Source organism: Jiella sonneratiae (genome assembly GCF_017353515.1).
Lineage (GTDB): Bacteria > Pseudomonadota > Alphaproteobacteria > Rhizobiales > Rhizobiaceae > Jiella > Jiella sonneratiae.
In genome coordinates this window covers 1-57,095 of record NZ_JAFMPY010000008.1, presented here as the reverse complement: position 1 = coordinate 57,095, position 57,095 = coordinate 1, and the positions used below count along the sequence as shown (strand labels likewise).

Sequence of the window (57,095 nt, the reverse complement as noted above, 5' to 3'; positions counted from 1 at the left end):
TTCACGTAGTTGTTGGGGTTCCTGTAGGGGACGGCCGGGACCTCGATCAGCTCGGCCCCCATCAGCCGCAGCGCGTCCTTCTTCTCTTCGCTCTGGGTCTCGGGAATGACGATGACGGTCTGGTAGCCGAGCGCCTTGGCGACGAGGGACAGGCCGATGCCGGTGTTTCCCGCCGTCCCCTCGACGATCAGGCCGCCGGGCTCGAGCAGGCCCTTCTCCTCGGCATCGCGGATGATGAACAGGCCGGCCCGGTCCTTCACCGACTGCCCGGGATTGAGGAACTCCGCCTTGCCGTAGATCTCGCAGCCGGTCTCCTCCGAGGCACGGGCGAGCCGGATCAGCGGCGTGTTGCCGATGGCGTCGAGAACGGAATTGAGGCGTTGGGTCATCGGATCGAGGTCGCGCTGCAGGGGAGGGATGTCGCCACGGGAAGTTATGGGCCGGTGGCGGGGATGGCAAGGATTCGGCCGGCCTGTTTCGCATGGCCGGCCGATCGGGCGGAAGGGCCTCGGGCGCCCCCCCGAGGATCTTTTCCGGGCGAGCCGTCAGAGGGTCAGGGTCCGCTTCACGGCGTCGGCCCAGCCGCTCAGCTTGCGCCCCCTCGTCACGGCGTCCATCTGCGGCGTGAAGCGGCGCTCCAGCCGCCAGCGTGCGGCGAACCCCTCCATGCCCGGCCATACGCCGGCCTTCTGGCCGGCGAGCCAGGCGGCACCCAGCGCCGTGGTCTCCAGGACGACCGGCCGGTCCACCGGCGCGTCGAGGAGATCGGCGAGGCACTGCATCGTCCAGTCGGAAGCGACCATGCCGCCGTCGACGCGCAGCACCGTGTCGGCCGCCGCCGGCCAGTCCTTCTTCATCGCCGCGAGAAGATCGGCGGTCTGGTAACAGACGGCCTCGAGCGCCGCCCGGGCGAATTCGTCCGGCCCGGTGTTGCGGGTCAGCCCGAAGACCGCGCCGCGCGCCTCGGCGTCCCAATGCGGTGCGCCGAGCCCGACGAATGCCGGCACCAGATAGACGTCCTGGTCGCGATCGGCCCGTGCCGCCATCGGCCCGGTGACGTCGGCCTTCTCGATCAGCTTCAGCCCGTCGCGCAGCCACTGAACGGCGGCGCCGGCGATGAAGATCGAGCCTTCGAGGGCGAAGGTGGTCTTGCCCGAGAGCCGGTAGCCGATCGTCGTCAGCAGCCGGTTGTTCGAGGCGACCCGCTCGGCGCCGGTGTTGAGGACGGCAAAGCAGCCGGTGCCGTAGGTGGACTTCAGCATGCCCGGCGCGAAACAGGCCTGGCCGAGGGTCGCGGCATGCTGGTCGCCTGCGATGCCGCGGATGGCGATCGGCGCGCCGAAGAGCGCGGCGTCCGTCGTGCCGAAATCGGCGTCGCAGTCCATCACCTCGGGCATCAGCGCCCGCGGCACGTTCATGAGGGCGAGGAGTTCGTCGTCCCAGTCGTTGGCGGAAATGTCGAAGAGCAGCGTGCGCGAGGCGTTGGTCGCGTCGGTGGCGTGCAGCCGGCCGCCGGTCAGCCGGAAGAGCAGGAAGGAGTCGATCGTGCCGAAGGCGAGCCTGCCCGCCTCTGCGGCCTGACGGGCCCCGTCCACGTGGTCGAGCAGCCAGGCGATCTTGGTGCCGGAAAAATACGGGTCGACGATCAGCCCGGTCTTCTCGGTGATCCGGGGTTCGGCGCCGTCGGCAACCAGCCGGTGGCAGACATCGGCGGTGCGCCGGTCCTGCCAGACGATGGCGTGATGGATCGGCCGGCCGCTCTCCCTGTCCCAGAGCACCACCGTCTCGCGCTGGTTGGTGATGCCGATCGCCGCGATGTCGGAGGCCGCGAGCGAGGCGTCGGCGAGGGCGCCGCGGACGGTGCCGACGACGCTCGTCCAGATCTCGTCCGGGTCGTGCTCGACCCAGCCGGGCCGGGGAAAGATCTGCCGAAATTCCTGCTGGGCGACGCCCTTGATGCGGAATGCGTCGTCGAAGACGATCGCCCGCGTCGAGGTCGTGCCCTGGTCGATGGCGAGAACGTAGCCCGACATGTTACTCCTCCTCTGACGAATCGCTGCCGGCCCGCCGCGCCGACGGCCTGCCGGAATGGCATGCGGCGGCACCTCGGATCGCGAGCCGGGACGACCGGTGTCTCGCAAAGCCGCCGGGCTGGCAATGCCGGACAGGAAGGCGCCGATGATGTCTGATCTTCAAGACGAACCCGGACCCAAGCTCCTCGAGGAACTCGCCTTCCACATCGATTCGCCGCCCTATGGGGCGATCGCCGAGGCGCGTCGGCGACGCGAGGAAATGGTCCCGGCCTTCCTTGCCCGAATCGAGCGGGCCGCGGCGGCGAGCGACGAAGATGAATGGTTGGACCGGCGCGCGCCGCTCTTCAACATGGTGCATCTTCTCGCCGAGTGGGGCGAGATGGCCGCCTGGCTGCCCCTGCTCAGGCTCTTCGCCGCGCGGCCCAGAAGCTTCGAGGACATCTTCGGCGACGACACGATGGTCGCCAGAGCGGTCATGCTGTCGCTCTTCGACGGCGAGCTCGCGCCGCTCGAGGCCCTGATCCTCGACGAGCGGCAGGCGGAGTTCGACCGTTGGATCTTCATCGAGATCCTCGGCCGCCTCGCGACGCAGGGCCGGACCGATCGCGGCCGGGTCGAGGATTTCGTCCGCAGCCTCGACGAAAGGCTGACGCCGCGTCGCGATTATGCGGCCTGGGACGGATGGATGACCACCGTCGCGGCCCTCGGCCTTGCCGACATGCGCGAGAGCGTTGCGCGGGCGATCGCTGAGGAGCGGATCACTGACGTCGGCGTCACCATCGAGGACTTCGACAAGGATATCGCCCACGCGCAGGCCCATCCGGACGCGCCCTGGCCATCCTTCACCTCGTTCCCGGAGCTTCAGCGGCTGGAAGACGTCTTGAATGCCTATGCAGACATCGCGCGGAAGAGCCGGCGATACGAGCGCAAGCGGCGCGCTGAAGGCCATGTCGACATGGCGTCGCTCGGCGGCGTGTTCGGCGAACGCGGACCGGCCGTCAACCCGCGTCGCGACGTCGGTCGCAACGACCCCTGTCCGTGCGGCAGCGGCAAGAAGTTCAAGAAGTGCTGTCTCGGCAAGGCAGCGGCGTTCACATGACCTGTCTTCGTCGGTGCCGCCGGGCCGCAAGCCCGTCGGCACCGGCAGGAGGGCGGCGGGGCATGTCCCGAAGACCGCCTCCGCCGCCGGTCGCCGCAGCCGTCGCTTTCGCCCGGCGCGCGTCACGCTGCCGCGTGCCCCGGATCGTCTGCCGGCCTCGCGCCTCCGGCCGGCCCGGCCTCGACCAGCCGCACCTCCGCGGCCCGGCAGACCTCACGGATCGCCGGCGGCGCGGCGTCGGTGACGAAGGTCTGGACCTGCTTCAGATGGCCGATCCGCACCGGGGCGGTGCGTTCGAACTTCGAGGAATCGGCGGCGAGGACGACGTGCCGGGCATTGCCGATGATCGCCTGGGCGACGCGGACCTCGCGATAGTCGAAATCGAGCAGCGAGCCGTCGAGATCGATCGCCGAGGCGCCGATCACCGCGAAGTCGACCTTGAACTGCCGGATGAAGTCGACCGCCGCCTCGCCGACGATGCCGCCGTCGGAGCGGCGCACGACGCCGCCGGCAATGACCACCTCGACCTCCGGATAGGGGCGCATGGCGGTGGCGACGTTGATGTTGTTGGTGATGACCATCAGGCCGGAGTGGCGCAGCAGCTGATGGGCCGCCGCCTCGGTCGTCGTCCCGATGTTGATGAACAGCGAGGCCTGGTTTGGGATCAGGTCGGCGACGGCCCGGCCGATCGCCGCCTTTTCGTCGGCGGCGATCATCCGCCGCGCGTCGTAGCCGACATTCTCGACCCCCGACGACAGGATGGCGCCGCCATGGACGCGGGTGAGCATGCGGGCGTCGCAGAGCTCGTTGAGGTCCTTGCGGATCGTCTGCACCGAGACTTCGAACCGGCCCGCCAGCTCTTCGACGAGAACCCGGCCGGATCGCTTGGCGCTTTCCAGGATCAGCAGCTGGCGCTCGGAGAGCATGGCGTTTCCCCTTCGTTTTTTGCCGGATCATGGGCGAGACGAAAGGAAATCGCAACGAACGAAAGAGCGGCGGCGGTCATCGACGACCGCCGCCGCAATTCGCAACGACGACACGCCCCGGCCGTCGCCGCTTCCCGGCCGCGCTTCCGGCCGGATTTTCACCCGCCGGACCGGCTGGGTGGCCACCACGTTGATCTTAAAACTATTTTCGAAATACGAAGCAGGTGAAAAAGTCTCGAACAATACTATTTTTTATATAGAGTTTTTAAGATAAATCCCAAGATGAGGCATGTTGACGCATCGGCATGTCCGTCGCGCCATCTTCGGCCGCCAGCGCCGCCTTTGCGCCCCCGTCAGCCTTCAGGCAGTCGCTTCCGCTCCCCAGCCGGGCGGCAAGCGTCATCGCGGCGGAGCGGCGAAGACGCGGTCGCGCTGAGGCCCCAGCGCCGCGAGCAGCGTAAGGCCCCGCAGGCCGATGAAGACGTCGAAGCCGAGCCACAGGCCGGCATTGCCGAAGGCCGGCGTCAGCCCGTAGCCCAGAGCGGCGAAGGCGAGCAGCGACAGGACCATCATGTCGCGCATCGTCCGCGACCACGTCGCGCCGATGTAGATGCCGTCCATGACGAAGGCGAGGGCGCCGACGAGGGGCGTCGCCGCGGCAAAGGGCAGGTAGAGCCGGGCCGCCACCCGCACGCCGGGCTCCGTCGTCAGGAGATCGACGAGCATGCCGCCGGCAAGGAGGACGATCGCCGCCAGGACGGCGCCGATGACGCAGCCCCACAGGCTGGTCAGCGAGACGACCCTGTCGAAGGCGGTGCGGGCCCTGGCGCCGACGGCCAGGCCGGCGAGCTGCTCGCTCGCCGTCGCGACGCCGTCGAGGAAGTAGGAGCCGGTCATGAAGAGCGTCATCAGGAGCCCGTTCGCCGCGAGCGTCACCGGGCCGAGACCGGCACCGATGCGGGTGAACAGCGTGAAGGCGGCGAGCAGGCAGAAGGAGCGGATCATGATGTCGCGGTTGACCCCGAGCATCTCCAGGAACCGCCGGCGCTCGAAGATTTCAGCGTGTGAGGGCAGGCGGCCGCCGGAAAGTCCGCCGGCAAGGACCGCGAGGCCGGCGAGGCAGCCGGCGGCCTCGCCGCAGACCGTGCCGAGGGCGACGCCCTCGATGCCCCAGCCGAACCCCAGGCCGAACAGGATGGACAGGGCGATGTTCGTGCCGTTGAGGAGGATCTGCAGGGCGAGCGCGAGACCGCTGCGACCCCGGCCGAGCACCGAGCCGAGGATGACGTAGTTGACGAGCGCGAAGGGCGCCGAGAACATCCGGACGAAGACGTAGGTGGACGCAGCCTCTGCGACGCGCGGCCCCGGCGCGACGGCAAGGAGGCCGAGCGCCATCACCAGCGGCTCGAGGAGGACGAGCAGCAGCGAGATGACCAGCGCGAGGAGGCCGGCCCGGATCAGCACCGCCTCGATCTCGCGCTTGGCGCCGGCGCCCAGCGCCTGTGCGGTCAGCCCGGTGGTGCCGGCGCGCAGGAAGTTGCAGAGGGCGAAGACGAAGTCGAAGATCAGCGTTCCGACGACGAGCCCGCCGAGCGTCTCGGCATCGGCGATGCGGCCGACGACGGCGATGTCGGTCATGCCGAGGAGCGGCGTCGTCAGGAAGGCGAGCGTCATCGGCAGGGTGATCTCGAACACCCGCCGGTGGCTGATTTCGATGGGATCGGCGACGGCATCGGGCGCCGGGCCTGGCCGTCTTGTCGTCACGCGTGCTCTTCTCCGGCGAGGTCCGCGGCACCGAACCGTCCGGCTGGCCGATTCGCGGCGGGCGGCGGCTGCGATGCATTCTCGTGCTGGTGGCATCCGCCCGCCGCTGCAGCAAGGGCGGACGGGGGCACTTTCGTGTCGGGCCGTCCCGCACCCGGCCCCGCGCGGCAAACAGCCGGCCGTTTCGCCTGGCGCGGGAGCGGCGGCTCCTATCTATGCCGGGACATGAGCGTTCCGATCATCCATCATCCTGCCTTCGACGCGAATTTCGACGCCCGTCACCGCTTCCCGATGTCGAAGTTCACCCGCCTCGCCGAAATCCTCGTCGAGGACGGGGTGGTCGGCCCGGCGGGCTTCCACGTTCCGGCCCCGGCGCTGCCCGCCTGGCTGCGGCTCGCCCACGATCCGCGCTACGTCGACCAGGTGCTCTTCCACGCGGTGCCCGCGGCGGTCGAAAGGGCGATCGGCTTTCCGGTCGACGAGCGGGTGGCGATGCGCTCGCGCTGTGCGACGGGGGGCACGATGCTCGCGGCGCGGCTTGCCCTCGGCGAGGGCCTCGCCTGCAACACCGCCGGTGGCAGCCATCACGCGGGCCGTGCGGGCGGCGCCGGCTTTTCCGTGTTCAACGACGTCGCGGTCGCCGCGTCGGTGCTGCTGGCCGACGGCGACGTGGCGAGCGTCCTCGTCGTCGACTGCGACGTCCACCAGGGCGACGGCACGGCCCGCATCTTCGCCGCCGAGCCGCGGGTCTTCACCCTCTCGATCCATGCCGAGCGCAACTATCCGCCGGAAAAGGCGCGCTCCGACCTCGACGTCCCGCTCGCCGACGGCACGGCGGACGCCGACTATCTGGCGGTGCTCGGCGAGGCGCTGGCGTTCGGTTGCGCCGCGGCTTCTCCCGACATCGTCTTCTACAATGCCGGCGTCGATCCGCATCGCGACGACAGGCTCGGCCGTCTCGCGCTCAGCGACGAGGGACTCGCCGAACGCGATCGCCGGGTCATCGGCTTCTTCCGCGAGCGGCAGATCGCCGTCGCGGCGGTGATCGGCGGCGGCTATTCCCGCGACATCGACGCCTTGGCGCGGCGCCACAGCATCCTCCACCGGGTCGCCGCGGAGTTCGCCTGAGCCGCGGCGTTTCGAGGCCGAAGGGGTGGAGCGGACGCGCGGCGCGACGAGATGCCGCGGCAGGGCGCGCCGCACGTCCGGCCCGGGGCCGCCGGCACCGTCCGATCGGCCGCCGATCCGTCAGCATGGCTGCCGCGATGGGCGGGTTGCATGAACGTCTTCGGACAATTGAGCTTTTCGACGCGTCGCCGGTTGTCTCTACGCTCGCTCCAAACTAGCTTTGAAGACGAAGGTCTCGATCCTCGGGAGGTCGCGTGTGTGGTCCAGGGCAGGGCGGCTGATTCTCCTCCTCGCAGGGGCTGCCGTGGCGATCGTGCTTCGCCGCGCCGGACCTCCGCGTGAGGACCGGAACGCCAGCCCGAAGGGCCAGGCACCGGCGGACGGGGATCGCCGCAGCGCCGTGCTGGCCGAGCGGGTCTCGCGGATCGCCGGCCGGGAGGCGTCGATCGCCACGCCGGGAGGGCCTGCGGGCGAGGGAGGAGCCGGATCTGCCATGAACCAGAGCGACGACGGGACAAGGACCGGGACAGGAACGATGAGCGCGAACGATGCCAAGGTGGGCGTGACCGCGGAGGAGCTCGAAGCCGACCATCCGGTGAGCGCCTCGAAGGAATGCCAGGAGCGGCTGGAGGGCCGCAAGCACGCGCCCCCGATGCGCGGGGTCGCCGATCCGCTGGAGGAAAAGCACAAGGCCGGTGCCTTCGACCGCGATTTCCGGACGCTGGACTATTCGCATCTTTCCGAGGACGAGGCGGCGCGCGAGCGCGAGCGGCTGCGCCGCAAGCGCGATTCTTCCTGGAAGCCGGCGACGCGGGAAGCCGCGAAGGCCCCGGGCGAGCCGGTCCCGACCGCGCATTTCGCGACGTTCGGCGGCAGCATGGTCTCGGCCGAGGTGATCCGCGGCAAGAGCGGCGAACGGGTGATCGACATGATGCCGACCCTCGCGCCGGGCACGGCCCCGGCCGAAAAGGCGCCGGAAAAGCCGAAGACGATCCATGCCGAGCGCCGCGCCAAGCTCGCCTTCTCCAATCCCGACGGACCGACGCCGCCGCAGGAAAAGCGCCGCCTGCCGCCGGACCCGCTTGCCGAGAAGCACAAGGCCGAAAAGTTCGACAACGACTTCCGGACGCTGAACTATCGCCGCCTGACCGAGAAGGCGGAGAGGTCGCAGGGCAGCGGGCCGGCGATCGAGCCGGACGGGATCCTCGGCAAGGAGAGCCTCGTCGACGATGCCGCCCCGGAAGGCGAAAGCGGCTCGGAACAAAGGGCCGCCTTCCGCACCCTGGGCGCCCAGGCTCCGGTCGAGACCGTCGCGGCCGGCACGGCGTCGGAAGCGCCGGCGGGAAGGCAGGATGTGAGCGCCAGCGCGCCGCAGGGCCTGCCGGCGCCGCGCCACGGCAATCCTGACGACCTCACGCGCATCGAGGGTATCGGAACGGCGATCGAGAAGCTGCTCTTCGACCGCGGCATCTATCATTTCGACCAGATCGCGGGTCTGACGCCCGGCGAGACCGTCTGGGTCGAGCAGGAGCTCGGCTTTCCGGGCAGAATCGGCGACGAGCGCTGGGTCGAACAGGCGCGCCGGCTGGTCGAGGGCTGAGGCTGGCGGACGGGGCAAAGCGCCGAGTTCGGGCGCCGGTCGAATCGACCGGCGCCCGAGCCTTCAAATAATTTCCGGTGGGAGACGGTCGGGCTCGCCGAAACCCGGACGGTCTGCCGCACAGCAGGCGCCGCCGGGACGGCCGTGAGCGCGCTGAATCAGCCGCAGTCCAGCAATCTCAGGGACGAATCGCTTCGATATTGACCAGTTCGACCGCCCCGAAGCCGACCTCGCCGTTCTCGCTCGACCAGCCGGTCGGCAGGTCGTTCATCGTGATGTCCTTGCAGAGCAGCTTCTCGCGCATGTTCCTGCCGGCGTCGGGGTAGTCGGCCGGCTGCACCGAGAATGCCGCCTGCGCCCTGGCGCCGCTGCGGGGCGCCATCAGCGTCGCATAGACCTGTCGCGCCACCCGGTTGCCGAGGACGATCCCGTCGTCGGCGTCGTCGATCCAGTGGACGCCCATCCAGATCCGGCTGTCGGCGTTTTCCCGCTCGGCACAGTCCAGCGTCATCGGCCTCGGCGCGCAGAACTTTGCCGGCGTCACCTTGTCGCGCCGGCTGCCGCCGGGTCCGGCGGCGCAGCGGACGTAGTTGAAGACGTCCTTGCTGTAGCCGTTGAACTCGTCGGACTTGAAGGTGAATTCCATCTTCGGCGAGACGAACTGGCGCAGGACGCCGAAGAGCGCGCCGCCGAAGGCCGCATGGCCGGAAACATAGGCCGGGAAGGGCGGCGTGATGTTGAAGGGCGCATCGGAATTGGTGACCTGCGCACCCGCGGGGAACCATTTCGTCTGGCTCGCCGCGCCCCGCGGAAGCAGGAACCTGTCCTGCTCCGTCCGTGCGGCGGGCGTCGGCACCGGCGCGCCGGCGACCTCCTGGACGGGATAGGGCACGCCGGTCTCGACCTGCGCGTTCTGCGGCGCGGCGAAGGACTCGATGGGCGACTGCCCGCCCGCCTGGCCGGGGTCGAGGGCGCCCGTCGTTCCCGCGCCGGCGGGCTCGAACCCGGCCACCGCCTCGTTGCGGGAATCGAGCGCCTGCACGGCGCGGATATAGGTGACGGGACGCGGGAACTGGAAATAGAACTTGGCGTCCCAGGCGGCGATCGCGGCATCCGCCATGGCGAAGTTGACGAGGGCGAGGAAGCGCGCCACGTCGGCCGTGCTGTTGGTGTCGATCCGCTCGCGGCCGACGAGTTCCGGGGCGGCGCCCGTCCTCTGCAGGTCGCGGATCCGCGCCAAGACCTTCAGGGCGATCTGGTTGTAGAGCCGCGGCGGCGCGCAGAGATAGGCGGTGCCGTCATAGGCCCAGTACTGCGCCAGGAAGAGGCGATCGAGCTTCGGCGCGCCGGGCGTCCCGGCGCCGGTTCCGTCGAAGCGCGGATCGGTGCCCCACTTCGCCACGGCATTGTAGGACTTCAGCTTGCGGGCGGCGTCGACGATCTGCTGGGCGGTGCCGCCGACCGGCAGGACGACCCGCGGCGCGTCCGCCTCGGAGGGACGGAACTGGTAGTTGGATTTGAGCGCGAACGGCTTCACATGCATCCAGTTGCCGCCGAGCGCGGTGCTGATCTTGGAGACCGGATCCTGCAGCCACTGGACGAAGACGCGGTTCGGCGCGTCCGGCCGGAAACGGTAGTCGAAAGTGGCGTCGAGCTCCGGCTCCTCCAGCCGGGCATTGTCGCCCTCGCGTTCGGCCTTGATCGTGCCGGCGATCTCGCGGCCGATCGCCACGCCGTCCTCGCGGGCCTGCTTGAGCAGGTCGAGGTCGGGGTCGTTATCGCCTTCGATCGCCTTGAGCGAACACTGGTAATAGACGTGCAGGCTGAGCGCCGGCGCCAGATCGGAGCAGAGCGCGTCGGAAAAGCTGGTGCGCGCGGACTCCGTCGAAAACCAGGACAGCTGCGAGAGGCCCGGCGCCGCGGTGTGAAGCGTCGCCTGCCGCAGATTGGGATAGAGCAGCCCGAGCGTCAGATAGGCCGCCTCCGTCATCGCCGCCGCCTCGCGCGCCCGCAGGAACTTCTCCTTCTGCGGTCCGGTCAGGCCCGGCGGCACGGAGAGATCGAAGGAGGGGGGCGTGTGCAGGGTGGTGGCGTAGGGGGTGCCGTTCAACGCGTTCGCGACTTCGAACAGCGCCTGATGGACCATCGCGAGCGCCCGCGACGAGCGTGCCGGCCCCACCTGCTGATGCATGATCCCCGGGCCGGTCGGCGCGTGATCGACGGCCGTCGTGTCCAGCGCGACGAGGTGCCAGAGATAGAGATAGGTCAGCGTATCGCCACGGAGCCTCAGGAGTCGGAGAAGGGCGGTGGAATTGGTCAGCGTCTGATCGGTGACATCGGCCTTCCCGATCGCCGCCGAGAGCACGTCGGTCGCGGTGCCCATGCTCTCGTCCCAGCGGCGTTCGCTGGTGATGCGAGCCTCCTCGGCCTGCGCGTCGGTGGTCGTGGCGGGTGAAGTGCCGAAGACTCGGTAGAAGTCGTGCTGGCTGAGCGGGCGCAGCGGGTGATCCCGTTCCTGCGCCACCGCGGCACCGGAGACAAACCACAAGGCAGCGCAGAACGCCACACTCGTCTTGAGCATGGAAGCCTCCCCGACAATGCGATCAGATGGAATGTATCGGAGCCAGAATTACCATGGGGAAACAGGCGCCTCAATCTGATGACGGGCGCGCAAAGGCCGCGTGCGGCGATCAAATATTCGTCAGCTGAAGAAACGGCGGTATGCGAACGTCTAAATACACGCGGATCCGGCGCAACCTGAAGTAAAGGCCGCCGGGCGGCGCTCGAGGTGCCGGTTCGATCTGCAGTGCGGTTGTGCGGGGCAGCCGGCGGCAGCCAGCCGCCGGAAGCCCGATCCCGGCGAGCCGCGGGGGGGGGGGGGGCGGCGCGTCAGCCGTCGGGACAATGCGCGCCGGTGGCGGCCCAGGCCTTGTAGAGTTCGCCGAACTGCTTCTGGGTGCCGGGCACCGCCTCGCGGCCCCTGCCGGGATGCCAGCCCCAGCCGACAAGCTCGTCGTTCGCCATGTGGTCGACGAGCTCGGCGAGGGTCTTGCCGCCGTTGCGGTCCTCGTCCTTGATCTGGCGGCAGATGTCGCCGAGGGTCCGGCCCTGCCATGCCATCTCGATCGGTGCGAGCCGCCATTTCGGATTGCCGGGAATGGACTTGATGTCCTCGCTCTGGGCGACGACGTTGACGTTCTTCGGTCCGTGGCAGGTGTTGCACATCATGCCGGGAACGCCGAAATCGGCCTCGCCGCGCCGGACCGGAGGCTGGTGGAGGTGCTGGTCCATGCCCTGCAGCGGCCGGTCTCCCGCCGGGTGGCAGTTGACGCAGCGCGGGTGCAGCAGCACCTTGCCGGTCTCCTGGAAGATCGCGACCGACCGCTCGGTCTCGTCGGCGATGTTGTCGAAGGCCGAGACCGGCTTCAACGTCTTCTGGTCGTCCTGGCCCTTGTCCGGCAGGGCCGGCGTCGACGGCGCGGGCGCCTCGGGCGCCCGGTCCTGGGCGAGGCCGAGGCCCGGCAGGGCGAGCAGGGCGGCGAATGCGAAGGCCTGGAGGAGCCGGTCTTGTCTCTGCATCTTGATCCTGGCGTCTGGCGCGGCCCGGAAAGGTGTCCGCCGTTCTGCTGATGGTCCGATCCCGGCATCCGGTTCCGTCTCGTGGAAGCCGCCTGGCCCATGCCGGGATCGAAAGCCCACCAGCCGAGTTCGTGATCTTCGTGGAGCGGCCGGCGAGCCGCCCGGCTGCTTGTGGCAGAGGCGGAACCCGCCTCAGGCCACGAGCCCGCTCGTCAGCGGCAGCCTCTGCACCGGCTGTCCGGTCAGGCGCCGCCAGGCATTGGCGACGGCCGGCCCGATCGGCGGCACGCCCGGCTCCCCGACGCCGGTCGGCGCCTCGCTCGATGGAACGATCGCCACCTCGACGTCCGGCATCTCGTTGATCCGCAGCGAGCGGTAGTCGTCGAAGTTCGACTGCACCACGGCGCCGCCTTCGCCGAGATCGATCGCGTCGAACAGGATCGCCCCGAGCCCGTAGCCGATGCCGCCCTCCATCTGGGCGCGGATGATGTTCGGATTGACCGCCACGCCGCAGTCGACCGCGCACCAGACCTTGTGAACCTTCGGCAGTCCGCCCTCGGCGATCGACACCTCGGCGATCTCGGCGACATAGGTGTTGAAGCTCTTGTGGACGGCGACGCCGCGCTGCCGCCCCTCGGAAAGCGGCGCGCCCCAGTCGGCGATTTCGGCGACCTTCTTCAGAACGCCGACGTGACGGGGCGAATCCTTGAGCAGCGCCAGCCGGCCTTCGACGGGGTCGCGGCCGGCACGGTCGAGCAGCCGGTCGAGGAAGGTCTCGACGGCGAAGGCCGTGTGGGTATGGCCGACCGAGCGCCACCACAGGACCGGCACGCCGAGCTTCGGCTGGTGGGCGAGGACGCGCAGGTTCGGGATGGCATAGGGCATGTCGGCCGTGCCCTCGACGGTCGTGTCGTCGAGCCCGTCCTTGCCCATGATCGACTGGCCGACGATGGTGTGGTCCCAGCCGGTGATGTTGCCGTCCTTGTCGACCGCGCCCCGGATCGAGTGGAGGTAGATCGGGCGGTAGAAGCCGCCGCGGATGTCGTCCTCGCGGGTCCACATGTGCTTGACCGGGCGCTTCATGCCCGACGCCTTGAACACCGCCGCGGCCTCGCGCATGTAGGGCGAGCCGAACTGAGCGCGGCGCCCGAAGGAGCCGCCGGCGAGCTGGACGTTGATCCGGACCTTTGCGGGATCGACGCCGCAGACCTCGGCGATCGCCGCCTTGTCCTGGCCGGGGAACTGCGAGCCGTTGTAGCAGTCGATCGCGCCGTCCTCGGCGGTCATCAGGACGGCGTCGAGCGGCTCCATCGGCGCATGGGCGAGGAAGGGAAAGACGATCTCGGCGGCCATCGAGGTGATGCCTTCCGCCGACAGCGCCTGGCCGACGTCGCCGCGCTTCGCCGCCTCGAAGGCGTCGCCCTGCATCGCCGCGCGATAGTCTTCGTAGATCTGCGGGCTCGAGCGGGTCTCGGCCGCCGAGAGGTCCCAGTCGATCTTCAGCGCCGCCCGGCCCTTCAGCGCCGCGAAGGTGTTCTCGGCATAGACCGCGACGCCCTGCGGCACCTTCTTGACGTCGACGACGCCCGGCACCCGCCGCGCCTCGCCGTCGTCGAAGTTCTTCACCGTCGCGCCGAAATGCGCCGGATGGGCGACCATCGCGACCAGCATGTCGTCGGCGAGGACGTCGAGGGTGAAGACCGCCGTGCCGTCGGTCTTCCCGTCGGTGTCGAGCCGGTGCCGGTCCGTGCCGATCAGCTTGAAGTCCTTGGGGTCCTTCAGCTTCACCTCCGACGGCGGCTCGATCTTGGCCGCCTTGTCGGCGAATTCCCCGAAGCCGGCCTCCTTGCCGGCGCCGGCATGGCGGATGCGGCCGGCCGAAACCGCGATCTCCTCCGCCGCAACGCCCCATTCGGCCGCTGCGGCGGCGACGAGCATCGCCCGCGCCGTCGCGCCGGCCTTGCGCAGCTGCTCGTAGGAATTGGCGATCGAGGTCGAGCCGCCCGTGCCCTGCAGGCCGAAGGCGAGGTTCTTGTAGAGCTCGTCGTCGGCGGGAGCCGCGGCGACGCGCATCTGGCTCCAGTCCGCGTCGAGTTCCTCTGCGACGATCGTGGTGAGGCCGGTATAGGGCCCCTGGCCCATTTCGAGATGCTTGGAGAGCACCGTCACGGTGCCGTCCGGCGCGACGCGGACGAAGGCGTTGAGGTCGGCATTGCGGCCGGGGGCGCCCTGCGGCGCGCCCTTGATGAGTGCGGCGCGGGCACCGCGGCCGACCAGCGTCATGCCGATCACGAGGCCGCCGCCGGCAAGGAAGGCGCGCCGGGTCGGGCGAAGGTTCTGGATGCCCATGGCTCAGCCCTCCAGCGTCTTGGCGGCGTCGTGGATCGCCTGCCGGATGCGCTTGTAGGTGGCGCATCGGCAGATGTTGCCGGTCATCGCGCCGTCGATGTCGTCGTCGTTCGGCGCCGGACTGAGCTGCAGCAGCGCGACGGCCGACATGATCTGCCCGGACTGGCAGTAGCCGCATTGCGGCACGTCGATGGCGCGCCACGCCGCCTGCACGGCGTCGGCCTCACTGCCCTCGAGCCCCTCGATGGTGGTGACGCTCGAGCCTTCGAGCGTCGAGATCGGGGTGATGCAGGACCGCCGCGTCATGCCGTCGACATGCACGGTGCAGGCGCCGCACTGGGCGATGCCGCAGCCGTATTTCGTGCCGGTCAGCCGCTCGCCGTCGCGCACCACCCACAGGAGCGGGGTGTCGGGATCGCCGTCGAACGTCGTTTCCCGGCCATTCAGGGTGAAGGTGACCACGATCGCCTCCTCGTCGCCGATTGAGGGCCTGCTGCCGCGCGGCCACAAGGGCGGGTCCCGCGCCGGGACGGCCCAGTTTCGATTGGCTCCAAACTAACCGTTTGGCCGCCGACGGCAAGTGAGCGATCGGGGTCGCGGCGTATCGTCGGTTCCGGCATGTGCGGCCCCCGCCGCAACCGGGCCCAAAGTGTCGGATGGGGCGAAAGGCGGCCACCGTGCCGCAAAACGCGAAACGGCCGCCCAGCGGGGCGGCCGTTCGTCTGCGACTGCGGTTCAGACGGCAGGATCAATGCCGGCTGGTCTGGTCCTTCACCGCGTCCTTGATCTTGCCGTAGTTCTTCTGGGTCTTGCCCTCGACCTGGTCCACCTTGCCCTTGGCTTCCATCTCGTGGTCGCCCATGGCCTTGCCGGCGGCTTCCTTGACCTTTCCGCCCATCTCCTTGGCGGCACCCTTGACTTCGTTCTTGTCGACCATTGTCGTTGCTCCGATGGGGTCGTTCCTTTTCGGACGACCGATGCCCCATAAACGGCGATGACCGGCGAAACGTTCCTGCCTAAACAGGGGCTTGTCACCTCATGGAACATGGACGCCGTAGCGCGACGCGCCGGCTGCGCCGGCTCAGGAGGCTGAGAGGCCGCGGCGGCCGAAGCCCGGCTGCCGGCCGTCAACGGCGGCGCCGACCAGGGCGTATGCTTTCGTCGGCGCCGGAGCTGCGCGCTGCGGCGTCATACGATCACCGGCCCAGGCCTGCTGCTCCGTGCGGGGCTTCATCTCTTGAACCGTCGAAAGTTTCGGCTCGTCAAAGGCCGCCATCGCCTCGTCGAGATGGCCGTAGCCGAAGCTCGCCGGTACGCCGAAGCGATTCGTCCCCGGCGTCCCGGCTTTGAAGCCGCAGAGGCCGAGGAGGACGAAACTCCCCAAGGGGACGAAAGTGAGGAGAGCGAAGAAGCCGGACAGGTCGAGGTCGTGCAGCCGTGTGACCGTCGTCGCCCAGGAGATCCACGCGTTGAGGGCAACAAAGAAAAGTCCGGCAAGTGTCAGGGCAGTTCCATGACCACCGCCGCCGGCGGCGATCAGTCCGACGCCGCACAGGATCAGCGCGATGCTGGTCGCAAACGCCATCCAGTAGGTCGTGCGACCGATGCGGCCGTGGAAGCTGAGAAGTCGTGGCATGGAACATTTCCCCAATGACGCAGCGGAATGATGCGCGGCAAACCATCAGGAATTGATTGACGGCGGTGACGGTAATTGAGGTTTTCGGTGAACGCTGCGGAAAACGTGGCGCCGACTGGATCGGTTCTGCGATTGTCGGATGCAAAAAGGGGCGGCCCAACGAAGGGCCACCCCTGAACAAGCGGATCTGATCCAACAGGAATTCAGTGAAGCCTGACGGCTTCTTAGAAGTCCATGCCGCCCATGCCGCCCATGCCGCCGCCCGGCATCGCCGGTGCGCCCGAGTCCTTCTTCGGAGCCTCGGAGATCATCGCCTCGGTGGTGACGAGGAGACCCGCGACCGAAGCCGCGTCCTGCAGCGCCGAGCGCACGACCTTGACCGGATCGACGATGCCCATCTGGATCATGTCGCCATACTCGCCCGACTGGGCGTTGTAGCCGAAGGAGAGCGACTCGTTCTCGAGGATCTTGCCGACGACGATCGAGCCTTCAGCACCGGCGTTGATCACGATCTGGCGCAGCGGAGCCTGGAGCGCGCGGCGGACGATGTTGATGCCGGCGTCCTGATCCGGGTTCGCACCCTTGATGTCGAGAGCGTTGGACGCGCGCAGGAGCGCGACGCCGCCACCGGCCACAATGCCTTCTTCCACGGCCGCGCGGGTCGCGTTGAGGGCGTCGTCGACGCGGTCCTTCTTCTCCTTCACCTCGACCTCAGTCGCACCGCCGACGCGGATCACCGCGACGCCGCCTGCGAGCTTGGCGAGACGCTCCTGGAGCTTCTCACGGTCGTAGTCGGAAGTGGTCTCTTCGATCTGGGCCTTGATCTGACCGACGCGGGCCTTGATCTGCTCGCTCTCGCCGGCACCATCGACGATGGTGGTGTTCTCCTTGGTGATGGAGACCTTCTTGGCGCGGCCGAGCATGTCGAGGGTGACGTTCTCGAGCTTGATGCCGACGTCCTCGGAAATGACCGTGCCGCCGGTGAGGATCGCGATGTCCTCGAGCATGGCCTTGCGGCGATCACCGAAGCCCGGAGCCTTGACGGCGGCGATCTTCAGGCCGCCACGCAGCTTGTTGACGACGAGCGTGGCCAGAGCCTCGCCCTCGACGTCCTCAGCGATGATGATCAGGGGCTTGGACGACTGGACGACGGCTTCCAGAACCGGCAGCATGGCCTGAAGGTTCGAAAGCTTCTTCTCGTGGAGAAGGATGTAAGCGTCGTCGAGCTCGGCGACCATCTTCTCGGCGTTGGTCACGAAGTACGGCGACAGATAGCCACGGTCGAACTGCATGCCTTCGACGACTTCGAGCTCGGTCTCGGCGGTCTTGGCTTCCTCGACGGTGATGACGCCCTCGTTGCCGACCTTCTGCATGGCGGCGGCGATCATCTCGCCGATTTCCTTCTCGCCATTGGCGGAAATCGTGCCGACCTGGGCGACCTCGTCCGAGGTGTCGATCGAGCGGGCGGCGGTGCCGAGCGCGTCGACGACCTTGAGGACGGCCGCGTCGATGCCGCGCTTGACGTCCATCGGGTTCATGCCGGCGGCAACCGCCTTGGCGCCTTCCTTGACGATCGACTGGGCGAGAACGGTCGCCGTGGTCGTGCCGTCACCGGCCTTGTCGTTGGTCTTCGAGGCCACTTCGCGCACCATCTGGGCGCCCATGTTCTCGAACTTGTCCTCGAGCTCGATCTCCTTGGCGACGGAGACGCCGTCCTTGGTGATGCGCGGGGCGCCGAAGGACTTGTCGATGACGACGTTGCGGCCCTTCGGGCCGAGCGTGACCTTCACGGCATCGGCGAGAATGTCGACGCCGCGCAGCATGCGCTCACGGGCGTCGCGGCCGAACTTTACCTCTTTGGCTGCCATATCCGATTTCTCCTTGGCGCGCGCGTCGGGGCGCCGCGCCTATCGTTCGATTTGCAGATCGGGGAATGCGAAACTGGTCGGGGCCGCCTCAGGCGACGACACCCATGATGTCGGACTCCTTCATGATCAGGAGCTCCTCACCGTTGAGCTTGACCTCGGTGCCGGACCACTTGCCGAACAGCACGCGGTCGCCGGCCTTGACGTCCAGCGGAACGACCTTGCCGGATTCGTCGCGGGCGCCGGTGCCGACGGCGACGATCTCGCCTTCCTGGGGCTTTTCCTTCGCCGTGTCCGGGATGATGATGCCGCCAGCGGTCTTCTCCTCGGACTGCACGCGGCGCACCACGACGCGATCATGCAGGGGACGGAAGTTCACAGCTGCCATGTTCGTATGAACCCTTTGTTGGACGGTGGGGCCGAAGCTTCGCAAGCCTCCGGCCGAAATCTTGTTAGCACTCTCCTTGATGGAGTGCCAACGCCGGCGAGATAGTGTCTGTCGGATCGGGGAGTCAAGGAGCGGCGGCAAATTTTTCGGCGCTTTGGCGGTGCGGTCCGTCGCCGGATCCGGGGATCCGAACCGCGGCTCGCCGCGCGTCCGCAACGGCTTTGCAAGGTCCCGTGCGCTCCGCCGCGATCCGGCGGCTGCTTGACCGCTTGCGCCCCCATCTCTATCGCCTCGGGTCGAGATTCAAGCCCGCAACCCCGATTTTCCGGACCGAAGAATGCAGGACCGCGCCACCATCGTCCCCCGCCGGATCGACCGTCTCGCCGAAATTGCTGCCGGCTACGACGCGGTCCTCTGCGACATCTGGGGCGTCGTCCACAACGGCCTCGAAAAGCACGCGGCGGCCGAACGGGCGCTTTCCGCGGCGCGCGACGGCGGCGCGACCGTCGTGCTGATCACCAACGCCCCGCGCCGGGCCGAGGGCGTCGTCGCGCAGCTCGACAGTTTCGGCTTCGCACGAAGCGCCTATGACGCGATCGTCACCTCCGGCGACGTGACGCGGGCGCTGATCGAACGGGCGACGCCGCCCTTCTTCCACATCGGTCCCGAGCGCGACGTCGACCTCTTTGGGGGGATCTCGGCCGAGCGCGTCGACGATCCCGCCGCGGCGCGGACGGTGGTCGCCACCGGCCTCTTCGACGACGAGACCGAGACGCCGGAGGACTATCGCGAGCTTCTGTCCGGCTTCCGCGGCAACGGCCTGCCGATGGTCTGCGCCAACCCCGACATCGTCGTCCATCGCGGCGAGAAGCTGATCTATTGCGCCGGCGCGATCGCCAGGGCTTACGAGGAAGAGGGCGGCGCGGTGGCGATGGCGGGCAAGCCCTATCCGCCGATCTACGCCGAGGCCCTGCGGCTCGCCGGCGTCGGGGAGGGCGCGCGGATCCTCGCGGTCGGCGACGGGCTCGCGACCGACATCCGCGGCGCCAACGACGCCGGGCTCGACGTCCTCTTGATCACCGGCGGCATCCACGGCCAGGACTTCGGCGACACGCCGGAAGATCCGCAGGCCGTCGGCGGCGTGCTGGCGGAAAAGGGCCTTTCGGCGAACTACTTCATGGCGGCGCTCGGATGAGCAGCGGCCGCAGCATCGCAAGACTGTCCGCCGGAACGGTCTCGGCGGGGCTGCGCGGCGGTGTCGTCGCCATCGGCAATTTCGACGGCGTGCATCGCGGCCACCAGGCGGTGCTCGGCACCGCCCGGGAGATCGCGGAGGCGGAGGAAAGGCCGCTGATCTGCCTGACCTTCGAGCCGCATCCGCGCAGCGTCTTCGATCCGCAGCATCCGGTGCCGCGGCTCACCCCGGCGCCGGTGCGGGCAAGGCTGCTTTCGGCGCTCGGCTTCGACGCGGTGGTCGAGCAGGGCTTCGACCGGGCCTTCGCGGGGATCGAGCCGGACGACTTCGTCAGATCCGTCCTCGTCGACTGTCTCGGGGCCGCGCACGTCGTCGCCGGCTTCGACTTCCATTACGGCCGCAAGCGCGCCGGGACGCCCCAAACGCTGGTCGCCGCCGGCGAGCGGCATGGCTTCGGCGCGACGCTGGTGCCGGCGAGGACGGATGCGGGCGGCGCGACCATCTCGTCGAGCCGCATCCGCGCACTGCTCGGCGAGGGTGACGTCGCCGGCGCCGCGGCGCTCCTCGGCTATCGCTGGACGATCGAAGGCACGGTGCAGCGGGGCGCGCAGCTCGGCCGCACCCTCGGCTATCCGACGGCGAACGTCACGCTTCAGCCGGAGACCATGCTGAGCTTCGGCATCTATGCGGTCCGGCTTCGCCGCGCCGACGGCTCGCTCCACGACGGCGTCGCGAGCTACGGCCGCCGCCCGACCTTCGACGACGGCGCGGCGCTGTTCGAGACCTTCCTGTTCGACTTTTCCGGCGATCTCTACGGCGACACGATCGCCGTCTCGATCTTCGAGCGCCTGCGCGGCGAGAAGAAGTTCGACAGCGTCGAGGCGCTGATCGCCCAGATGGACCGCGACAGTGCCGAGGCCAGGGCCGCGCTCGCCGGCGCCGCGCCGCTCGGCGACCTCGACCGGCGGATGGCCTTCTGACCTGCCGAAGCTTCGGTCACGGCGCCTTGCACCCTTCCGCTCAGCGATGCCGGCCGGCGGATGGCCTTGCGGGGCGGCGCTGCCGGACGTCGTCGTCCGGCGTCGCCTGGCCGGTCATCAGCGCGATGCCGATCTGGACGCTCGAAAAGGTCAGGCCGAGGAAATAGACCGATAGCGCCGCGGCGATGAGGCCGATGTCGGACTGGCGGATCACCGTGCCGAAGCCGGCCGTGTCGGTCACCACCATCGCCGCGACGAGCATCGCCGCGGCCGAAAAGCCGATCAGCGCGTTGCGCAGGAGAAAGCGCAGGAGGGCCGGCATGGCGAGCCTTTCCGGGCCGGCGACGGAAGCGCCGGGGACCGGAAGAAGGATAGATGCGGCTTTCGCTGCGGCAATGAGCGATTCGAGTTGCCGGACACCGCACCCTGCCGGCGCTGCGCCGATTCTCGTTCTTCCCTTCGTTCCGCCGAGTTGCTAAAGCCAGCGCCCATGTCGGGAACGCGCGCACGCCACGCCATTTTGCGAATTAGCCGCCCGGCCTTCTGACCGGCTCGCTGCGAGCCGTCGAAGGGCCGGGACGCTTTGCCTTCTCGCACCCGACGCGGATTTCCTGCGCCGCCTTCCTCTCTGCGGCGAACGACACGGTACCCCAGATGACCGACAAGACGACCGACACCGGACTTTCCGACGCTGCCTCCGCCGGCACGGTGGACTACGCCAAGACGCTGTTCCTGCCAGAGACCGAATTCCCAATGCGCGCCGGCCTTCCCAAGGCCGAGCCGGAATGGCTCGACAAGTGGAACGGCATGGATCTCTACGGCAAGCTGCGGCAGGCCTCCGCGGGACGGCCGAAATACGTCCTCCACGACGGGCCGCCCTATGCCAACGGCAATCTCCACATCGGCCACGCGCTGAACAAGATCCTCAAGGACGTCATCAACCGCTCCTTCCAGATGCGCGGCTACGACGCCAACTATGTGCCCGGCTGGGACTGCCACGGCCTGCCGATCGAGTGGAAGATCGAGGAGGAGAACTACCGCTCCAAGGGACGTCAGAAGCCGGACCTCAGCGATGCCGCGGCGATGATCGAGTTCCGCAAGGAATGCCGCGCCTATGCCGAACACTGGGTGGACGTCCAGGCCGGCGAGTTCCGCCGCCTCGGCGTCGAGGGCGACTTCAAGGATCCCTACCTCACCATGGCCTACGGTGCGGAGGCGGTGATCGCCGGCGAGCTCTTGAAGTTCGCCATGTCCGGCCAGCTCTATCGCGGCTCCAAGCCGGTGATGTGGTCGGTGGTGGAAAAGACCGCACTCGCCGAGGCCGAGGTCGAGTATCACGACCACGAGTCGGATACGGTGTGGGTGAAGTTTCCGGTTCGCGGCGAAGGCACGCTGGCGGGCGCCTCGGTGGTCATCTGGACGACGACGCCCTGGACCATCCCCGGCAACCGCGCCATCGCCTTTTCCGATCGCATCGCCTACGGCCTTTACGAGGTGACCGCGCCGGACGACGCCGAGAATCCGCGCTGGGCGAAAGAGGGCGAGCGCTACGTCCTCGCCGACGCGCTGGCCGCCGACGTTTTCGCCAAGGCGCGCCTGCCGGAAGGCGGCTGGCATAAGGTCGCCGATGTCCCTGCCGCCGATCTCCGCGGCCTCGTCGTCGATCACCCTCTCAAGGCGTGGCGCCCGATCTCCCCCCTTGCGGGGGAGATGTCGGCGCAGCCGACAGAGGGGGGTAGGGGCGGTGCCGAGGCACCCCCCTCTGCCCTGCCGGGCATCTCCCCCTCAAGGGGGGAGATCGGCGCGTCATCGTCCGTGCCTTATGCCTTCCCCGTCCCGCTCATCGCCGGCGATCACGTCACCGACGATGCCGGCACGGGCTTCGTCCACACCGCGCCCGGCCACGGCCGCGAGGACTTCGACGCCTGGATGGAGATGCGCCGCGATCTCGAACGGCGCGGCATCGACACGGCCATCCCCTTCACCGTCGACGACGACGGCTTCTATACCAAGGACGCGCCCGGCTTCGGGCCGGATGCGCCCGAGGGGCCGGCGCGCGTCATCGACGACAAGGGCAAGAAGGGCGATGCCAACAAGAGGGTCATCGACGCGCTGATTGCCGCCGGCAATCTTCTGGCCCGCGGCCGGCTGAAGCATTCCTATCCGCATAGCTGGCGCTCCAAGAAGCCGGTGATCTTCCGCAACACGCCGCAGTGGTTCGTGCATATGGACCGGGATCTCGGCGGGTACGGGCTGGAGGGCGCGGCGCCGATCTCCCCCCTTGCGGGGGAGATGTCGGCGAAGCCGACAGAGGGGGGCGCCTCGGCGCAACCTTCTGGCGGATCGGCGCTTGGCGCACCCCCCTCTGCCCTGCCGGGCATCTCCCCCACAAGGGGGGAGATCGGCTCTCCATCGACCGAAGATACCCTGCGTCATCGCGCGCTTGCCGCCATCGACGAGACCCGCTTCGTCCCGGCGTCGGGCCAGAACCGGCTGCGCGGCATGATCGCCGAGCGGCCGGACTGGGTTTTGTCCCGCCAACGGGCCTGGGGCGTGCCGATCTGCGTCTTCGCCGACGCGGATGGCAACGTCCTGAAGGACGAGGCGGTGAACGAGCGCATCCTCAAGGCATTCGCGGAGGAGGGCGCCGATGCGTGGTTCGCCGAGGGCGCCAAGGAGCGCTTCCTCGGCAACGGCCATGACGGCGAGAAGTGGGCCATGGTCCGCGACATCCTCGACGTCTGGTTCGATTCCGGCTCGACCCACGCCTTCTGCCTGGAAAAGCGTCCGGATCTGAAATGGCCGGCGGACCTCTACCTCGAAGGCTCCGACCAGCATCGCGGCTGGTTCCACTCCTCGCTCCTGGAAAGCTGCGGGACGCGCGGCCGCGCGCCCTACGACGCCGTCCTCACCCATGGCTTCGTCATGGACGAGGAGGGCCGCAAGATGTCGAAGTCGCTCGGCAACGTCGTCACCCCGCAGGAGGTGATCAAGCAGTCCGGCGCCGACATCCTGAGGCTCTGGGTGGTCTCGTCCGACTATTCCGAGGATCTGAGACTCGGCAAGACGATCCTCCAGACAAACGTCGATTCCTACCGCAAGCTCAGGAACACCATCCGCTGGATGCTCGGCACGCTCGCCCACGACACCGGCGACGAGGTGGCTCACGCCGACATGCCCGAGCTGGAACGGCTGATGCTGCACCGGATCGCCGAGCTCGATGAGGTGGTGACCAGGGGCTACGACGCCTTCGACTTCAAGCGCATCTCCCGCGCCCTGCTCGATTTCGTCGTCGTCGAGCTCTCGGCCTTCTATTTCGACGTCCGCAAGGACGCGCTCTATTGCGACCCGATCTCCTCGGTAAAGCGCAAGGCGGCGCTGCAGGTGGTGCGCACCCTGTTCGACCATCTGGTCACCTGGCTCGCGCCGATGCTGCCCTTCACCATGGAGGAAGCCTGGCTGTCGCGGCATCCGGAGGCGGTGTCGGTGCATCTCGAGCAGTTCCGCGAGGTCGATCCCGCCTGGCGCGACGAGGCGCTCGCCGCCCGCTGGCAGGCGGTGCGGCGGGTGCGCCGCGTCGTCATGGGCGCGCTGGAGGAAAAGCGCCGCGACAAGGTGATCGGCTCCTCGCTCGAGGCCTGGCCGACGGTCCACGTCGCCGACGCCGAGACCCGCGCGCTGGTCGCAGCCGCCGACTTCGCCGAGATCTGCATCACGTCTGGGATCGAGATCTCCGGCGAGGCCGCGCCGGAGGGCGCCTTCACCCTCGCCGACGTTCCGGGCGTCGCCGTCGTCTTCGCCAAGGCCGAAGGGGCGAAATGCGCCAGGTCGTGGAAGATCACCGGCGACGTCGGTGCCGATCCCGAGTTCCCGGACGTTTCCGCCCGCGACGCCAAGGCGCTGCGCGAGCTGAAGGCCGCCGGGCGCCTCGCCGCCTGAGGCTGCCTGAGGCTGCCGCGCGGGGGGTGCAGGCGATCGTGGCCGGGCATCGCGCTGGGCCCGGCGAAGAGCCGGGCCGCCGGCCGGCGAATTTGCCGTGGTTTCGCAACCATGCGCCCGGAATTTGCCGGATTCCCGTGCGATGCGGACGAAGCTTGCGGAATCGGACTTGGCCTTCGGCGAAGTTCCGCCTATGCAAAAATCCGGCTGGGCTCGTTCGAAGGGGGAACGGGGCCGGCCACGCGGCGCAGGGCGTTCTCGTCCGTGCGCTCCGCCGAATGAGGGCGGCGAGGCTCCGATGAGGGGGCCGGCCCGTCCGTTGATCTCGGCGGAATCGAGGGGTTCCAAGCGGCACCGCCGGAAGACGGCCCTGCCGCCCGCATGAGGGGGACGTATCGCCATGATGCCGATTACCGCCCGGAGGGGCGTCGCCGCAGCCGTTCTCCTGTCCGGGTGCCTGTCGCTCGGCGGCTGCCTCGGCCCGACCTACGGCACCGGCAAGTCGCAGGGCGAGACGCTGTTCGACGATCTCAACAACTTCGTTTCGCTCGGCGATACCGAGGGCAAGCAGAAGATCGCCTACACGCCACGCCCCGAACTGGTGAAGCCGGAGAACACCGCCGTGTTGCCGCAGCCGCAGGTGGCGCGCAACACGACGGGCGACCCGAGCTGGCCGGAATCGCCGGAGGAGCGCTCGGCGCGCATCCAGGCCGCCGCCTATCAGGGCGACGGGCCGCTGCCGGCCGAATTCGCCACCAAGAACAAGGAAGGCGTCACGCGGGAATATCTCGACCGCACCAGCGGCGGCACCTACAATTTCCGCAAGAACGGCAGGGACGCCGGCGTGCTTCCGCCTGACCAGATGGAAAGCCGCAGCGAGCTGATCAAGAAGCGCATCGCCGAGCAGAAGCAGGGCAGCCCGACGCAGCGCAAATATCTGAGCGAGCCGCCGCTGAAATATCGCGAGCCCGCCGCCTCTGCCCCGGTCGGCGATCCGGGCGAGGACGAGGAGGCCAAGCAGCGTCGCCTGCGCGGCAATGGCGGGGGCTTCCTCGACAAGCTCGGCAACCTCCTGCCCTTCTGACCGTCCTTCCGCCGAGGCCGGGAGCCGTCCGGCCTCATCGCCTTCGGGCGAAGAAGGTGCGCAGCAGCGCGGCGCTCGCCGTCGCCGCGATCCCCGAATAGACCTCCGGCGCGTGGTGGCAGGTCGGCTGGGCGAAAAAGCGCGGCCCGTTCTCCACCGCGCCGCCCTTTTCGTCGGCTGCGCCGTAATAGAGCCGGCGGATCCGCGCGAACGAGATCGCCGCCGCACACATCGCGCAGGGCTCCAGCGTGACGTAGAGGTCGCAGGCGCCGAGGCGCTGGCTGCCGAGCGCCGCACAGGCGATGCGGATCGCCACGATCTCGGCATGGGCCGTCGGGTCCGACCGGGCGATCGTCTCGTTGCCGGCGGCGGCGACGACCGCGTCCCCGCAGGCGACCACCGCGCCGACCGGCACCTCGCCGCGCGCCGCCGCACCTTCGGCCTCCTGCAGAGCGAGATCCATGAAATTGCGGCGCGGCATGTGATGTCGCTCTTACCCGATGGTCGAGGCCTTGCTATAGCACCCGGCAGCGACGGCGAAAGCCGCGAAGGGTCCGGATCTTCGTCGCGGCATCGTGCGGGGCGCGGCACTTCTCGCGGCGGCGCGAAGCTCCCGGCAGGGACCGGACAAGCGAATTTCTGGGAAGACGCAGCGTCCGGGCAAAGCACCCGTCGACGCCGCGAAGCAGTGAAAGCCTGACGATGAGCGATGACGAGAAGACCGGCGAGGGGCCCGGCCAGAAGAAGGGCGGCTCGCGCCCGCGCGGCGGACCGCGCCGGGAAAGCGGCGAGCGTCCTGCGAAGGGGCGGGCGCCCCGCCGCCAGGACTCCGGCGGTGCCGGCAAGCCGCGGCGCGAACGCGGCGAGGGCGCGGCGGACGGCTCCGGCTTCAAGCAGCGGCGGGGCCCGCGCGGGGCGGCTGCCTCGAACGGTGCCGGCGACAGGCGCGGCCGCGAGCGCTCCGGCGACGGCGAGCGCCAGGAGCGGCGCCCGTTTCGTCCGCGCGGCGAGGAAGGTCAGGGCGTTCAGGGCGGCGAGGATCGGGGCGAGCGGCCGTTCCGCAGCCGCGGCGCCGGCAAGCCCTTCAGCCCGAAGAGCCGGGGTATGCACTCCCATGCCGGGGCATCCGGCGACGACCGGGGCGGCAGGCCGCGGAGCTACGGCCGCCGCAGCCACGACGCCGACGGCACCGGCGAAGGCGAGACGGGCCGTCGGGCCCGTCCGCTGGCGAGCGACAGAGCCGGGGACAGGCGAGGCGACGATCCCGCCGCAAAGCCGCAGCGCGACCGCTTCCCGGCGCGCGACGGCAAGCGCCGGCCGGCCGCCGGCGGTCGCGACGATACCCGCCGGCCGCGCCGCGACGGGGCACAGCGTTCCGAAGGCGGCGAACATGCCGGGCGGGCCGGTCGCGACGGCAAGGCCGCCGGCCGCGGCGGACGCGATGCCGGCGAGGGCCGGCGCGCCGAGGCGCGGCCGCCGCGCGGCCGCGGCGACGCTTCCGCGCCCCGCAAGCCGCGCGCGGAGACGGCGGCGCTCGATGCCGCCGGCGAGGCGCAGCTCACCATGCGCATCGCCCGCCGGCTCGCCCGGGCGGGCGTCGCCTCGCGCCGCGACGCCGAGGCGATGATCGCCGAGGGCCGCGTCGCGGTGAACGGCGCGGTGCTCGAAAGCCCGGCCCTCGACGTCGGCCCGAAGGACCGGATCACCGTCGACGGCGAGGCGCTGCCGCAGATCGAGCGCACCCGGCTGTGGCTCTTCCACAAGCCGGCCGGTCTCGTCACCACCAACCGCGACCCGGAAGGTCGGCCGACCGTCTTCGAGAAGCTCCCGGCCGAGATGCCGCGGGTGCTGTCGATCGGCCGCCTCGACATTAACACCGAGGGGCTGCTGCTCCTCACCAATGACGGCGGTCTCGCCCGCACGCTGGAACTGCCGGCGACCGGCTGGCTGCGGCGCTACCGGGTGCGCGCCCATGGCGAGGTCGACCAGGCGCGGCTCGACGAGCTCCGGGAGGGCATCGCCATCGAGGGTGTCTTCTACGGCGCGATCGAGGCGAGCCTCGACCGGGTCCAGGGCTCCAACGTCTGGCTCACCCTCGGCCTGCGCGAAGGCAAGAACCGCGAGGTCAAGCGCGTCCTCGGCCATCTCGGCCTCGAGGTGAACCGCCTGATCCGGCTATCCTACGGGCCGTTCCAGCTTGCCGACCTGCCCGAGGGCGCGGTGCGCGAGATCCACGGCAAGACCCTGCGCGACCAGCTCGGGCCCCGCCTGATCGAGGAGGCCGGCGCCGATTTCGACGCGCCGATCCTCAATCCGTTCTCCAACCGGCCGGTCGAGGCGGAGAAGGCGCCGCGCGGCGCCGGCGCGGACGCAAAGAAGAAGCCGCGTTCTGAGACCCAGCCGAACCGCAAGCGCCAGCGCGAGGAAAAGCGCGAGGAGGCGCTGGAGCGGCTCGACACCCGTCCGGACCGGCAGGAACGCGGCGGCGGCGAGAAGCGCGGAAGCGGGGCAGGGCGCGGCGAGCGGCCCGGCCGTTCGCCCGGTGTTGAGCGCGGCGGCCGCGGCAAGGCCCGCGACGCCGGCGAGGGCCTGCGCCCGCGCGGCACGGGCGATGCGTCAAAGCCGTGGAAGCCGCGCCGCGCCAGCGATCGCGACGACATGGTTCGCGGCGGCGAGGCGCCCCGCGGTCCCGGCAAGCGCGGCGACCGGCGCTTTTCCGAGGCGGAGGCCGCGCCGCAGAGGCCCGCCGGTGCTGGCCGGCGGCTCTCCAACGTCTGGATCGCTCCCGGCGGACGGCCCGTCGGGCCGAAGAAGGCGGAAGCCGCCGCCGAGGCGGAACGGCCGGCCAAGGCGCGGGCGCTCGATCCGACGCAGCGCATGGGCAAGCGGCGCGGCCCGGGAAAGCCGAAGGGCGGAGCGGACAAGACGTCCGGCCCGAAGCGGCCGAAGAAGGGCTGACCGGTGCGCATCGTCGCCGGCGAATTCCGCGGCCGCAGGCTCGCCGAGCCGAAGAGCGACCGCATCCGCCCGACCACCGACCGCAACCGCGAGACGCTGTTCAACATCCTCGCCCACCGGCCGGACGTGGATGTGGTCGGCGCCCGCGTCCTCGACCTCTTCTCCGGCACCGGCGCGCTCGGCCTCGAAGCCCTGTCGCGCGGCGCCCGCTTCTGCCTGTTCGTCGAGGAGGATGCCGAGGCGCGGGGGCTGATCCGGGCCAACATGGAGGCCTTCGGCCTGAACGGCCGGGCGAAGATCTTCCGCCGCGACGCGACGCGGCTCGGCGTTCCGGGCACCATGGAGCCCTTCGACCTCCTCCTTGCCGACCCGCCCTATGGAAAGAGGCTCGGCGAGGCGGCGCTGGCTTCGGCCCTCGAAGGCGGCTGGCTGAAGGAGGGCGCGCTTGCGGTGGTCGAGGAGGCGGCGGAGGCGGCCTTCGAGCTTCCGGACGGCTTCGAACTCGTCGACGAGCGGTCGATGGGCATGACCACCTTGAGGTTCCTCACGGCGAGCCGGTCGCAGCGTCTCCCATAAACTCGCCATGCTGCCGCGTCAGAACGAAGCATCGCGACGCGAACGATCGGCGCGCGGGCGCCGCGCCGGGCCGTGCTTCGCCGGCGCGAAGCCGCGATCTGACGAAAGCGTAAGTGGTCACGCCGCCCCGGCTGCGGCATAGTCCCGGCCGGAAAACCATTCGAGGAAACGAGGACAACCAACAAGATGACCAAGGCGATGCGGGCCCTTTCGGCCACCGCCCTCGCGGGCGCTCTCGCTTTCGTTCCGCTGGCAGGCGCCTTTGCCGACGGCGCCACGAAGACCGAAAAAGCCAGCGAGGCGAAAACCGAGGCACCGGCCACCGTCAAGTCGGACGAGGTTGCCGGCACGCCCGCCGACCACAAGCCGGTCGAGGAGCGGATCACCGAATTTTCCCTCGACAACGGCATGCAGGTCGTCGTGCTGCCGGACCACCGCGCGCCGGTGGTCACCCAGATGGTCTACTACCACGTCGGCGCCGCCGACGAGGCGCCGGGCGAGAGCGGCATCGCGCATTTCCTCGAACATCTGATGTTCAAGGGCACCAAGACCCATCCCGAGGGCGAGTTCTCCCGCGCGGTCGCCGACATCGGCGGCCAGGAGAACGCCTTCACCACCGACGACTACACCGGCTACTACCAGCAGGTTCCGTCCTCGGCTCTGGAAATGGTGATGGGCTACGAGGCCGACCGCATGGCCAACCTCGTCCTCACCGACGCGGTGGTCAAGCCGGAGCGCGACGTCATCCTCGAAGAGCGGCGCATGCGCATCGACAACGATCCGGGCGCCCAGCTGCAGGAGGCGGTGCAGGCGGCGCTGTTCCAGAACAGCCCCTACGGCATTCCGGTGATCGGCTGGCGCCGGGAGATGGAAGAGCTCTCGCGCGCCGATGCGATCGCCTTCTACGACAAGTACTACACCCCCAACAACGCGACGCTCCTCGTCGCCGGCGACGTGACCGCCGACGAGGTGAGGAAGCTGGCGCAATCGACCTATGGCAAGGTCGCGCGCCGTGCCGATCCGGGCACCCGCGAGCGGGCGCTCGAGCCCGAGCCGCTCGCCGCCCGCATCGTGACGCTCACCGACGCGAAGGTGACCCAGCCCTCGATGCAGAGGGTCTATCTGGTCCCCGGCGAGACCATCGCCGAGCCGGGCGAGGCCGAGGCACTCGACGTCCTGTCGGACATCCTCGGCGGCGGCACCACCTCGCGGCTCTATCGCTCGCTCGTCGTCGAAAAGGGCATCGCCGCCGGCACCGGCGCCTTCTATTCCGGCACCGCGCTGAAGGAGGGCCAGTTCGGCGTCTACGGCATGCCGCGCGGCGAGGCGACGCTCGCCGACGTCGAGACGGCGATCGACGCCGCCATCGCCGACATCCGGAAGAACGGCGTCACCGAGGCCGAGCTCGACCGCGCGAAGAACCGCGTCAGGAAGAACATGATCTATCTGCGCGACAGCCAGACGGCGATGGCGCGGCGCGTCGGCGCGGCGCTGTCGACCGGCCGCAGCCTGAAGGACGTCGAGACCTGGCCGGAGCGCATCGAGGCGGTCACCGTCGCGGACGTCGATGCCGTGGCGAAGAAGTATCTGCGGCCGGAGCGCTCGGTCACCGGCTATCTGAAGCCCGAGGCCCCGCTCGCCGCCGCCTCCGGCAGCGGCGAGACGAAGCCCGCCGCCGACGCCGAGAGCGACGCGCCGGCAGCCGCCGCCCCGTCGCGCTCGTGACGCTCCCCGTTTCGAATTTTCGAAAGTCCGCAAGCTCCGCCATGACCATCAAAGCCGTCTCCGCCTCGCTCAAGGGGCTTCTCGCCGCCGCGTCGTTCGGTCTCCTCGCCTTCGCCCCGGTGCCCGCCGCCGCGGTCGACATCCAGGAGGTGACGAGCCCCGGCGGCATCAAGGCCCTTCTCGTCGAGGACCATTCCAACCCGCTGATCGCCGTCAACTTCGCCTTCAAGGGCGGCGGCTCGACCCAGGATCCGGCCGGCAAGGAGGGCCTCGCCAACCTTCTGACCGGCCTCCTCGACGAGGGCGCCGGCGACATCAAGAGCGCCGACTTCCAGGAGAAGCTCGACGATCTCGGTGTCTCGATGAGCTTCGAGACCGGGCTCGACAACTTCACCGGCTCGTTCCGCACGATCACCGACTTCGAGGACGACGCCTTCGACCTGCTCGCCCTCGCCCTGACCAAGCCGCGCTTCGACGAGGAGCCGGTGAACCGCATCCGCGGCCAGATCGTCACCGGCATCATCGCCGACCGCAACGATCCCGGCGAGATCGCCTCCAAGGCCTTCCGCGAGACCGTCTTCGCCGGTCATCCCTATTCGCGGCCGAAGGAGGGAACGCCCGAAACCCTGGCGACGGTGACCGCCGCCGACCTCGAAAGCTTCCGCTCGAAGGTCTTCGCCAAGGACGACCTCGTCGTCGGCGTCGTCGGCGACATCACCCCGGACCAGCTGAAGCAGCGGCTCGACCAGGTGTTCGGCGGGCTGGCGGACAAGGCGCAGCTGACGACGGTGCCGATGGCGACGCCGGTCATGGGCAAGGACGTCTCGGTCGATCTCGCCGTGCCGCAGACGCAGATCCGTGTCGCGACGCCCGGCGTCCTGCGCTCCGACGACGATTTCTTCGCGGCCTATCTGATGAACCACGTGCTCGGGGGCGGCTCCTTCACCTCGCGGCTCTATGACGAGATCCGGGAAAAGCGCGGCCTCGCCTATGGCGCGACGTCCTTTCTCGCGACCTACGACCATGCGGGGCTTCTCGGCATCGCCACCGCGACCCGGGCCGACGCCGCGCCCCAGACCGTCGACATCATCCGCAAGGAGATCGAGCGCATGGCGAGCGAAGGGCCGACGTCCGAGGAACTCGACAAGGCCAAGGCCTATGTGAAGGGCTCCTATGCCGTGCGCAATCTCGACTCCTCGCTCGCCGTCGCCCAGACCCTCGTCGGCATCCAGCTCGACGATCTCGGCACCGACTACATCGACCGCCGCCAGGCGATCATCGACGCGGTGACGCTCGACGACGTCAAGGCCGCGGCGAAGAAGCTCCTCGACGCCCGGCCGACCGTCGTCACGGTCGGTCAGGCGGCCTCCTGAGGCGGCGGCCGTTGCGGATCGGCATCGCCCTCGGTGGCGGCGGCGCGCGCGGCCTTGCCCACATCCACGTGCTCGAGGCGCTCGACGACCTCGGGCTGAAGCCGGTGCGCGTCACCGGCTCTTCCATCGGGGCGGTCATCGGCGCCGGCTATGCGAGCGGCATGCCGGCGCGCGACATCCGCGCCTACATGCTCGACTGCTTCACCTCGCCGCGCATCGTCATCGGCCGGCTGTGGCAGACGCGGCCGGTCTCGCTGCAGGAATTCCTCGCCGACGGCGGCTTCCGCATCGGCCAGCTCAATGCGCGCCGGGTGATCATGGCCTTCATGCCGCCGGACGTGCCTCTGACCTTCGAGGAGCTGGCGATCCCGCTCGGCGTCATGGCGACGGATTTCTACGCCCGGGCCGAATGCGAGCTCGACAGCGGCGAGTTGCGCAGCGCCATCGCCGCCTCGGCGGCGATCCCGGCGATCTTCCGTCCGGTGCGGCGCGACGGCCGGCTGCTCGTCGACGGCGGCATCTACAATCCGCTGCCCTTCGACCGGCTGAAGGACGTCGCCGACGTCACCATCGCCGTCGACGTGAACGGCGGCCCGGAGGGCGACAAGGGCCGGGTGCCGACGCCGGTGCAGGCGATGATCGGCGCCTCGCAGCTCACCATGCAGTCGATCATCGACGCCAAGCTGATCGTCTCGCCGCCGAGCCTGCTGTTCCGCCCGCCGGTCTCGGCCTATGGCGTCCTCGACTTTCTGCGTTCCAGAGAGATCCTGACGGCGACGGAGGGCCTGCGGGAGGAGGCCAAGCGCGCCATCTCCCGGCATCTCGAGCACCGGCTGAAGGGGGGCGGCGAGGCGCTTGCGCGCCTCAGCGCCGCGGCGGCCGCCTCGGCGTGACGCCTCGGTCTCGTCGCGAGCGGCCTCAGCCGGCGGCGCGCCGTAAGAGGCGGGCCTCCGGCGGCCCCGGCGTCCTTGCGACAAGCAGGAGGCCGGCGACGAAGAAGACGACGAGGCTCGCCATGCCGACCCGCGAGGCTGCGACCGGCGAAAGGCTCAATGCCGCCAGCGCCGTTGCCGCGCTCACCGTCGCCGGGGCGAGGAACGAGGTCGCCCGGCCGATGAAGGCGTAAAAGCCGAAATAGCGGCCCGCCTCCTCGGCGCTGACGGACTTCGCCATCCAGGATCGCGACGAGGCCTGGATCGGCCCGAAGGCGAGGCCGATGAGCAGCCCGAAGACGATGTAGCTCTTCTCGGCCCCGCTGGCGAAGAGGCCGCCGCCGTCCGCTGCCGGCGCAAATTGCAGGAGGCCGAAGAGGCTCGACTGTGGGCTCGTAGAGACGATGCCGACGGTGGCGGCGCTGAGGCAGAGGATCGCCGCCACCACCACCGCCTTGGAGCCGAGCCTCGCATCGAGGACGCCGGCGGCGAAGCAGCCGAAGATGGCGGTGACGTTGAGGATGATGCCGAACAGGCCGCTCTCGGTGATCGACCAGCCGAACATGCCGGCGGCGAAGGCGCCGCCGAGGACGACGAGGGCATTGACGCCGTCCTGGTAGATCATCCGGGCAATCAGGAAGCCGAAGAGTGCCCGCCGCCCGCGGATTTCGCGCAGCGTCGCGGCGAGGTCGCCGAGGCCCTGGCGGATCGCCGCCGACACAGGCTCGCCCTTCGGCCGGTCCGGCGTCAGGAAGAACATCGGCAGGATGAAGACGAGGTACCAGAGGGCGGCGAGCGGCGCCGTGGCGCGGGCGCCCTCGCCGGTGGCCGGGTCGAGCCCGAAGGCGGGAACGAGGCCGAGGATCGTCAGCCCCGTCTCCTTCGATCCGGCGAGGAAGGCGAGCGCCGCGCCGAGGAAGACGATGCCGCCGACATAGCCGAGGCCCCATGCGACGTTGGAGATCCGGCCGATCTCCTCGTTCTTCAAAAGCCGCGGGATCATCGCGTCGTTGAAGACGATCGAGAACTCCGCCGCGACGGTCGCAAGGACGACGAGGAGCGCGGCGAGCGCGATGGAGGAACCGGGGGCGGCGAACCACATGAGCGACAAAGAGACGATCTTGATCGCCGCAAATCCCGCGAGCCAGGGCTTTCGCGGGCCCGCCCGGTCGGCGACGGCGCCGAGGAAGGGCGAACCGAAGGCGACGAGAACGCCGGCGAGCGTCGCCGCGAGGCTCCACCAGGTCTGGCCGGTGGCGGGGTCGGGCGCAAGCGTCGAGACGAAATACGGTCCGAAGACGAAGGTGATGACGACGGTGAAGAACGGCTGCGCGGCGAAGTCGAAGGCCATCCAGCCCCAGACGCCGGGCCGGCGCAGCGCGGATCCGCCCCGGCGCGGCGCGTCCGTCTCAGCCTCGGCCATCTCGCGTCCCCTCCAGGAAGAGCCCCCGGCGGACGAATAGGCAGGGAGCGGCCGGCGGGCAATCCCGATTTTCACGACCCGTTTCTCACGGCCCTGTTTTCGCGATCCTCTTCGGTCCGATCTTCCGACCGGGTAGCGGGAACGCGGAAAGGCCGCGAAACGGCGGGGAAACGGCGGCGGGCGTCGGCAGGACCTTATCCCCTATGCTGCCGCGGTCCTTGCCGACCGCGGGCCCGGGGCGGCTGTCATTTCGCCGTTGAACGCGGCATCAGCGTGAAGACGACCCTTTCGGCGGTCTTCCTGGCGAGGGTCTGCAGCGTCCCGGCGACGAAGTGCCGGACACAGATATCCAGCGCCTCCCTGCCGTTGGTGTCGGCGGCGCAGCCGGTGAAGGACACGCCGGACGCCTCGAACGTGCCGTCCGCGACGAATTCCTTCGTCTTGACGTCGTAGAGTTTGAAGGCGATCGCCGCCTCGAGCTGCAGGAGGCCGGTGAACTGATCGGCCGAGGCTCCGGCGGTCGGCACCTGGACGAGGAGATAGTCGGCCCGCCCTTCGAGCGTCGCCGCGGCGGCCGCGATGTCCGCCTCGCTGGTCTTTGCGTCGTCGCCGACCCGCGCGAAGCGATCGGCAAGCGCGCCGTCGGCCGCGACGATCGTGATCTTCGGGAAGCTCGCCGCAAGCCCGGCGGCGACCCTACGCATGCCGTCCAGCACCGCGTCTTCGTAATAGATCGCGCGCAGCGCCGCTTTCGGCTTGCCGTCGACGGCGACGACGACGACCGGGCCGGTGGCGAGCGACGGGCAGGTGGCCGCCGCGACGATCTCTGCCGGCAGGTCGCCGAGGAGCGTCGGATAGTGCGATGCGAGCGCTGCCTCGAAACAGGCTGCGGCGGCTTTCCTGTCGGCTTCGGATGCCTTCTCGGAGAGGCCTGCCGGATCGCATTCGCCGCCGTCGAGATCCTGGGAAAAGCTCGAACCCTGCGCGAGCATGCGTCCGCTTTCGCCGTCGAAAAGGCCGTAGCGGAGCTCCGCCGCGATCTTGGCAAGGCCGGTATACCCGTCGGCATAGCCCGTCCCGGCGAGAGAATGGGCGAGAAGCAGCCCGCCGTCCGGCTCCCCGGCGGCGAGGGCGGACAGATCCGCCTCGCGCGGACTTCCGGCCTCGCGCAGTTTTTCGGCGAGATCGCCCGATGCCTCGCTTACCGTCACCTTGGGCGGCACGCCGCCCGGGCAGCCGCCGCCGCCACCCCCGGCCGCCGCGCGCAGCGCGCTGGTCATCGCTTCTGCGACGTCGGGCGCGAGGTTGCCCGGATTTCCCGTCGGCACCTGCGCCGTGCGGAGGGTGAGGCCGGCCTCCTCGGCAGCGCGAACCGGCACCGTTCCGACCATCAGGAATTGCAGGGCGGCCGCGGCCGTCAGAATTGTCGCGAAGGCGGTCGGGGTCGACCATCCGGCATGAGGCATCGATCGTCCTTCCACATTCCCTTGCGGAAAGAACAGTATATGCGTCTAGACCTGCGTCGCAAGCCTCGCCACTGCCGCGCGGACGGCGCTTGGCGCGGTCCCCTCTGAGACGAGATCCGCTCGATCAGAGCGGGGCTCGTATCGAGCCCGCGCGGCGAATGAGGGTCTTTGTTTCCGGCATCACGACGTGATCTGCCGGAAACCGTGTGACGCGGCATGCGGAGGGCCCGCCTTCGGCCACGTGCCGGCGCAACAGCTTGAAAAGCGCGCTCGTCGGCAGGCAGACGGAACGGCCCGGCCTGCGCGTCGAGACTTTGCAAGGCTTGGTCAAGATGCGGTTCCGGGACGACGGGCAGGGGATCGACGAAGATGCCCGTGTCGATTCGGGCCGCGGAGCAAGAATCTCCGCGTCTTTCTTCGCGCGCCGTGCTACCGCCGCTCATCGCAACCTCATGAAGGGTCGGTGCAATGGCCAAGGGTCAGATGCGCAGCAACAAGGAAGTCCGCAAGCCGAAGGCCGACAAGAAGGCGAAGGGCGCCGCGCCCGCGCCGACGCCTGGCAAGTTCGCCGCGCCCCAGTCGGGCGACAAGAAGAAGTGACCATCTCGCCGGCGCCGTCGATCGGCGCCGGCCCAAGAATATCCGTTTTGATCAGGCGGGATGAAATGAGCTTCGCTCATCCTCCCGCTCCATCTTCCTGTTTCCGCATGATCTCTTCCGAAGACCGGTTCCCGCTTCTCGGGATCATGCTTATGGCCCGGCCGCCGTCAGACCTGCGTCGCGAGGTCTGACAGCAGACCCGCCGCCACGGTGAGCCGGGCGACGGAGGTCTCGCCGCTGCCGGCGAGCGCCACCAGCTGCGCGCGCACCCGGTCGACGGTCGCGGCCCGCTCCTGCACCCAGGCCTCGGCGCTCTCGCCGCTCTTCAGCGTCGCCGTCGTCAGCTGCCGCCGGGCGCGGGCGATCTGGCTGCCCGCCCGCTGCAGGGCGAGGGTCTCGAAATAGTCGCTGGAATCGTAGCGGAACAGCGCCGCCTCGAGCCGGCCGATCTCGAACAGCCGGGTGATCTCGAAATAGCTCTGGACCGTCGCGTCGAGCGGCCGCCCGGTCTCGCGGGCGACGGCGGCGATGTCCGGGATGAGCGCGACGAGCGGCAGCATGGCGATGTCTTCGGCAAGGTCGCCCGGCACGCCGTGGCGCGTCCAGCCGCCGGCCCGCTCCTCGGCCTCCGCCCTGGCGGCCTCCGAGGCGATCTCCCGCAGCCGGCCCTTCAGCTGGCCGAGCGCGTCGCGGGTCTCGACGGCGACGCTGGTCAGACCCGAGCCGAACGGTTCGTTGAGGACGTACCAGAGCGTCAGCCGGCGCAGGAAGGTGCCGATCTCGCGATAGAGCCCGTTCTGGACCTCGCCGGAAAGCGTGCCGTCGAGCCCGTCGACCCGCTCGTAGAGGTCGCGGATGTCGAAGCCGTCCTTGGCGGCGACGAAACCTTCGACAACCGAGGCGGCCGAACTGCCGGTCGATTCCTTGACGGTGGTGACGAAGGTCGGTCCGGTCCGGTTGACGATCTCGTTGGCGAGCACCGTCGCGATGATCTCACGGGCGAGCCGGTGGCCCTTGATGTCGCGGGTGAAGTCGCGGCGCATCGGGCCCGGGAAATAGTCGTGCAGCCGGTCCTCGAGATAGGGATCGTCCGGCAGGCGGCTCGCGACGATCTCGTTGAACAGCGTGATCTTGGCATAGGCGAGGAGGACGCCGATCTCGGGGCGGGTGAGGCCCTGGCCGGTGCTCCTGAGATCGGCGATCGTCGCCTCCGAGGGCAGGTTCTCCACCCCCCGGTCGAGCAGGGCGGCGGCTTCGAGCACGCTCATGAAGCGCGCCTGCAGCGACAGGGCGGAGACCCCCTCGCGCTTTTCCAGCGAGATCGCCAGCGTCTGTTCGTAGTTGTTTTCGAGAACCAGCTCGGCGACTTCCGGCGTCATGGCGGAAAGCAGCGCATTGCGGTCGTCGCGGGTCAGGCGCCCCTCGGCCATCGCGCCGTTGAGCGCGATCTTAATGTTCACCTCGACGTCGGAGGTGTTGACGCCGGCCGAGTTGTCGATGGCATCGGAATTGATCCGCCCGCCGGACCGGGCGAACTCGATGCGGCCCTTCTGGGTCACCGCGAGATTGGCGCCTTCGCCGACGACCTTCGCCCGCAGCTCGGCTGCCGTGACGCGCAGGGCGTCGTTGGAGCGGTCGCCGACGTCGACGTTGCTCTCGCTGGAGGCGCGGACATAGGTGCCGATGCCGCCGAACCAGAGCAGGTCGACAGGCGCCTTCAGGATGGCGGTGACGATCTCGGTCGGCGTTCCCTCGTTGCGGTCGAAGCCGATCGCCCGCGCCGCCTCGTCGGACAGGTGGATCACCTTCTCGCGCCGCGAGAACACGCCGCCGCCATGCGAGATCTTCGCCCGCTCGTAGTCCTGCCAGGAGGAGCGGGGCTTGTCGAACAGCCGCTTCCGCTCTTGGAACGAGGCCTCGGGGTCGGGGTCTGGATCGATGAAGATGTCGCGGTGGTCGAAGGCGGCGACGAGGCGGGTCTTCTTCGACAGGAGCATGCCGTTGCCGAAGACGTCGCCGGACATGTCGCCGCATCCGGCGACGGTGAAGGGCTCGTTCTGGATGTCCCAGGCGCCGTCGGCGCCGTTCTCCCGCGAGATCTCGCGGAAATGCCGCTTCACCGCCTCCCAGGCGCCGCGGGCGGTGATGCCCATGGCCTTGTGGTCGTAGCCGGCGGAGCCGCCGGAGGCGAAGGCGTCGTCGAGCCAGAAGTCCTTGGACTGGGCGATGGCGTTGGCGGTGTCGGAGAAGGTCGCCGTGCCCTTGTCGGCTGCGACGACGAAATAGGGGTCCTCGCCGTCGTGGCGGCGGACGCGCGGCGGCGTCCTGACCGCGTCGCCGACGATGTTGTCGGTGATCGAAAGCAGCGAGGCGATGAACACGACATAGGCCGAGCGGCCGGCGGCGAACCACTGGTCGCGCTGGCCGGCATCCGGCAGCCGTTTCGGATAGAAGCCGCCCTTCGCCCCCACCGGCACGATGACGGCGTTCTTCACCTGCTGGGCCTTGACGAGGCCGAGCACCTCGGTGCGGAAGTCCTGGGCCCGGTCCGACCATCTGAGGCCGCCGCGCGCAACCGGCCCGAATCTGAGGTGGACGCCCTCGACGCGGGCGTCGAAGACGAAGATCTCGCGGAACGGCACCGGGGCGGGCAGCCCCTCGACGGCGCCGGAATCGAACTTGAAGGCGAGCGCCGGCTCGACGCGGCCCGGCTCGGAATCCGGCACCGCCGAAATCCCGTCGACGGCGAAATAGTTGGTCCTCAGCGTCGAGAGGATCGCGTTGAGGAAGCGGCGGACGATCCGGTCGTCGTCGATCGAATCGACGACGTCGAGAGCGTCGAGGATCTCGCCATAGACGTCGGCGCAGCCGCGCAGCACCGCCCGCCGGTGCTGGCGGTCCTCCGCCTTCTCGCTCATCAGCGAGGCGTCGTCGCCGTCGCTGCCGGATCTTTCGGGATCGAAGGCGGTTTCGAACAGCCGCCAGAGCATCGCGCTGATCGCCGCGTGGCGCACCAGGGCGCTGGCGACGTAGTCCGGCGAATAGGAGAGGTTCGCCTGGCGCAGGTAGCGGGAATAGGCCCTGAGGACGTTGGCCTTGCGGAAGTCGAGGCCGGCCTCGAGCACCAGCGCGTTGAAGCCGTCGTTCTCGATGCGGCCGCGCCAGACCGCGCCGAACACGTCTTCGAGCGCCTTGCCGCCGTCATCGAGGGGGATCGTTCGGCCGCCGGTCGCCCGGACGAGGTCCATGTCGTGGAGGTGCACCGGATCGCCGTCCGGCCGCACCAGCCGGAAGGTGCGTTCCGAGACGACGCCGAAGCCCATGTTTTCGAGGATCGGCACCCGCGTCGACAACGCCACCGCCCGGCCGAGATGGTAGATCTTCAGCCGCACCGTGTCGGTGGAATCGCCGTCGCGGCGGTAGAAGTCGACGAATAGCGGCTCCTCGTCGGTGAGGTGCTCGATCACCGCGACGTCGGTGACGGCCTCGGCCGGCGCGACGCTGTCGCGGTAGCTGCCGGGCAGGCCGCTGGCGAAGCGCTGGTGGTGGCTCGGCGCTCCCGACCGGCCGAGCGCGGCGACGAACTCGTCCTCCCAGTTCTTCGCCATCTCGGCGATGCGCGCCTCCAGCCGCTCGACGTCGACCTCCGGCGTCGGGTCGCCGGCCCGCCCGATGATGATGTGGACGCGCGCCAGCAGCCCCTCGGGAAAGGCCGGGTAGTATGCCGAGACGTGGCCGTCATAGGTCTCGGCGAGGAGGTGGCCGATGCGCTCCCGGAGCCGCGAATCGTAGCGGTCGCGCGGCACGTAGACGATGATCGAGGCGAAGCGGTCGAACTTGTCGACCCGCGGCAGCACCCGCACCCGCGGCCGTTCGCCGAGCTCGACGACGGTCGCGGCGAAGCGTTCGAGCAGCTCGGGCTCGATCTGGAAGACCTCGTCGCGCGGATAGGATTCGAGCGCGTTGAGGAGCGCCTTGCCGGAATGCGACTCCGGCCGGAGGCCAGAGGCGTCGATGACGGTCTGCGCCTTCAGCCGGACATAGGGGATGGTCAGGATCGAGCGGGTGTAGGCGGTCGAGGTGAACAGGCCGACGATCCGCAGTTCCCCGGTCAGCCGCCCTTCTTCGTCGTACTGCTTGACGCCGACATAGTCCATGTAGGCCCTGCGGTGGACGAGCGAGCGGGCGTTCGCCTTGGTGACGATCAGCGGCGCCGGGGCCTTCAGGAAGGCGCGGATCTCGGGCGTCGTCAGCATCGGCCGGCCCGGCCGGCCGAGAATGCGGATGTCGGGGTCGGAGAGGATGCCGAGCGCTTCGTTCTGGCGCCGCTCCAGCACCTCGCCGTCGCGTTCGCCGTGATAGTCGTAGTCGCAGGTGCCGAGGAAGATGAAGTTGTCGTCGCGCAGCCATGCGAGAAGGCGCGCCGCCTCCGCGACCCCGGCCCGCTCGCTCTCGGAGAGCCTGCCCGCCCGCGCCTCCAGCGCCTCGACGGCGCGGCTGACGCGCTCGCGCATCGCCGAAAAGTCGCGGTTGGCGTTGCCGACCTGGGCGAGGATCCGCTCCAGCGCCTCCGACAGGCCCGAGCCGGGCTCGCCCCCGGCCATCGGGTCGACGGCGAACTGGATGAGGCTGGTGCGGCGGGTCCCCGGCCGCGTCGCCTCGCCGGGCTGCGAGGCGGAGAAATTGGCGAGGCTGCCGTCGGCGGCGTGTTCGACGTCGATGATCGGATGCGAGATGTAGTGGATCTCGTTCGCCCGCTCGGCGATCTCGGCGGTCAGCGAATCGAACAGGAAGGCCATGTCGTCGGAGACCACGGTGACGAGTTCCTGCGGCTCGCCGTTGCGGCGGAAGGCCTCCGGCCGGTCGATCCAGACCAGCGGCCGGCCCTTGCGGTGCGCGGCGAGGGCCTCGGCCCCGGCCCTCGCCGCGGCGGCGAGCGCCTCCGGCGCAAAGGCCTTGAGGTCCTCGGCGGGCGGCCGGGCGAGGATGAGCGGCGCGAGCTTCGCGCCGGCGCTCTCGCTGCCGAGTTCCGCCGTGACCGCCTCGACCAGCGCGGCCTTCTTACCTGTCGCGTCGTTCTGCATGACCTCTCCCTCCTCGCGCGCCCCGGTTTGTGGCAGCAATGATAGGGGAGGGGGCCCGGCTCTGCGAGGCGCCCCCCGCAGTGGAGGGATTGCAAATGTTCAATGCAGGCGACGGCGCCGTGACGGCGCTCGGTCTCGGGATTGCCGATCCGCTGTCGGATCGCACCAAAGCCTATTTCGACAAATGCGAGGAAAAGCTCGGCCTGGTGCCGAACGTCCTCCTCGCCTATGCCTTCGACGAGAAGAAGCTCGAGGCGTTCTCGCGCTTCTACAACGAGGTGATGCTGGCGGACAGCGAGCTCTCCAAGCTGGAGCGCGAGATGATCGCCGTCGTCGTCTCGGCGATCAATCACTGCCACTACTGTCTCGCCGCCCATGGCGCCGCCCTGCGCGAGCTTTCCGGCGATCCGGTGCTCGCCGAGACGATCGCCCAGAACTGGCGGGCCGCCGGCCTCGACGCGCGGCAGACGGCGATGCTCGACTTCGTCACCAGGCTCACCGAGCGGCCGGACGCCATCGTCGAGGCCGACCGGCAGGCGCTGCGCGACGCCGGCTTCTCCAACCGTGCGATCTTCGACATCGCCCAGACGGCGGGCTTCTTCGCCATGTCGAACCGCGTCGCCTCGGCGACCGAGATGCGGCCGAACCGCGCCTATCACGGGATGGCACGCTGACGAGACGAGACGAGGCGCGACCTTCATGCTGCCGAGGGGACTATCCCCGGCGGCGTCCGGCTTCGCGCTCGAAAAGCGCGCGCACGTGGTCCTTCGCCGCGCCGCAGGCGTCTTCCAGGGCAAGACCGGCCGCAAGGTTTGAGGCGATGGCCGTCGCCAGCATGCAGCCGGTGCCGCGCAGGGCGACGTCGAGGCGCGGCGCCGCATAGCGGCGGGGCGCCGTTTCGCCCGAACGGAAGAAGAGGTCGGCGGCGTCGGGCCCGTCGCCGTGACCGCCCTTGACGAGCACCGCCCCGGCGCCGGCCGCAAAAAGGCTGCGGACGAGAGCGGCGTTTCGGGACATCCCGTGATACGAGATCTGCTCGATCAGAGCGGGGCTCGTATCAAGCCCGCGGGGCGAATGAGCGTCTTTGTTTCCGGCATCACGAAGTGATCTGCCGGAAACCGTATGAGACTGCGGCCGCGCCTCTCCCATTCCCCACGAGCCGGTTTGGCTGGCCGGCGCCGGATACTCGGCAATCGAGCCGCCGGCTGCCCGGCTCGCCAGAATCGAAAGCTCCGGCAGGTTGGGCGTGACCAGCGTGGTCATCGGCAACAGTCGTTCGATCAGGCCGGCGGTCCCTTCCTCGCTCAACAGCAGCCCGCCGGAGGAGGCCGCGATCACCGGATCGAGGACGATCGGCCCTGCAAAGCCCGCCAGCGCCTCCGCCACCGCCGCGACGATCGCCGCCTCGGCGAGCATGCCGATCTTGACGGCGACGACGCAGCCGTCTTCCAGCGCGAAGGCGATCTGTTCGGCGACGAGGGCAGGGGGCATCGGCGCCACCGTGCCGACTTTGTGGTCGGTCTGCGCCGTCACCGCCGTCACCGCCAGCCGGGCATCGACGCCATGGGCGGCGGCCGTGCGGATGTCGGCCGCAAGGCCGGCGCCGCCGGAGGAATCGGTGCCGCCGACGACGAGGATGGTGGGGCGGGTCATTGCGATTGCGCCGCGGTGATCCGACGAACCCCATCGTCAGCCGTAGCTCCAGACACCCCCCTCTGCCTGCCGGCATCTCCCCCACAAGGGGGGAGATCGATCCTGCATCGGCGCCGCATCCCTGCTTTTAACCGATCGCTCCGTACAGACGTCGAGGCAGATGGTGGTGTCGGCGACGCCTCCGATCTCCCCCCTTGTGGGGGAGATGCCCGGCAGGGCAGAGGGGGGTCGCAGGGGAGCCACTCTGACAGGCCAGACGTCATTCTTGCTCCGCCGTCGACACAACAGCCCGTCCCGGCAGGCAGAGGGGGGTAGCGCCGGCCGCAATGTCGTCAGGAGCAGCGTCATTCCGCCAATCGCCGACATACCCCCGCGTCGCGGCGATCCACTGCCGCGTCCGACCCTCGGGATCGGCGTTCAGGGTGATGTCGGTGACGACGGCGGCCACGTCCGCCCCGTGGGCGAACACCTCCGGCAGCCGCTCGACGGTCACCCCGCCGATGGCGACCAGCGGCACCGCGCCGATCGCCTCCTTCCACGCCTGAAGCCGCGCCGGCGTCTGGGGCGCCCAGGGCATCGTCTTCAGGATCGTCGGCCAGACCGGGCCGAGCGCCACATAGTCGGGCTTGGCGGCGAGCGCGGTTTCGAGCTCCGCCGCGTCGTGGGTGGAGACGCCGAGGGAGAGGCCGGCGCGGCGGATCGCGCCGAGATCCGCCTCGGCGAGGTCTTCCTGGCCGAGATGCACGAAGTCGCAAGCCTCTTCGATCGCGATCTTCCAGTGGTCGTTGACGATCAGCCGGCAGCCGTGCCGCCGGCAAATGTTGCGGGCGCGGCGGATCTGCGACCGCAGCCCCGTCTCGGGCGTGTCCTTGAGGCGGAGCTGCACGAGCTTCACCCCGAGCGGCACCAGCCGCTCGATCCAGTCGGCGTCGGGAAGGATGGGGTAGAACGGGTCGAGGCGCATCATGCAAAGACCGCCTGGCCGAGCAGCGGCTGTCCGAGCACCGGCGTCGAGGGCTCGGCCATGTCGCGGGGATGCAGCGGATCCGCCTCGAAGCCGAGGCGGCCCGCCGAGACCGCGAGACGAAAAGCCTCGGCCATCTTCACCGGATCGCCGGCGAGCGCCACCGCCGAGGAGAGGAGCACGCCGTCATAACCGAGTTCCATCGCCTGCGCCGCATGCGAGGGCACGCCGATGCCGGCATCGACGACGAGCGTCAGATCCGGAAAGCGCGCCCGCAGCGCCCGCAATCCGTAGACGTTGTTGAGCCCCCGGGCCGAGCCGATGGGCGAGCCCCAGGGCATCAAGACGCGGCAGCCCGCCGCGACCAGCCGATCGGCGGCGACGAGATCCTCGGTCGTATAGGCCAGCACCTTGAAGCCCTCGTCCGAGAGAATGCGCGTCGCCTCGACGAGGCCGAAGAGGTCGGGCTGCAGCGTGTCGGCATCGCCGATCACCTCGAGCTTGATCCAGTCCGTGCCGAAGACCTCGCGCGCCATCCGGGCCGTCGTCACCGCCTCGCGCACCGAGTGGCAGCCGGCGGTGTTGGGCAGGACGCGCACCCCGGTCTCGCGGACGAGATCCCAGAACTTCCGGCCGGCCCGCTCGCCGGCCGCCTCACGGCGCAAGGAGACGGTGACGATGCCGGCGCCGGAGGCGGCGATCGCCCGCTCGAGGATTTCGGGCGAGGGATAGCGCGCGGTGCCGAGCATCAGGCGGCTGGCGATGGTTTCGCCGTAAATGTCCATGTCTCAGCCTCCCTGCATCGGCGCGATGACTTCGAGCGCGTCACCTTCGGCGAGCCTCGTCCCGGCCCGCTCGCAGGCGGGCACGAATTCGCGGTTGAGCGCGGTGGCGAAGGGCCCGTCCACATAGCCGAGCTCGGCGAGAACGGCCTGAAGCGTCGCGGCCTTCACCTCGGCGGCTTCGCCGTTGAGAAGGATCTTCATGCGGCGATCTCCTTTCGGGCTTTATGGCCTAGCGCCAGATCGGCGGCCCTTGCCGCACAGTCCGGCCCGAGCAGGAAGCCGTGGCGATAGAGCCCGTTGACCGAGACGATCCGGCCGCGCCGCTCCACCCGTGGCAGATTGTCAGGGAAGGCGGGGCGGCGGCCGGCCTTCATCTCGATCACCTCCGCCTCCGCGAAGGCCGGATGCAGCGCATAGGCGGCGCTCATCAGTTCGACGGCCGCGCGCAGCGTCGGGCCGCCGGACGCCTCGCTCTCGATCATCGTCGCACCAACCATGAAGCGGCCACCCGCGCGGGGGACGACATAGACCGGGAACCGCGGATGGAGCAGCCGGACGGGGCGCGACAGGCGGATCTCGTCGGTCCTCAGCACCAGCATCTCGCCGCGCACGCTGCGGATGCCCGGATCCCCGGCGCCGATGCCGCGGCAGTCAACGACGACGTCGCCCGTCGCCGTCTCGGCTTCGACGGGCGAGCCGAGGCGGAGCGTGCCGCCGAGGGTGCCGAGCCTTTCGCCGAGCGCCGCGAGAGCCCGCCGGGGGTCGAGATGGGCTTCGGCGGGAAAATGCAGGCCGCGGTCGAAGCGGCCGGCAAGATCCGGCTCCAGCGCGGCGATCTCCGCCCCGCCGAGCGGCAGGCCGCGTCGGGTTCGCCGGCGAAAGCGATCGAGGTCCGCGCCTTCGCGCGCCGGCGCGACGACGAGCGTCCCGCCGCGAACGACGTCCGGCACCCGCTCCGCCCACCAGCCGATGGCGGCGAGCCCCGGCTCGACGATCGACGGATCGGCGCTCTCGGCCTCGCAGTATGGCGCCAGCATGCCGCCGGCGAGCCAGGAGGCGGCGTTCTCGCCGAGGGTTTGCGAGCGCTCGTGGAGCGTCACCGCCGCGCCCCGCTCGGCGAGGGTGACGGCGGTGGCGAGGCCGGCGACGCCGGCCCCGATGACGGTGATCTCCATCGTCCTACTCCGCCGGCTCGGCCTTTTCGGCCAGCTCTTCGGCGGGCATGTAGAGGTCGCCGCCGGCGCGATACTTCTGAGCCATCGCCGCCATGCCTTCTTTTCGGGCCCCGAGGTCCTGGGCAGAGGCGCGGATGTCGTGGCTGATCTTCATCGAGCAGAATTTCGGCCCGCACATCGAGCAGAAATGCGCGACCTTGTGGGCCTCCTTCGGCAGGGTCTCGTCGTGATAGAGCCGCGCCGTCTCGGGATCGAGCGACAGGTTGAACTGGTCCTCCCAGCGGAACTCGAAGCGGGCCCGGGACAAGGCGTCGTCCCGGAGCTGCGCCGCCGGATGGCCCTTGGCGAGATCGGCGGCGTGGGCGGCGATCTTGTAGGTGATGACGCCGACCTTGACGTCGTCGCGGTCCGGCAGGCCGAGATGCTCCTTCGGCGTCACGTAGCAGAGCATCGCCGTGCCGAACCAGCCGATCATCGCCGCGCCGATTCCGCTGGTGATGTGGTCGTAGCCGGGCGCGATGTCGGTGACGAGCGGCCCCAGCGTATAGAAGGGCGCGTCGCCGCAGAGCTGCTGCTGCTTCGTCACGTTCACCCGGATCTTGTGCATCGGCACATGACCGGGGCCCTCGATCATCACCTGGCAGTCCTTCGCCCGGGCGATCTTGGTCAGTTCGCCGAGGGTTTCGAGCTCGGCGAACTGCGCCCGGTCGTTGGCGTCGGCGATCGAGCCGGGGCGCAGGCCATCGCCGAGCGAGAAGGAGACGTCGTAGGCGCGGCAGATGTCGCAGATCTCGTCGAAATGCTCGTAGAGGAACGACTCGCGATGATGGTGCAGGCACCACTTGGCCATGATCGAGCCGCCGCGCGAGACGATGCCGGTCACACGGTCGACGGTGAGCGGGATGTGCTGGAGCCGCACCCCGGCATGGATGGTGAAATAGTCGACGCCCTGTTCGGCCTGTTCGATCAAGGTATCCCGATAGACCTCCCAGGTGAGGTTTTCGGCGATGCCGTCGACCTTTTCCAGCGCCTGGTAGATCGGCACGGTACCGATGGGAACCGGGGCGTTGCGGATGATCCAGTCACGGATGTTGTGGATGTTGCGGCCGGTGGAAAGATCCATCACCGTGTCGGCGCCCCAGCGGATCGCCCAGACCATCTTCTCCACTTCCTCGGACATCGACGAGGTGACGGCCGAATTGCCGATATTGGCGTTGATCTTGGTGAGGAAGTTGCGGCCGATCGCCATCGGCTCGAGTTCGGGATGGTTGATGTTGGCCGGGATGATCGCCCGGCCCGAAGCGATCTCCTCGCGCACCCATTCGCCGGTGATGACATCCGGGATCTCGGCCTCGAAGGGATCGCCGTCGCGGGCGATCGCCTGCGCCTCAGCCTTGCGGCCCAGATTCTCCCGGATCGCGACATATTCCATCTCGGGCGTCACGATGCCGGCGCGGGCATAGGCGAGCTGGGTGACGGCCTTGCCTTGCCTGGCGCGGAGCGGCCGGTGCGCGACAGGAAAGGCGGGGGTGAGCTTGTCGGCCGGCAGGTTGCCATTGTCCTCGGGCTTCAGCGCCCGGCCTTCGTACTCTTCGACGTCGCCGCTCGCGAGCGCCCAGTCGGTGCGGGGACGCGGCAGGCCCCCGGCGATGTCGATCGCGGCATCCGGATCGGTATAGGGGCCGGAGGCATCATAGACCGTCACCGGCGGCTCGCCCGCCGTCGGATGGACGGCGATTTCCCTGAGCGGCACGCGGATCGCGGGATGCGCCGTGCCGGCGAGATAGACCTTCCGGGAGGCCGGCAGCGGGCCGGTGGTGACGGTCGGCGTCTTGATCGGGGTGAGGTCATTCATCGTGGAACTCCTTCGACGAGCGTTGGAGATCCAGTTCGGTCGATCGGTGATCGAAAAATCGGTCGCTGGCTTCGCGATGCGCCGGGGCCCGAACGTCTCGGCGTTCCCGGATCGGCGGGACCGCTCCCGCCTTCGCTTCGCTTTCGAATGCCGGCCGCGCTTGAGGTTTCCCCGCCCGCGGCCTTCGCGGCCTTTCCCATCCCTACGCCAGTATGAACTGGATCAGGTTCAACGGGTCGCCGCGCGCTAGCGGCCTCTCAGTTCCTTGGCGGAACTCCCCGTGGACGATCAGGAGGTTAACAGAGCGGGCGTTGGGGTCAAGCGGGTTGGCAGCGTCGCAGGGCCATCACTTGAAGCGTCGCCGATGGCGCTTGCCATCGAGCGATTGCCGTGGGCGGTGTCGCGACACGCTGCGGGGTGCAGACCCCGGTCCATCTACGATCTAAGGTTCAGGAAACAGGATGCTCTCGAAATCCTGCGCACCGTTGAGGACATGCAGCACGACGACGGCCTCGGCGTCCACGCGGTAGAATATCAAGTAATTCCCGTATGGGCGGCGTCTGATCGCGTGCTGTTCGTAGCCGGGCACGAGTGCATATGCCAGCGGCATGTTCGCAAGTGTGCGGCAGGCATCTTTCAGTTCGGCCACGAAGGTTCTGGCCCTCGCCGGATTGTCGACGCGGATGTAACGACCGATGGCGATCAGATCTGCGATCGCCTTCTCGGTCAGAAGCACTTTCACGCCGGAGTGCTTTCACCATCGTCGGCTTCGACGGACGCCCGGATCCTGTCGAACGCAGCATCGAGTGGCGTCACGTACCCGTTCTCCGCGTCCGCCATGCCTTGTCGCAACGCCCGATCCAGCGCGGCCAGCCGCTTCTCGCGCTCCTCGATGAGGCGCACGCCCTCACGCAGCACGTCGCTGCGCGACCGATAACGGCCGGTCTTCACCAGTTCGGTGACATAGTCTTCGAGATGCTGCCCGAGATTGGCGTTGCTGGCCATCGTCATTCTCCCTCAGAACATATGCTAACGGACAATGACCATTGGCAACACCGGGCGTATCCTGCATCGCGGCCTGAATTTCCGCAGGCCGTGACGGCACACCCGATTATCCCTCCAGCCCGATCGCCTGGGCGACCGCGATCGCCGCCATGTTGACCACCCCGCGCGAGGTGACCGACGGCGTCAGCACGTGGGCCGGCGAGGCGGCGCCGAGGAGGATCGGCCCGACATGCAGGGCGTCGGTCATCGACTTCACCACGTTGAGGGTGATGTTGGCGGCGTCGAGCGTCGGGAAGATCAGGAGATTGGCTTCGCCCTGCAGCGTCGAATCCGGCATGGTGCGTCTGCGGATCGCCTCCGACAGCGCGCAGTCGCCGTGCATCTCGCCGTCGATCTCGAGCTCCGGCTGCTCGGCGCGGATGATCTTCAGCGCCTTTCTGAGCTTTACCGTGTCCTCGGTGTCGTCGGTGCCGAAATTCGAATGCGAAACGAGGGCGGCCTTCGGGTCGATGCCGAAGCGCCTGAGTTCGGCGGCGGCGAGCCGCGTCATCTCGGCGATCTCCTCGGCGTTCGGCTCGCGCTGGACGTAGGTGTCGAGGAAGAACTTCGTCGTCCCTTGCGTGATCAGGATGCTCATCGCCGCGAGCTTCTTGACGTCCCGCCGCATGCCGATGACCTGGGAAATGTCCCGGACGTGGTGGGGAAAGCGGCCCTCCAACCCGCAGATCAGGCTGTCGGCCTCGCCCCTCGCCACGGCGACGGCGCCGATGACGGTGGTGTTGGTGCGCATCACGGTGCGCGCCGTGTCGGGGCTGACGCCCTTGCGGCCGACCTTGCGGAAATAGTGGTCGACATAGTCGCGGTAGCGCGGATCGTCCTCCGGATTGATCACCTCGAAGTCCTTGCCCGGGCGGATCTTCAGGCCGAAGCGCTTCAGCCGCGTCTCGAGGACGTTCGGCCGGCCGATGAGGATCGGCACGCAGACCTTGTCCTCCATCAGGACCTGGGCGGCGCGCAGCACCCGCTCGTCCTCCCCGTCGGCGAAGATCACCCGCTTGCCGGCGTTCCGGGCGATCTGGAAGATCGGCTTCATGATCATGCCGGAGCGGAAGACGAAGCGGTTCAGCCCTTCGAGATAGGCGTCCATGTCGGCGATCGGCCGGGTGGCGACGCCGTCGCGCTCCGCTGCCCGCGCCACCGCCGGGGCGATCTTCAGGATCAGCCGCGGATCGAAGGGGGAGGGGATCAGATAGTCCGGCCCGAAGACCGGCGTCTCCGATCCGTAGGCCTTGGCCGCCACTTCCGAGACCTCCTCGCGGGCGAGCTCGGCGATGGCGTCGGTCGCCGCCTGCTTCATCCCCTCCGTAATCCCGGTGGCGCCGCAGTCGAGCGCGCCGCGGAAGATGAAGGGGAAGCAGAGGACGTTGTTGACCTGATTGGGAAAGTCCGAGCGGCCGGTGCAGATCATCGCGTCCGGCCGCACCTGTCTGGCGAGATCCGGCATGATCTCCGGCACCGGATTGGCCAGCGCCAGGATCAGCGGCTTCTCGGCCATCGTCTTCAGATAGTCCGGCTTCAGCACCCCCGCTGCGGAAAGGCCGAGAAAGACGTCGGCGCCCTCCAACGCCTCTTCCAGCGTGCGCATCGTCGTGTCGCGGGCATAGACCTCCTTCCAGCGGTCCATCGCCACCTGCCGCCCCTTGTAGACGAGACCGTCCTTGTCGGTGACGAGGATGTTGTCGAGCTTGGCGCCGAGCGAGACGAGGAGGTTGAGGCAGGCGATCGCCGCCGCGCCCGCGCCGGAGGCGACGATCTTCACCTCCTCGAGCGTCTTGCCGGCGAGCCGGAGCGCATTGCGCACCGCCGCCGCCGCGATGATCGCCGTGCCGTGCTGGTCGTCGTGGAACACCGGGATCGCCATCTCGCGGCGCAGCCGCGCCTCGATCTCGAAGCATTCCGGCGACTTGATGTCCTCGAGATTGATGCCGCCGAAGGTCGGCTCCAGCGCCGCCACCACCTCGCAGAAATGGTCGATGCCCGTCGCGTTCACCTCGATGTCGAAGACGTCGATGTCGGCGAACTTCTTGAACAGCACCGCCTTGCCCTCCATCACGGGCTTGGAGGCGAGCGGCCCGATATTGCCGAGGCCGAGCACGGCGGTGCCGTTGGAAATTACCGCGACGAGGTTGGAGCGGCTGGTATAGTCGGCGGCGAGGCCCGGCTCGCGGGCGATCTCGAGGCAGGGGGCGGCGACGCCCGGCGAATAGGCGAGGGCGAGATCGCGCTGGTTGCCGAGCGGCTTTGTGGCCTGGATGGCGAGCTTGCCGGGCTTCGGATAACGGTGGAAGAACAGCGCCTGCCGATCGAGGTCGCTTTTCCTCGATCCGCCGTCCGGGGACTGGTCGTCGCTCATGGGTCGGTGCCTCCAGGATTCGCCGCGCCCGGCCGGGCCGGGGTCCGGTCCTCTTACCCCGTCCCTCGCGGCGGCGGCAAACCGCCATGTCAAAGCGGCCGGCGCCGCGCCCGTATCGTCTCGTGAAAAGGCCGCGTCACATGGATGCAATGAGAATCAGCCAATTGCTTCGGCCACGCACGGACAGGCAGATGGGGCACGAGGCTGCGATCATGACCGACGAGGCGGCGACGCGCCATTTCCGGACGCTGTTCATCTCCGACATCCATCTCGGGGCGAAGGCGGCACAGGCCGAGATGCTGATCGACTTCCTGCGCCATCACGACGCCGAGAAGATCTATCTCGTCGGCGACATCGTCGACGGCTGGCGGCTGAAGCGGTCCTGGAACTGGCCGCAGAGCCACAACGACGTCGTCCAGAAGCTGTTGCGCAAGGCCCGCAAGGGCGCCACGGTGATCTACGTTCCCGGCAATCACGACGAGTTCCTGCGCGACTTCACCGGCCGGCATTTCGGCGGGGTGGAGGTGAAGCTCAGCGACGTCCACGTCACCGCCGACGGCCGGCGCTTTCTCGTCATGCATGGCGACGAGTTCGACGTCGTGGTGCGCAACGCGAGGGTCATCGCCTATCTCGGCGACTGGGCCTACGACGCCGCCATCGCGATCAACGGGGTGTTCAACAAGGTCCGCCGCCGGCTCGGCTTTCCCTACTGGTCGTTCTCCTCCTGGGCGAAGCTGAAGGTGAAGAACGCCGTCAACTTCATCGGCGCCTTCGAGACGGCGCTCGTCGAGGAGGCGCACCGCATGGGATGCGACGGCGTCGTCTGCGGCCACATCCACCATGCCCAACTGGCCGACTATGCCGATATCGCCTATGTAAACACCGGCGACTGGGTCGAGAGTTGCACGGCGGTCGCCGAGCGCCACGACGGCTCCTTCGAACTCATTCGCTGGAGCGAGGTCGTCAGGGCGCGGGCGCAGTCGAAGCCCGCGGTGCCGCGCATCGTCTCCGAACAGCCGGTGGTGCGTTCGACGGAGGCAGCCTGAATGCAGCGGATCCTGATCGTCACCGACGCCTGGCACCCGCAGGTGAACGGCGTCGTGCGGACGCTCGCGAGCCTCGTCGGCGAACTGACCGACCGCGGTTTCGACGTCAGGATCGTCGGGCCGCAGCAGTTCCGCACCATCCCGTGCCCGACCTATCCGGAGATCCGGCTGGCTCTCACCGGGGCCGACGGCATGGCGAGGATCATGGACCAGATCCGGCCGGACACCGTCCACATCGCGACCGAGGGGCCGCTCGGCTTTGCCGCCCGCCGCGTCTGCCTGAGGCGCGGCATCGGCTTCACCACCAGCCTCCACACCCGCTTTCCAGAATATCTGCGCAAGCGCGCGCCGATCCCCGAGCGGCTGACCTACAACGTGCTGCGCTGGTTCCACAACGCCGCGAGTTCCTGCCTGGTGCCGACGGAATCGATGCGCCGGCAGCTCGAGCCGCTCGGCTTCGCCAACCTCGTCACCTGGACCCGCGGCATCGACCGCCAGATCTTCCGGCCGGTCGCACCGATCGCGCTCGACCTGCCGCGGCCGCTCTTCCTGACGGTCTCGCGGCTCGCGCCGGAAAAGAATCTCGAAGGCTTCCTCGATCTTCCCCTGCCGGGTTCGAAGCTCGTCGTCGGCGACGGCCCGGCGATGGCGGGGCTCGTCGCCCGCTATCCGGCGGTGCACTTCGCCGGCCTGCAGACGGGCGAGGCGCTCGCCCGCTACTATTCCTCGGCCGACGTCTTCGTCTTTCCGTCGAAGACCGACACATTCGGCAACGTCCTGATCGAGGCGCTCGCCTGCGGCGTGCCGCTGGCGGCCTTCCCGGAGCCAGGCCCGCTCGATGTGATCGCCGATTCCGGCGCGGGGGTGATCTCCGAAGATCTCGCCGAAGCCTGTCTCGGCGCCCTGGCGATCGACCGCGAGACGGCGTTTCGGCGGTCCCTGGCCTACAACTGGGACGCCTGCGCCGAGATCTTCCTCGACCACGCCTTCGGCGCGGCGCGCGGCAGCGATCCGCGCGTCTCGATGGCGGCGTGAGAGGGCGGCCTGAGAGAGGGACCTACGGAGGGCCGCCTGAGCAGACGATCGGGGTGGTCTGAGGCGGAGGGCTTGAGAGGGCAGCCTGAGAGGGCGGGCCGAGGTCCGAAGTCGGCCAACCACCATTCGTCGCGGTCGCAGGCGCCGCTCGGTTGCTTCCGCGCCGATCTTGCCGGGCCGAGATCCGTCCGCTGCGAGCCGCAGCCGGCGGTCTCCGGTCTGTGGATCGCAGGTTTTTCGGCAGCGTCCCGACAGCCCGTTCCCTGCATTGCCGCGGAGGATCGGGCCGCGCTTCCCTTCGGCGACGCATCGCGTTTGCCCTTCGGGCCTCGTGGGCGAGAAGGGTGGCAACCCGGACGAGGTGTCGCACCGTCTTCCGGAGGTCCGGCGGCGTGGCACGCCTCGTCACTCGACGGCATCCGCATCTGGCGCATTCCGGGTTGCCGTGCCGGCGCCAAGCTTGGCGCCGACTTGGCCGGCTAGAAGGACGAAGACGGCGGCGAGCCGTCGCGAAGCGGAGCGGGAGGCCAAATGAAACGCGCGACGGGCCGAAGGGCTCTTTTCCGCAGGGCCGCATTGTCGGTCGTCGTTCTTTCGCTCGCGGCAACGCCTCCGCTCGCCACCGCAGCAGCGGCGGAGAGGACGCCGCCCGCCGGCTGGTCGGCCGGGCCGGAGGACGACGCGGTGATGGAGGTCGGCCAGCGTTTCGACTGCAGGGGCGCCGACTGCCCGCCGGATCTTTCCTGCCTCTATGCGCTGGCGCCGCCGCGTCCGCCGGGATCATGGCCGATCGACATTCCCTTCATGCTGGACGAAACCCGCATGCCCTGGCAGGACGTCGAGGGCTGGCTGATCGAGAAGGCGAAGACGCTGCGTCCGCAGCTTGCCACCGATCCGCTGGTCACGAGCGGCCGCTCGGTCCGGAAATCGGCGCCGCATACGGTCACGCTGACGGGCGCCGACTACGTCCTTCGCCAGTACCGGCTGCCTTCCAAGGCCGGCAGCTTCGACCTCGACGCCTATCTCTGGAGCGTCAAGGGCCGGCTGCGGATCGCCTTCTGCATTGCCCCGACCGGCCAGCCGTCGGTCCGCGCCGCCTCGCGCCCGGTCGAAGAACTCCTCGGCTATCTCCGCCGCGACGAGGACACATCGACCGACAATTAGCGCATGGTTCAAAAAAGCCCCGGCGCTTTCGAGGCGCGAGCATGGCCTCTTCGCCCGGCCGGTATTTGAGGCGACGATCGGCCACTTCCCGTCGCGCTGCCCTTCCGCCATCACGCGGAACTGCTGCAACCGTGCCGGCGCCGCGGCGTTCTTCATCCGGAAAGATCGGTCAGGCCGGTCAGGCCGGCTTGGCCCGGTCGGGTGGCCGACGGCGCGGCGCCTCGTGGTCCGATGCCGACATTTGCGACCGTCGCGTGGAGACCGCCAAGCACATGTTTGAAACGAAAGGCCAACCGGCAAGTTGATGATCGTATTGGATCTATTTGCATTTGACATTTGGATGACCCCTCACCCGGCCGGGGCTCAAATGTCAAATTCAATCCACCAGAAGGGGTACGCATGGCGACGACGCGGACGGCAACGGGAATCATCCTGGCAGCCTCTCTTGCCGGCTGCGCGGCCTCGGTCCCGCCGCGTGAAACCGATGCGCCATCTGCCCGCCAGCGTATCGACCGCGAAACGCCGTCGGGCGGCCTCGTGCCCGGCCAGATCCCCAAGGCCGGCCTCGTCCCGCATGACTGAGCGAACCGGGCAGCGTCGGGCCGAGGACGGCTGGCGAACCGAGCCGCACACCACAAGGAGCAGGGACATGACACGGACCATCGCCGCGATTGCCGGCCTTTCGACACTTTTGGGAACGGCCTTCGCCGTCCCGGCGGCAGCGCAGGATTATGCCGCCTATGCCGAACGCCCCGGCGTGATCCTCTCGGCGCGCGAACGCCGCGCCGCCACCGCCCGCCGCCTGCCGAACGGCCGTCTCGTCGAACGCGCCGGCAGCGGTGGCATCCCCTGGCTCTACGGCATCGGCGACGTCTATGGCAAAGCCTCGGCTTTGCCGCTCGTCCATGGCGCGACCCCCTCCGTTCTCGCCTCGACGCCGTCGAACGGGATCGTGCCGGGCCAGGAGCCACGCTGAGTTTCATCGGCCATGCTGGCAGGCTGACAGACTGACACACTGACACGCTGACAGACTGCCACACGCCGATACGCTGGCCCCCGAAGCCGGCCGCCGCAACGTCGGACCGGCGTTCGGGGGTGGCGGCCCCGGGAGCAGGGCGATGTGCGCGACGCCATGGCGTGCCCACGAAGTTTGGCGGCGACGAAATGCTCAGTGAGCGGTCTGGCTTCGCCACGACGCTTCGCGATTTTGACCACGACGAAGCGTGATTCACGCGACGTATCACCGCCGTCGACCTCATCGCGGAGAGCCACGCAGCAAAGGGCCGTGGATCGAACGCTTCCAACGCCGCCCGCATCTCGACCAATACGGGGTAGATTCCTTCGCCTGGCACGGTGCCGGAAGAAATGCCGTATTGAGACTATTGAGGGACGTGCGACGGCGACCGACGACTGCGGCACGCCAGTCGCCGGTAGCCACTCTGCAACGCCCGCAAGCGGAGCAGGAGATCTGTCAGGCAGGAGCGATTCGTCGCCACCCTCCGCTACGCCCTGACCGGGGGAGGCGAGGGGACGTCGCGGCCATAGCGAGTTCGGTGCCGTGCTTCGCGCATCAAGAACGGATTTTCCAGATTCCGAAGGAATCCGGGCTGCCGGTAGGGGTTTTCCGCGTCTGAAACGTGGTCGCCGCGCCGGTGCGTTTGTGAATGGACCCTGCGCCGCCGCCGCGGGTCCCGGACAAACTTGGTGGGCCTCGCTTCCGCCCGAGTTTCGTGATCGAGGAAAAAGGTGCCTTCCGGCAAGTGGCGCGATACGGCCGACTGACTTCTCTGGCGCGCCAGCCGCGCGGGGCGGGCAAGCCGATCGCCTGCAGTGGCCGGCGACGCTCATTGGACCAATCATGTTCCTTCCGAAAGGCTTCGCTCCTTGCAACGTCCGATCCTGATCCTTCTCTGCGCCGCGGGCCTTTTCGTGGTGACGGCCTGTGCTTCGAAGCCGGTGAGCGACCCCGGAGGAAAATGGGCGAAACAGGCGGAAATGATCGACAACTCGCTCTTCCAGTGAAGCAGGGCTCCGAATCCATGTTTCATTGCGTCTGATCAAGGAGACTTGCGAGGTAGTCTGGCGACCATCCGGCGAGTTTTCGGCGTGATTTGAGGGACTTCTTGTCTTTGGCCGTTCGGATGAGATTGAGCGCGAAGTGCCGGACGACAGCCATGTTCCTGGCGCCGTGGCCTTTGCGCAGGCGAGACTGATCGTCCTTGAACAGGACGTCGAGCACCCAGTGAAGCCGGTTCTCGATGCCCCAATGGCCGCGCACGGCTGTGGCCGCCTTTTCGG

The 57,095-nt window shown here is 69.0% G+C and carries 47 protein-coding genes, 1 pseudogene and 1 riboswitch (1 of these 49 running past the window's edge); of the genes and pseudogenes, 20 read left to right on the top strand and 28 right to left on the bottom strand.

Translation table 11 applies throughout. From position 1 onward, the window contains the following. On the bottom strand, positions 1-389 hold the start of the coding sequence (locus J1C47_RS09635; protein ID WP_207350548.1) for a cysteine synthase A. It extends 655 nt beyond the left edge of the window; only the first 389 of its 1,044 coding nucleotides appear in the window; it begins with the start codon at positions 387-389; its stop codon lies off the left edge, out of view. Between the two features lie 156 nt (positions 390-545). Further along, a complete protein-coding gene (gene glpK, locus J1C47_RS09630; protein WP_207350547.1) occupies positions 546-2,033 on the bottom strand; it encodes a glycerol kinase GlpK in 1,488 nt (495 codons plus the stop codon). A gap of 148 nt (positions 2,034-2,181) precedes the next feature. Between glpK and J1C47_RS09625 the strand changes: the two genes are divergently transcribed. Then, positions 2,182-3,132 carry a DUF1186 domain-containing protein gene (locus J1C47_RS09625; RefSeq protein ID WP_207350546.1) on the top strand — a complete coding sequence of 317 codons (951 nt, stop codon included), beginning with the start codon at positions 2,182-2,184 and terminating at the stop codon, positions 3,130-3,132. A gap of 122 nt (positions 3,133-3,254) precedes the next feature. On the opposite strand, the gene J1C47_RS09620 is transcribed toward J1C47_RS09625, so the two are convergent. The 3 genes from J1C47_RS09620 to J1C47_RS09610 form a co-directional block, all read right to left on the bottom strand. After that, positions 3,255-4,058, bottom strand: coding sequence for a DeoR/GlpR family DNA-binding transcription regulator (locus J1C47_RS09620; protein ID WP_207350545.1), 804 nt, complete (start codon positions 4,056-4,058; stop codon positions 3,255-3,257). Positions 4,059-4,085: 27 nt separating this feature from the next. Then, positions 4,086-4,301, bottom strand: coding sequence for a hypothetical protein (locus J1C47_RS09615; protein ID WP_207350544.1), 216 nt, complete (start codon positions 4,299-4,301; stop codon positions 4,086-4,088). Positions 4,302-4,457: 156 nt separating this feature from the next. Beyond that, positions 4,458-5,732 (bottom strand): MATE family efflux transporter, encoded by a 1,275-nt coding sequence (locus J1C47_RS09610; protein ID WP_245396480.1) that lies wholly within the window; start codon positions 5,730-5,732, stop codon positions 4,458-4,460. Positions 5,733-6,047: 315 nt separating this feature from the next. Here J1C47_RS09610 and J1C47_RS09605 point away from each other — a divergent pair, with 315 nt between their 5' ends. Further along, positions 6,048-6,950: a histone deacetylase family protein gene (locus tag J1C47_RS09605; protein ID WP_207350542.1), complete on the top strand. Its 903-nt coding sequence runs from the start codon at positions 6,048-6,050 to the stop codon at positions 6,948-6,950. A 535-nt stretch (positions 6,951-7,485) separates the two neighbouring features. Next, positions 7,486-8,550 (top strand): hypothetical protein, encoded by a 1,065-nt coding sequence (locus J1C47_RS09600; RefSeq protein ID WP_207350541.1) that lies wholly within the window; start codon positions 7,486-7,488, stop codon positions 8,548-8,550. A 178-nt stretch (positions 8,551-8,728) separates the two neighbouring features. Here the strand turns inward: J1C47_RS09600 and J1C47_RS09595 are convergent, their stop codons facing one another. The 8 genes from J1C47_RS09595 to groES all read right to left on the bottom strand — a co-directional run bounded on the left by J1C47_RS09595 (position 8,729) and on the right by groES (position 18,367). Further along, positions 8,729-11,131, bottom strand: coding sequence for a hypothetical protein (locus tag J1C47_RS09595; RefSeq protein WP_207350540.1), 2,403 nt, complete (start codon positions 11,129-11,131; stop codon positions 8,729-8,731). Between the two features lie 308 nt (positions 11,132-11,439). Next, positions 11,440-12,129 carry an Isoquinoline 1-oxidoreductase subunit gene (locus J1C47_RS09590; RefSeq protein ID WP_207350539.1) on the bottom strand — a complete coding sequence of 230 codons (690 nt, stop codon included), beginning with the start codon at positions 12,127-12,129 and terminating at the stop codon, positions 11,440-11,442. Positions 12,130-12,321: 192 nt separating this feature from the next. Beyond that, on the bottom strand, positions 12,322-14,478 hold the full coding sequence (locus J1C47_RS09585) for a xanthine dehydrogenase family protein molybdopterin-binding subunit (protein ID WP_207350538.1): 2,157 nt from the start codon (positions 14,476-14,478) through the stop codon (positions 12,322-12,324). Between the two features lie 3 nt (positions 14,479-14,481). Then, positions 14,482-14,940 carry a 2Fe-2S iron-sulfur cluster-binding protein gene (locus J1C47_RS09580; protein ID WP_207350537.1) on the bottom strand — a complete coding sequence of 153 codons (459 nt, stop codon included), beginning with the start codon at positions 14,938-14,940 and terminating at the stop codon, positions 14,482-14,484. Between the two features lie 286 nt (positions 14,941-15,226). Continuing rightward, positions 15,227-15,415 (bottom strand): CsbD family protein, encoded by a 189-nt coding sequence (locus J1C47_RS09575; RefSeq protein WP_207350536.1) that lies wholly within the window; start codon positions 15,413-15,415, stop codon positions 15,227-15,229. A gap of 144 nt (positions 15,416-15,559) precedes the next feature. Beyond that, positions 15,560-16,114: a DUF805 domain-containing protein gene (locus J1C47_RS09570; protein WP_281065500.1), complete on the bottom strand. Its 555-nt coding sequence runs from the start codon at positions 16,112-16,114 to the stop codon at positions 15,560-15,562. Between the two features lie 224 nt (positions 16,115-16,338). Further along, positions 16,339-17,982, bottom strand: coding sequence for a chaperonin GroEL (groL, locus tag J1C47_RS09565; RefSeq protein WP_207350534.1), 1,644 nt, complete (start codon positions 17,980-17,982; stop codon positions 16,339-16,341). 88 nt (positions 17,983-18,070) lie between these two features. Next, positions 18,071-18,367, bottom strand: a complete 297-nt coding sequence (gene groES / locus J1C47_RS09560) for a co-chaperone GroES (protein ID WP_207350533.1) — start codon at positions 18,365-18,367, stop codon at positions 18,071-18,073. 337 nt (positions 18,368-18,704) lie between these two features. Here groES and J1C47_RS09555 point away from each other — a divergent pair, with 337 nt between their 5' ends. Continuing rightward, positions 18,705-19,562, top strand: a complete 858-nt coding sequence (locus J1C47_RS09555) for a TIGR01459 family HAD-type hydrolase (protein WP_207350532.1) — start codon at positions 18,705-18,707, stop codon at positions 19,560-19,562. Beyond that, entirely contained in the window at positions 19,559-20,542 is a 984-nt protein-coding gene (locus tag J1C47_RS09550; protein WP_207350531.1) for a bifunctional riboflavin kinase/FAD synthetase, read from the top strand. Before J1C47_RS09555 ends, J1C47_RS09550 begins: the two co-directional genes overlap by 4 nt. A gap of 40 nt (positions 20,543-20,582) precedes the next feature. On the opposite strand, the gene J1C47_RS09545 is transcribed toward J1C47_RS09550, so the two are convergent. Further along, positions 20,583-20,864 (bottom strand): hypothetical protein, encoded by a 282-nt coding sequence (locus J1C47_RS09545; protein WP_207350530.1) that lies wholly within the window; start codon positions 20,862-20,864, stop codon positions 20,583-20,585. Between the two features lie 332 nt (positions 20,865-21,196). Here J1C47_RS09545 and J1C47_RS09540 point away from each other — a divergent pair, with 332 nt between their 5' ends. Both J1C47_RS09540 and J1C47_RS09535 read left to right on the top strand, forming a co-directional pair. Then, the gene (locus J1C47_RS09540; RefSeq protein ID WP_207350529.1) at positions 21,197-24,481 is read left to right on the top strand and encodes an isoleucine--tRNA ligase; all 3,285 of its coding nucleotides are present in this window, start codon (positions 21,197-21,199) and stop codon (positions 24,479-24,481) included. Positions 24,482-24,881: 400 nt separating this feature from the next. Continuing rightward, on the top strand, positions 24,882-25,565 hold the full coding sequence (locus J1C47_RS09535) for a hypothetical protein (RefSeq protein WP_207350528.1): 684 nt from the start codon (positions 24,882-24,884) through the stop codon (positions 25,563-25,565). 34 nt (positions 25,566-25,599) lie between these two features. Here J1C47_RS09535 and J1C47_RS09530 read toward each other — a convergent pair whose 3' ends face one another. Then, positions 25,600-26,046 (bottom strand): nucleoside deaminase, encoded by a 447-nt coding sequence (locus tag J1C47_RS09530; protein WP_207350527.1) that lies wholly within the window; start codon positions 26,044-26,046, stop codon positions 25,600-25,602. Between the two features lie 221 nt (positions 26,047-26,267). Between J1C47_RS09530 and J1C47_RS23705 the strand changes: the two genes are divergently transcribed. The 5 genes from J1C47_RS23705 to J1C47_RS09505 all read left to right on the top strand — a co-directional run bounded on the left by J1C47_RS23705 (position 26,268) and on the right by J1C47_RS09505 (position 33,090). Beyond that, complete coding sequence (locus J1C47_RS23705) at positions 26,268-28,523, top strand: pseudouridine synthase (protein ID WP_245396472.1); 2,256 nt, start codon at positions 26,268-26,270, stop codon at positions 28,521-28,523. A gap of 3 nt (positions 28,524-28,526) precedes the next feature. Further along, complete coding sequence (rsmD, locus tag J1C47_RS09520; RefSeq protein ID WP_207350526.1) at positions 28,527-29,099, top strand: 16S rRNA (guanine(966)-N(2))-methyltransferase RsmD; 573 nt, start codon at positions 28,527-28,529, stop codon at positions 29,097-29,099. Between the two features lie 186 nt (positions 29,100-29,285). After that, a complete protein-coding gene (locus J1C47_RS09515; protein WP_207350525.1) occupies positions 29,286-30,824 on the top strand; it encodes a M16 family metallopeptidase in 1,539 nt (512 codons plus the stop codon). Between the two features lie 41 nt (positions 30,825-30,865). After that, positions 30,866-32,197 carry a M16 family metallopeptidase gene (locus J1C47_RS09510; protein WP_207350524.1) on the top strand — a complete coding sequence of 444 codons (1,332 nt, stop codon included), beginning with the start codon at positions 30,866-30,868 and terminating at the stop codon, positions 32,195-32,197. A gap of 11 nt (positions 32,198-32,208) precedes the next feature. Further along, on the top strand, positions 32,209-33,090 hold the full coding sequence (locus tag J1C47_RS09505) for a patatin-like phospholipase family protein (protein ID WP_245396471.1): 882 nt from the start codon (positions 32,209-32,211) through the stop codon (positions 33,088-33,090). A 25-nt stretch (positions 33,091-33,115) separates the two neighbouring features. On the opposite strand, the gene J1C47_RS09500 is transcribed toward J1C47_RS09505, so the two are convergent. Then, positions 33,116-34,552 carry an MFS transporter gene (locus J1C47_RS09500; RefSeq protein ID WP_207350523.1) on the bottom strand — a complete coding sequence of 479 codons (1,437 nt, stop codon included), beginning with the start codon at positions 34,550-34,552 and terminating at the stop codon, positions 33,116-33,118. A gap of 245 nt (positions 34,553-34,797) precedes the next feature. Continuing rightward, positions 34,798-36,018 carry a hypothetical protein gene (locus J1C47_RS09495; RefSeq protein WP_207350522.1) on the bottom strand — a complete coding sequence of 407 codons (1,221 nt, stop codon included), beginning with the start codon at positions 36,016-36,018 and terminating at the stop codon, positions 34,798-34,800. A gap of 468 nt (positions 36,019-36,486) precedes the next feature. On the opposite strand from J1C47_RS09495, the gene J1C47_RS23995 reads away from it, so the two are divergent. Next, positions 36,487-36,618: a hypothetical protein gene (locus J1C47_RS23995; RefSeq protein ID WP_281065499.1), complete on the top strand. Its 132-nt coding sequence runs from the start codon at positions 36,487-36,489 to the stop codon at positions 36,616-36,618. A 167-nt stretch (positions 36,619-36,785) separates the two neighbouring features. Here the strand turns inward: J1C47_RS23995 and J1C47_RS09490 are convergent, their stop codons facing one another. Beyond that, positions 36,786-41,702, bottom strand: a complete 4,917-nt coding sequence (locus J1C47_RS09490) for an NAD-glutamate dehydrogenase (protein WP_207350521.1) — start codon at positions 41,700-41,702, stop codon at positions 36,786-36,788. 95 nt (positions 41,703-41,797) lie between these two features. Here J1C47_RS09490 and J1C47_RS09485 point away from each other — a divergent pair, with 95 nt between their 5' ends. After that, positions 41,798-42,376: a peroxidase-related enzyme gene (locus tag J1C47_RS09485; RefSeq protein ID WP_207350520.1), complete on the top strand. Its 579-nt coding sequence runs from the start codon at positions 41,798-41,800 to the stop codon at positions 42,374-42,376. Positions 42,377-42,416: 40 nt separating this feature from the next. Here J1C47_RS09485 and thiD read toward each other — a convergent pair whose 3' ends face one another. The 9 genes and pseudogenes from thiD to J1C47_RS09440 all read right to left on the bottom strand — a co-directional run bounded on the left by thiD (position 42,417) and on the right by J1C47_RS09440 (position 51,552). Then, a complete protein-coding gene (thiD, locus tag J1C47_RS09480; RefSeq protein WP_207350519.1) occupies positions 42,417-43,355 on the bottom strand; it encodes a bifunctional hydroxymethylpyrimidine kinase/phosphomethylpyrimidine kinase in 939 nt (312 codons plus the stop codon). A 364-nt stretch (positions 43,356-43,719) separates the two neighbouring features. Then, positions 43,720-44,319, bottom strand: a pseudogene (locus J1C47_RS09475) (thiamine phosphate synthase); the annotation flags it as partial. Continuing rightward, a complete protein-coding gene (locus J1C47_RS09470) occupies positions 44,319-45,104 on the bottom strand; it encodes a thiazole synthase (protein WP_207350518.1) in 786 nt (261 codons plus the stop codon). The pseudogene J1C47_RS09475 and the gene J1C47_RS09470, both read right to left, overlap by 1 nt. Before the next feature lie 3 nt (positions 45,105-45,107). Next, positions 45,108-45,305, bottom strand: a complete 198-nt coding sequence (gene thiS, locus J1C47_RS09465) for a sulfur carrier protein ThiS (RefSeq protein ID WP_207350517.1) — start codon at positions 45,303-45,305, stop codon at positions 45,108-45,110. After that, positions 45,302-46,279 (bottom strand): FAD-dependent oxidoreductase, encoded by a 978-nt coding sequence (locus tag J1C47_RS09460; protein WP_207350516.1) that lies wholly within the window; start codon positions 46,277-46,279, stop codon positions 45,302-45,304. The genes thiS and J1C47_RS09460 overlap by 4 nt, the downstream gene beginning before the upstream one ends. Before the next feature lie 4 nt (positions 46,280-46,283). Then, entirely contained in the window at positions 46,284-48,134 is a 1,851-nt protein-coding gene (thiC, locus tag J1C47_RS09455; protein ID WP_207350515.1) for a phosphomethylpyrimidine synthase ThiC, read from the bottom strand. 182 nt (positions 48,135-48,316) lie between these two features. Next, positions 48,317-48,425: riboswitch (TPP riboswitch) on the bottom strand. Positions 48,426-48,576: 151 nt separating this feature from the next. Continuing rightward, on the bottom strand, positions 48,577-48,876 hold the full coding sequence (locus J1C47_RS09450) for a type II toxin-antitoxin system RelE/ParE family toxin (protein ID WP_207350514.1): 300 nt from the start codon (positions 48,874-48,876) through the stop codon (positions 48,577-48,579). Continuing rightward, positions 48,873-49,139 carry a type II toxin-antitoxin system ParD family antitoxin gene (locus J1C47_RS09445; RefSeq protein WP_207350513.1) on the bottom strand — a complete coding sequence of 89 codons (267 nt, stop codon included), beginning with the start codon at positions 49,137-49,139 and terminating at the stop codon, positions 48,873-48,875. Before J1C47_RS09445 ends, J1C47_RS09450 begins: the two co-directional genes overlap by 4 nt. A 106-nt stretch (positions 49,140-49,245) precedes the next feature. Beyond that, positions 49,246-51,552, bottom strand: a complete 2,307-nt coding sequence (locus tag J1C47_RS09440; RefSeq protein ID WP_207350512.1) for an NADP-dependent malic enzyme — start codon at positions 51,550-51,552, stop codon at positions 49,246-49,248. 191 nt (positions 51,553-51,743) lie between these two features. Here J1C47_RS09440 and J1C47_RS09435 point away from each other — a divergent pair, with 191 nt between their 5' ends. The 6 genes from J1C47_RS09435 (at position 51,744) to J1C47_RS09410 (ending at position 56,819) form a co-directional block, all read left to right on the top strand. Then, entirely contained in the window at positions 51,744-52,598 is an 855-nt protein-coding gene (locus tag J1C47_RS09435) for a UDP-2,3-diacylglucosamine diphosphatase (RefSeq protein WP_245396470.1), read from the top strand. Then, positions 52,599-53,633, top strand: coding sequence for a glycosyltransferase family 4 protein (locus J1C47_RS09430; protein WP_207350511.1), 1,035 nt, complete (start codon positions 52,599-52,601; stop codon positions 53,631-53,633). It begins immediately after the preceding gene. Positions 53,634-54,164: 531 nt separating this feature from the next. Further along, on the top strand, positions 54,165-54,797 hold the full coding sequence (locus tag J1C47_RS09425) for a hypothetical protein (RefSeq protein ID WP_207350510.1): 633 nt from the start codon (positions 54,165-54,167) through the stop codon (positions 54,795-54,797). A 399-nt stretch (positions 54,798-55,196) separates the two neighbouring features. Next, on the top strand, positions 55,197-55,379 hold the full coding sequence (locus J1C47_RS09420) for a hypothetical protein (RefSeq protein ID WP_207350509.1): 183 nt from the start codon (positions 55,197-55,199) through the stop codon (positions 55,377-55,379). 67 nt (positions 55,380-55,446) lie between these two features. Further along, positions 55,447-55,773, top strand: a complete 327-nt coding sequence (locus tag J1C47_RS09415; RefSeq protein WP_207350508.1) for a hypothetical protein — start codon at positions 55,447-55,449, stop codon at positions 55,771-55,773. Between the two features lie 908 nt (positions 55,774-56,681). After that, positions 56,682-56,819 (top strand): hypothetical protein, encoded by a 138-nt coding sequence (locus J1C47_RS09410; RefSeq protein WP_207350507.1) that lies wholly within the window; start codon positions 56,682-56,684, stop codon positions 56,817-56,819. A gap of 22 nt (positions 56,820-56,841) precedes the next feature. Here the strand turns inward: J1C47_RS09410 and J1C47_RS09405 are convergent. Then, positions 56,842-57,095 (bottom strand): ISAs1 family transposase (locus J1C47_RS09405; RefSeq protein ID WP_207350506.1); only part of this gene is annotated, 254 nt, incomplete at its 5' end.

What these genes read in the sequence shown, in the direction of transcription:
- glpK (WP_207350547.1), bottom strand. Translation starts at nt 2,033, where the DNA reads ATGTCGGGCTACGTTCTCGCCATCGACCAGGGCACGACCTCGACGCGG.
- J1C47_RS09625 (WP_207350546.1), top strand. Translation starts at nt 2,182, where the DNA reads ATGTCTGATCTTCAAGACGAACCCGGACCCAAGCTCCTCGAGGAACTC.
- J1C47_RS09620 (WP_207350545.1), bottom strand. Translation starts at nt 4,058, where the DNA reads ATGCTCTCCGAGCGCCAGCTGCTGATCCTGGAAAGCGCCAAGCGATCC.
- J1C47_RS09610 (WP_245396480.1), bottom strand. Translation starts at nt 5,732, where the DNA reads ATGACGCTCGCCTTCCTGACGACGCCGCTCCTCGGCATGACCGACATC.
- J1C47_RS09605 (WP_207350542.1), top strand. Translation starts at nt 6,048, where the DNA reads ATGAGCGTTCCGATCATCCATCATCCTGCCTTCGACGCGAATTTCGAC.
- J1C47_RS09600 (WP_207350541.1), top strand. Translation starts at nt 7,486, where the DNA reads ATGAGCGCGAACGATGCCAAGGTGGGCGTGACCGCGGAGGAGCTCGAA.
- J1C47_RS09595 (WP_207350540.1), bottom strand. Translation starts at nt 11,131, where the DNA reads ATGCTCAAGACGAGTGTGGCGTTCTGCGCTGCCTTGTGGTTTGTCTCC.
- J1C47_RS09590 (WP_207350539.1), bottom strand. Translation starts at nt 12,129, where the DNA reads ATGCAGAGACAAGACCGGCTCCTCCAGGCCTTCGCATTCGCCGCCCTG.
- J1C47_RS09585 (WP_207350538.1), bottom strand. Translation starts at nt 14,478, where the DNA reads ATGGGCATCCAGAACCTTCGCCCGACCCGGCGCGCCTTCCTTGCCGGC.
- J1C47_RS09575 (WP_207350536.1), bottom strand. Translation starts at nt 15,415, where the DNA reads ATGGTCGACAAGAACGAAGTCAAGGGTGCCGCCAAGGAGATGGGCGGA.
- J1C47_RS09570 (WP_281065500.1), bottom strand. Translation starts at nt 16,114, where the DNA reads ATGCCACGACTTCTCAGCTTCCACGGCCGCATCGGTCGCACGACCTAC.
- groL (WP_207350534.1), bottom strand. Translation starts at nt 17,982, where the DNA reads ATGGCAGCCAAAGAGGTAAAGTTCGGCCGCGACGCCCGTGAGCGCATG.
- groES (WP_207350533.1), bottom strand. Translation starts at nt 18,367, where the DNA reads ATGGCAGCTGTGAACTTCCGTCCCCTGCATGATCGCGTCGTGGTGCGC.
- J1C47_RS09555 (WP_207350532.1), top strand. Translation starts at nt 18,705, where the DNA reads ATGCAGGACCGCGCCACCATCGTCCCCCGCCGGATCGACCGTCTCGCC.
- J1C47_RS09550 (WP_207350531.1), top strand. Translation starts at nt 19,559, where the DNA reads ATGAGCAGCGGCCGCAGCATCGCAAGACTGTCCGCCGGAACGGTCTCG.
- J1C47_RS09545 (WP_207350530.1), bottom strand. Translation starts at nt 20,864, where the DNA reads ATGCCGGCCCTCCTGCGCTTTCTCCTGCGCAACGCGCTGATCGGCTTT.
- J1C47_RS09540 (WP_207350529.1), top strand. Translation starts at nt 21,197, where the DNA reads ATGACCGACAAGACGACCGACACCGGACTTTCCGACGCTGCCTCCGCC.
- J1C47_RS09535 (WP_207350528.1), top strand. Translation starts at nt 24,882, where the DNA reads ATGATGCCGATTACCGCCCGGAGGGGCGTCGCCGCAGCCGTTCTCCTG.
- J1C47_RS09530 (WP_207350527.1), bottom strand. Translation starts at nt 26,046, where the DNA reads ATGCCGCGCCGCAATTTCATGGATCTCGCTCTGCAGGAGGCCGAAGGT.
- J1C47_RS23705 (WP_245396472.1), top strand. Translation starts at nt 26,268, where the DNA reads ATGAGCGATGACGAGAAGACCGGCGAGGGGCCCGGCCAGAAGAAGGGC.
- J1C47_RS09515 (WP_207350525.1), top strand. Translation starts at nt 29,286, where the DNA reads ATGACCAAGGCGATGCGGGCCCTTTCGGCCACCGCCCTCGCGGGCGCT.
- J1C47_RS09510 (WP_207350524.1), top strand. Translation starts at nt 30,866, where the DNA reads ATGACCATCAAAGCCGTCTCCGCCTCGCTCAAGGGGCTTCTCGCCGCC.
- J1C47_RS09500 (WP_207350523.1), bottom strand. Translation starts at nt 34,552, where the DNA reads ATGGCCGAGGCTGAGACGGACGCGCCGCGCCGGGGCGGATCCGCGCTG.
- J1C47_RS09495 (WP_207350522.1), bottom strand. Translation starts at nt 36,018, where the DNA reads ATGCCTCATGCCGGATGGTCGACCCCGACCGCCTTCGCGACAATTCTG.
- J1C47_RS23995 (WP_281065499.1), top strand. Translation starts at nt 36,487, where the DNA reads ATGGCCAAGGGTCAGATGCGCAGCAACAAGGAAGTCCGCAAGCCGAAG.
- J1C47_RS09490 (WP_207350521.1), bottom strand. Translation starts at nt 41,702, where the DNA reads ATGCAGAACGACGCGACAGGTAAGAAGGCCGCGCTGGTCGAGGCGGTC.
- J1C47_RS09485 (WP_207350520.1), top strand. Translation starts at nt 41,798, where the DNA reads ATGTTCAATGCAGGCGACGGCGCCGTGACGGCGCTCGGTCTCGGGATT.
- thiD (WP_207350519.1), bottom strand. Translation starts at nt 43,355, where the DNA reads ATGACCCGCCCCACCATCCTCGTCGTCGGCGGCACCGATTCCTCCGGC.
- J1C47_RS09470 (WP_207350518.1), bottom strand. Translation starts at nt 45,104, where the DNA reads ATGGACATTTACGGCGAAACCATCGCCAGCCGCCTGATGCTCGGCACC.
- thiS (WP_207350517.1), bottom strand. Translation starts at nt 45,305, where the DNA reads ATGAAGATCCTTCTCAACGGCGAAGCCGCCGAGGTGAAGGCCGCGACG.
- J1C47_RS09460 (WP_207350516.1), bottom strand. Translation starts at nt 46,279, where the DNA reads ATGGAGATCACCGTCATCGGGGCCGGCGTCGCCGGCCTCGCCACCGCC.
- thiC (WP_207350515.1), bottom strand. Translation starts at nt 48,134, where the DNA reads ATGAATGACCTCACCCCGATCAAGACGCCGACCGTCACCACCGGCCCG.
- J1C47_RS09445 (WP_207350513.1), bottom strand. Translation starts at nt 49,139, where the DNA reads ATGGCCAGCAACGCCAATCTCGGGCAGCATCTCGAAGACTATGTCACC.
- J1C47_RS09440 (WP_207350512.1), bottom strand. Translation starts at nt 51,552, where the DNA reads ATGAGCGACGACCAGTCCCCGGACGGCGGATCGAGGAAAAGCGACCTC.
- J1C47_RS09435 (WP_245396470.1), top strand. Translation starts at nt 51,744, where the DNA reads ATGGGGCACGAGGCTGCGATCATGACCGACGAGGCGGCGACGCGCCAT.
- J1C47_RS09430 (WP_207350511.1), top strand. Translation starts at nt 52,599, where the DNA reads ATGCAGCGGATCCTGATCGTCACCGACGCCTGGCACCCGCAGGTGAAC.
- J1C47_RS09425 (WP_207350510.1), top strand. Translation starts at nt 54,165, where the DNA reads ATGAAACGCGCGACGGGCCGAAGGGCTCTTTTCCGCAGGGCCGCATTG.
- J1C47_RS09420 (WP_207350509.1), top strand. Translation starts at nt 55,197, where the DNA reads ATGGCGACGACGCGGACGGCAACGGGAATCATCCTGGCAGCCTCTCTT.
- J1C47_RS09415 (WP_207350508.1), top strand. Translation starts at nt 55,447, where the DNA reads ATGACACGGACCATCGCCGCGATTGCCGGCCTTTCGACACTTTTGGGA.